The organism is Paenibacillus senegalimassiliensis (assembly GCF_001486585.1).
In the GTDB taxonomy this organism is placed as follows: Bacteria; Bacillota; Bacilli; order Paenibacillales; family Paenibacillaceae; genus Fontibacillus; species Fontibacillus senegalimassiliensis.
The window spans coordinates 634,387-692,057 of record NZ_LN909045.1; the positions used below are offsets into that span (position 1 = coordinate 634,387).

55 protein-coding genes and 1 pseudogene (2 of these 56 only partly in view) are annotated in these 57,671 nt (G+C 46.2%); 49 read left to right on the forward strand and 7 right to left on the reverse strand.

Annotation, left to right across the window (positions count from 1 at the left end):
* From BN3279_RS12800 to BN3279_RS12880, 18 genes are all read left to right on the forward strand, one after another.
* A protein-coding gene (locus BN3279_RS12800; protein ID WP_059051379.1) for a DUF6650 family protein crosses the window boundary here: on the forward strand, nucleotides 1-428 show its 3' portion. It extends 52 nt beyond the left edge of the window; only the last 428 of its 480 coding nucleotides appear in the window; its start codon lies beyond the left edge, outside the window; its stop codon occupies nucleotides 426-428.
* A 34-nt stretch (nucleotides 429-462) separates the two neighbouring features.
* On the forward strand, nucleotides 463-1,482 hold the full coding sequence (locus tag BN3279_RS12805) for a DUF4238 domain-containing protein (RefSeq protein WP_059051380.1): 1,020 nt from the start codon (nucleotides 463-465) through the stop codon (nucleotides 1,480-1,482).
* A gap of 412 nt (nucleotides 1,483-1,894) precedes the next feature.
* Complete coding sequence (locus BN3279_RS12810; RefSeq protein WP_059051382.1) at nucleotides 1,895-2,203, forward strand: hypothetical protein; 309 nt, start codon at nucleotides 1,895-1,897, stop codon at nucleotides 2,201-2,203.
* Between the two features lie 119 nt (nucleotides 2,204-2,322).
* Complete coding sequence (locus tag BN3279_RS12815; protein ID WP_059051384.1) at nucleotides 2,323-3,231, forward strand: hypothetical protein; 909 nt, start codon at nucleotides 2,323-2,325, stop codon at nucleotides 3,229-3,231.
* Nucleotides 3,228-3,557 (forward strand): hypothetical protein, encoded by a 330-nt coding sequence (locus BN3279_RS12820; RefSeq protein WP_232436839.1) that lies wholly within the window; start codon nucleotides 3,228-3,230, stop codon nucleotides 3,555-3,557. The genes BN3279_RS12815 and BN3279_RS12820 overlap by 4 nt, the downstream gene beginning before the upstream one ends.
* On the forward strand, nucleotides 3,547-4,224 hold the full coding sequence (locus tag BN3279_RS12825; protein ID WP_059051386.1) for a hypothetical protein: 678 nt from the start codon (nucleotides 3,547-3,549) through the stop codon (nucleotides 4,222-4,224). The genes BN3279_RS12820 and BN3279_RS12825 overlap by 11 nt, the downstream gene beginning before the upstream one ends.
* Nucleotides 4,224-4,664, forward strand: coding sequence for a single-stranded DNA-binding protein (gene ssb / locus BN3279_RS12830; RefSeq protein ID WP_059051387.1), 441 nt, complete (start codon nucleotides 4,224-4,226; stop codon nucleotides 4,662-4,664). The genes BN3279_RS12825 and ssb overlap by 1 nt, the downstream gene beginning before the upstream one ends.
* A gap of 22 nt (nucleotides 4,665-4,686) precedes the next feature.
* On the forward strand, nucleotides 4,687-4,854 hold the full coding sequence (locus BN3279_RS23795; RefSeq protein WP_157686454.1) for a hypothetical protein: 168 nt from the start codon (nucleotides 4,687-4,689) through the stop codon (nucleotides 4,852-4,854).
* Entirely contained in the window at nucleotides 4,851-5,537 is a 687-nt protein-coding gene (locus BN3279_RS12835) for a RecB family exonuclease (RefSeq protein ID WP_059051389.1), read from the forward strand. Before BN3279_RS23795 ends, BN3279_RS12835 begins: the two co-directional genes overlap by 4 nt.
* Nucleotides 5,538-5,551: 14 nt before the next feature.
* The gene (locus BN3279_RS12840) at nucleotides 5,552-5,911 is read left to right on the forward strand and encodes a hypothetical protein (protein WP_059051391.1); all 360 of its coding nucleotides are present in this window, start codon (nucleotides 5,552-5,554) and stop codon (nucleotides 5,909-5,911) included.
* 98 nt (nucleotides 5,912-6,009) lie between these two features.
* A complete protein-coding gene (locus BN3279_RS12845) occupies nucleotides 6,010-6,765 on the forward strand; it encodes a hypothetical protein (protein ID WP_059051392.1) in 756 nt (251 codons plus the stop codon).
* Nucleotides 6,758-7,114, forward strand: a complete 357-nt coding sequence (locus BN3279_RS12850) for a hypothetical protein (RefSeq protein WP_059051395.1) — start codon at nucleotides 6,758-6,760, stop codon at nucleotides 7,112-7,114. Before BN3279_RS12845 ends, BN3279_RS12850 begins: the two co-directional genes overlap by 8 nt.
* 2 nt (nucleotides 7,115-7,116) lie before the next feature.
* Nucleotides 7,117-7,464, forward strand: a complete 348-nt coding sequence (locus tag BN3279_RS12855; protein WP_059051397.1) for an ASCH domain-containing protein — start codon at nucleotides 7,117-7,119, stop codon at nucleotides 7,462-7,464.
* Between the two features lie 167 nt (nucleotides 7,465-7,631).
* Complete coding sequence (locus BN3279_RS12860; RefSeq protein ID WP_059051399.1) at nucleotides 7,632-8,090, forward strand: hypothetical protein; 459 nt, start codon at nucleotides 7,632-7,634, stop codon at nucleotides 8,088-8,090.
* Between the two features lie 548 nt (nucleotides 8,091-8,638).
* Nucleotides 8,639-9,124: a JAB domain-containing protein gene (locus tag BN3279_RS12865; protein ID WP_059051401.1), complete on the forward strand. Its 486-nt coding sequence runs from the start codon at nucleotides 8,639-8,641 to the stop codon at nucleotides 9,122-9,124.
* Between the two features lie 144 nt (nucleotides 9,125-9,268).
* Complete coding sequence (locus BN3279_RS23805) at nucleotides 9,269-9,508, forward strand: hypothetical protein (protein ID WP_059051403.1); 240 nt, start codon at nucleotides 9,269-9,271, stop codon at nucleotides 9,506-9,508.
* Nucleotides 9,509-9,512: 4 nt separating this feature from the next.
* Nucleotides 9,513-9,773 (forward strand): stage V sporulation protein S, encoded by a 261-nt coding sequence (locus tag BN3279_RS12875; RefSeq protein WP_059051405.1) that lies wholly within the window; start codon nucleotides 9,513-9,515, stop codon nucleotides 9,771-9,773.
* A 95-nt stretch (nucleotides 9,774-9,868) separates the two neighbouring features.
* Nucleotides 9,869-12,130: an ATP-binding protein gene (locus BN3279_RS12880; RefSeq protein ID WP_059051408.1), complete on the forward strand. Its 2,262-nt coding sequence runs from the start codon at nucleotides 9,869-9,871 to the stop codon at nucleotides 12,128-12,130.
* A gap of 152 nt (nucleotides 12,131-12,282) precedes the next feature.
* Here the strand turns inward: BN3279_RS12880 and BN3279_RS12885 are convergent, their stop codons facing one another.
* The 3 genes from BN3279_RS12885 to BN3279_RS24005 form a co-directional block, all read right to left on the reverse strand.
* Nucleotides 12,283-12,903, reverse strand: coding sequence for a hypothetical protein (locus tag BN3279_RS12885; RefSeq protein ID WP_059051410.1), 621 nt, complete (start codon nucleotides 12,901-12,903; stop codon nucleotides 12,283-12,285).
* A gap of 95 nt (nucleotides 12,904-12,998) precedes the next feature.
* The gene (locus BN3279_RS12890) at nucleotides 12,999-13,736 is read right to left on the reverse strand and encodes a hypothetical protein (protein ID WP_059051412.1); all 738 of its coding nucleotides are present in this window, start codon (nucleotides 13,734-13,736) and stop codon (nucleotides 12,999-13,001) included.
* A 206-nt stretch (nucleotides 13,737-13,942) separates the two neighbouring features.
* Nucleotides 13,943-14,260 (reverse strand): hypothetical protein, encoded by a 318-nt coding sequence (locus BN3279_RS24005; RefSeq protein ID WP_187377790.1) that lies wholly within the window; start codon nucleotides 14,258-14,260, stop codon nucleotides 13,943-13,945.
* A 670-nt stretch (nucleotides 14,261-14,930) separates the two neighbouring features.
* Between BN3279_RS24005 and BN3279_RS12900 the strand changes: the two genes are divergently transcribed.
* The 7 genes from BN3279_RS12900 to BN3279_RS23430 all read left to right on the forward strand — a co-directional run bounded on the left by BN3279_RS12900 (nucleotide 14,931) and on the right by BN3279_RS23430 (nucleotide 20,707).
* Entirely contained in the window at nucleotides 14,931-15,482 is a 552-nt protein-coding gene (locus BN3279_RS12900) for a hypothetical protein (protein ID WP_059051416.1), read from the forward strand.
* Between the two features lie 478 nt (nucleotides 15,483-15,960).
* Nucleotides 15,961-16,401 carry a hypothetical protein gene (locus BN3279_RS12905; protein WP_059051418.1) on the forward strand — a complete coding sequence of 147 codons (441 nt, stop codon included), beginning with the start codon at nucleotides 15,961-15,963 and terminating at the stop codon, nucleotides 16,399-16,401.
* Between the two features lie 90 nt (nucleotides 16,402-16,491).
* On the forward strand, nucleotides 16,492-17,388 hold the full coding sequence (locus BN3279_RS12910; protein WP_059051420.1) for a DUF6744 family protein: 897 nt from the start codon (nucleotides 16,492-16,494) through the stop codon (nucleotides 17,386-17,388).
* A 42-nt stretch (nucleotides 17,389-17,430) separates the two neighbouring features.
* Nucleotides 17,431-17,790, forward strand: coding sequence for a DUF4258 domain-containing protein (locus tag BN3279_RS12915; RefSeq protein WP_059051421.1), 360 nt, complete (start codon nucleotides 17,431-17,433; stop codon nucleotides 17,788-17,790).
* A 58-nt stretch (nucleotides 17,791-17,848) separates the two neighbouring features.
* The gene (locus BN3279_RS12920; RefSeq protein WP_148466843.1) at nucleotides 17,849-18,151 is read left to right on the forward strand and encodes a hypothetical protein; all 303 of its coding nucleotides are present in this window, start codon (nucleotides 17,849-17,851) and stop codon (nucleotides 18,149-18,151) included.
* Nucleotides 18,152-18,241: 90 nt separating this feature from the next.
* The gene (locus tag BN3279_RS12925) at nucleotides 18,242-19,336 is read left to right on the forward strand and encodes an AAA family ATPase (RefSeq protein ID WP_059051425.1); all 1,095 of its coding nucleotides are present in this window, start codon (nucleotides 18,242-18,244) and stop codon (nucleotides 19,334-19,336) included.
* Nucleotides 19,337-19,339: 3 nt separating this feature from the next.
* A complete protein-coding gene (locus tag BN3279_RS23430) occupies nucleotides 19,340-20,707 on the forward strand; it encodes a vWA domain-containing protein (protein ID WP_082673062.1) in 1,368 nt (455 codons plus the stop codon).
* Nucleotides 20,708-20,996: 289 nt separating this feature from the next.
* Here the strand turns inward: BN3279_RS23430 and BN3279_RS12935 are convergent, their stop codons facing one another.
* On the reverse strand, nucleotides 20,997-22,541 hold the full coding sequence (locus tag BN3279_RS12935) for a cysteine desulfurase family protein (RefSeq protein WP_059051427.1): 1,545 nt from the start codon (nucleotides 22,539-22,541) through the stop codon (nucleotides 20,997-20,999).
* 76 nt (nucleotides 22,542-22,617) lie between these two features.
* A complete protein-coding gene (locus BN3279_RS12940) occupies nucleotides 22,618-23,967 on the reverse strand; it encodes a M48 family metalloprotease (RefSeq protein ID WP_059051430.1) in 1,350 nt (449 codons plus the stop codon).
* Between the two features lie 237 nt (nucleotides 23,968-24,204).
* Here BN3279_RS12940 and BN3279_RS12945 point away from each other — a divergent pair.
* From BN3279_RS12945 to BN3279_RS12995, 11 genes and pseudogenes are all read left to right on the forward strand, one after another.
* Nucleotides 24,205-24,555, forward strand: a pseudogene (locus tag BN3279_RS12945) (CpaF family protein); the annotation flags it as partial.
* 42 nt (nucleotides 24,556-24,597) lie between these two features.
* Nucleotides 24,598-25,386 (forward strand): type II secretion system F family protein, encoded by a 789-nt coding sequence (locus tag BN3279_RS12950; RefSeq protein ID WP_059051825.1) that lies wholly within the window; start codon nucleotides 24,598-24,600, stop codon nucleotides 25,384-25,386.
* Nucleotides 25,387-25,401: 15 nt separating this feature from the next.
* Nucleotides 25,402-26,277, forward strand: coding sequence for a type II secretion system F family protein (locus BN3279_RS12955; protein ID WP_059051434.1), 876 nt, complete (start codon nucleotides 25,402-25,404; stop codon nucleotides 26,275-26,277).
* 32 nt (nucleotides 26,278-26,309) lie between these two features.
* Nucleotides 26,310-26,507, forward strand: coding sequence for a Flp1 family type IVb pilin (locus BN3279_RS12960; protein ID WP_059051436.1), 198 nt, complete (start codon nucleotides 26,310-26,312; stop codon nucleotides 26,505-26,507).
* 2 nt (nucleotides 26,508-26,509) lie between these two features.
* The gene (locus BN3279_RS12965) at nucleotides 26,510-27,169 is read left to right on the forward strand and encodes a TadE/TadG family type IV pilus assembly protein (RefSeq protein WP_059051438.1); all 660 of its coding nucleotides are present in this window, start codon (nucleotides 26,510-26,512) and stop codon (nucleotides 27,167-27,169) included.
* A 28-nt stretch (nucleotides 27,170-27,197) separates the two neighbouring features.
* Entirely contained in the window at nucleotides 27,198-29,420 is a 2,223-nt protein-coding gene (locus tag BN3279_RS12970; RefSeq protein WP_059051440.1) for a TadE/TadG family type IV pilus assembly protein, read from the forward strand.
* Nucleotides 29,389-30,426, forward strand: a complete 1,038-nt coding sequence (locus tag BN3279_RS12975) for a TadE/TadG family type IV pilus assembly protein (protein ID WP_232436840.1) — start codon at nucleotides 29,389-29,391, stop codon at nucleotides 30,424-30,426. The genes BN3279_RS12970 and BN3279_RS12975 overlap by 32 nt, the downstream gene beginning before the upstream one ends.
* Nucleotides 30,426-30,932, forward strand: a complete 507-nt coding sequence (locus BN3279_RS12980) for an A24 family peptidase (RefSeq protein WP_059051826.1) — start codon at nucleotides 30,426-30,428, stop codon at nucleotides 30,930-30,932. Before BN3279_RS12975 ends, BN3279_RS12980 begins: the two co-directional genes overlap by 1 nt.
* Nucleotides 30,933-30,950: 18 nt before the next feature.
* The gene (locus BN3279_RS12985; protein ID WP_059051444.1) at nucleotides 30,951-32,660 is read left to right on the forward strand and encodes a DUF6382 domain-containing protein; all 1,710 of its coding nucleotides are present in this window, start codon (nucleotides 30,951-30,953) and stop codon (nucleotides 32,658-32,660) included.
* 191 nt (nucleotides 32,661-32,851) lie between these two features.
* Complete coding sequence (locus BN3279_RS12990) at nucleotides 32,852-33,892, forward strand: FecCD family ABC transporter permease (protein WP_059051446.1); 1,041 nt, start codon at nucleotides 32,852-32,854, stop codon at nucleotides 33,890-33,892.
* Nucleotides 33,889-34,923: a FecCD family ABC transporter permease gene (locus BN3279_RS12995; RefSeq protein ID WP_059051448.1), complete on the forward strand. Its 1,035-nt coding sequence runs from the start codon at nucleotides 33,889-33,891 to the stop codon at nucleotides 34,921-34,923. Before BN3279_RS12990 ends, BN3279_RS12995 begins: the two co-directional genes overlap by 4 nt.
* A 451-nt stretch (nucleotides 34,924-35,374) precedes the next feature.
* Here the strand turns inward: BN3279_RS12995 and BN3279_RS13000 are convergent, their stop codons facing one another.
* The gene (locus BN3279_RS13000) at nucleotides 35,375-35,821 is read right to left on the reverse strand and encodes a DUF2621 domain-containing protein (RefSeq protein ID WP_089153477.1); all 447 of its coding nucleotides are present in this window, start codon (nucleotides 35,819-35,821) and stop codon (nucleotides 35,375-35,377) included.
* Nucleotides 35,822-35,996: 175 nt separating this feature from the next.
* Here BN3279_RS13000 and BN3279_RS13005 point away from each other — a divergent pair, with 175 nt between their 5' ends.
* The 12 genes from BN3279_RS13005 (at nucleotide 35,997) to ppnP (ending at nucleotide 53,485) form a co-directional block, all read left to right on the forward strand.
* On the forward strand, nucleotides 35,997-37,109 hold the full coding sequence (locus BN3279_RS13005; RefSeq protein WP_059051452.1) for a deoxyribonuclease IV: 1,113 nt from the start codon (nucleotides 35,997-35,999) through the stop codon (nucleotides 37,107-37,109).
* 34 nt (nucleotides 37,110-37,143) lie between these two features.
* Nucleotides 37,144-38,043 (forward strand): formyltetrahydrofolate deformylase, encoded by a 900-nt coding sequence (gene purU / locus BN3279_RS13010; protein WP_059051453.1) that lies wholly within the window; start codon nucleotides 37,144-37,146, stop codon nucleotides 38,041-38,043.
* A 258-nt stretch (nucleotides 38,044-38,301) separates the two neighbouring features.
* Nucleotides 38,302-40,629 (forward strand): DUF7408 domain-containing protein, encoded by a 2,328-nt coding sequence (locus BN3279_RS13015; RefSeq protein WP_059051455.1) that lies wholly within the window; start codon nucleotides 38,302-38,304, stop codon nucleotides 40,627-40,629.
* Complete coding sequence (locus BN3279_RS13020; RefSeq protein ID WP_059051456.1) at nucleotides 40,626-41,564, forward strand: ABC transporter ATP-binding protein; 939 nt, start codon at nucleotides 40,626-40,628, stop codon at nucleotides 41,562-41,564. The genes BN3279_RS13015 and BN3279_RS13020 overlap by 4 nt, the downstream gene beginning before the upstream one ends.
* Nucleotides 41,551-42,567: an ABC transporter permease gene (locus BN3279_RS13025; RefSeq protein WP_059051459.1), complete on the forward strand. Its 1,017-nt coding sequence runs from the start codon at nucleotides 41,551-41,553 to the stop codon at nucleotides 42,565-42,567. Before BN3279_RS13020 ends, BN3279_RS13025 begins: the two co-directional genes overlap by 14 nt.
* Before the next feature lie 30 nt (nucleotides 42,568-42,597).
* Nucleotides 42,598-44,292, forward strand: a complete 1,695-nt coding sequence (locus BN3279_RS13030; RefSeq protein WP_059051461.1) for a DUF2721 domain-containing protein — start codon at nucleotides 42,598-42,600, stop codon at nucleotides 44,290-44,292.
* Nucleotides 44,293-44,316: 24 nt separating this feature from the next.
* The gene (locus BN3279_RS13035; RefSeq protein WP_059051463.1) at nucleotides 44,317-45,306 is read left to right on the forward strand and encodes an AAA family ATPase; all 990 of its coding nucleotides are present in this window, start codon (nucleotides 44,317-44,319) and stop codon (nucleotides 45,304-45,306) included.
* Nucleotides 45,303-46,190, forward strand: a complete 888-nt coding sequence (locus tag BN3279_RS13040; protein ID WP_059051466.1) for a DUF58 domain-containing protein — start codon at nucleotides 45,303-45,305, stop codon at nucleotides 46,188-46,190. The genes BN3279_RS13035 and BN3279_RS13040 overlap by 4 nt, the downstream gene beginning before the upstream one ends.
* A 50-nt stretch (nucleotides 46,191-46,240) precedes the next feature.
* Nucleotides 46,241-48,253, forward strand: a complete 2,013-nt coding sequence (locus BN3279_RS13045; RefSeq protein ID WP_059051468.1) for a vWA domain-containing protein — start codon at nucleotides 46,241-46,243, stop codon at nucleotides 48,251-48,253.
* Nucleotides 48,237-50,888 (forward strand): VWA domain-containing protein, encoded by a 2,652-nt coding sequence (locus tag BN3279_RS13050; RefSeq protein WP_232436842.1) that lies wholly within the window; start codon nucleotides 48,237-48,239, stop codon nucleotides 50,886-50,888. The genes BN3279_RS13045 and BN3279_RS13050 overlap by 17 nt, the downstream gene beginning before the upstream one ends.
* A gap of 224 nt (nucleotides 50,889-51,112) precedes the next feature.
* Nucleotides 51,113-53,137 (forward strand): transketolase, encoded by a 2,025-nt coding sequence (tkt, locus tag BN3279_RS13055; RefSeq protein ID WP_059051470.1) that lies wholly within the window; start codon nucleotides 51,113-51,115, stop codon nucleotides 53,135-53,137.
* Nucleotides 53,138-53,167: 30 nt separating this feature from the next.
* Nucleotides 53,168-53,485 (forward strand): pyrimidine/purine nucleoside phosphorylase, encoded by a 318-nt coding sequence (gene ppnP / locus BN3279_RS13060; protein WP_059051472.1) that lies wholly within the window; start codon nucleotides 53,168-53,170, stop codon nucleotides 53,483-53,485.
* An 87-nt stretch (nucleotides 53,486-53,572) separates the two neighbouring features.
* Here ppnP and BN3279_RS13065 read toward each other — a convergent pair whose 3' ends face one another.
* On the reverse strand, nucleotides 53,573-54,979 hold the full coding sequence (locus tag BN3279_RS13065) for a hypothetical protein (RefSeq protein ID WP_187377791.1): 1,407 nt from the start codon (nucleotides 54,977-54,979) through the stop codon (nucleotides 53,573-53,575).
* Nucleotides 54,980-55,304: 325 nt separating this feature from the next.
* On the opposite strand from BN3279_RS13065, the gene BN3279_RS13070 reads away from it, so the two are divergent.
* On the forward strand, nucleotides 55,305-57,671 hold the 5' portion of the coding sequence (locus BN3279_RS13070; RefSeq protein ID WP_059051477.1) for a DUF7601 domain-containing protein. Its footprint extends 1,992 nt past the window's final position; the window shows 2,367 of its 4,359 coding nt (coding positions 1-2,367); its start codon is at nucleotides 55,305-55,307; its stop codon lies beyond the right edge, outside the window.

Here is a 57,671-nt window from a genome sequence, read left to right on the forward strand (position 1 = left end):
TTGGGGTGTCATGGAATCCACCAGAAAATCAGAGGAAAATTGCACAAAAAATCATCATTTTTCTTGAAGCAAGACGAATCTTATACTCTTCATATATGTTAGAAACGGTCCATCCAGTTATTAGTTCTGTGGTCGAAATAAAGAACTTTTTGACATCTGAACTTCCAAATATTAATGAAAAGTCTGAACTCGAAAGTTATGTCCGAGCAATGCGGAATTCTTGCAACCAATTTTTAAGTAAGTGCCATGATGATGATGACTTTAAGATTTACTCAGCTAAACATGATAACATACATAATTGGATTTTTGTTTCAGCGATTGGCGAGATGCGAGGAATTTTCGGAATTATGATTGGACAAATTGCTTCTTCTTACGGAATTGATGTTGAAGATAGTTTAGCAGAAATAATTCCTACCGTTAGAGCATAAATTAGTAAATAATTTGTTAAAGGAGTCGATATAGATGAATCGGAATCCTATAACACATGATAACCACTATGTTCCTCAATTTTATTTAAAGAACTGGAGTGAAGATGGGAAAAATTTGAATGTGTACAATATACTAGTTTCTAATGGGAATGTTCCTTTGTGGAGTAAAAAAGCTATTAAACATCAAGCTTATTATAGGGATTTTTATACAAGAGATGTTGACGGTGACGAGAAAGATGATATTGAGCAATGGTTTAGTAATGAATTTGAGTCACCGGTAAAAGAAGTAATTGAAAAAGTGAAAACTAATAGTAGGTTACGAAAAATGGATTGGCAACACCTAATAAAATTTATGGCGGCTCAGCAACTGAGAACACCTGCCAAATTGAATGAACTCTTAGCTAGGTGGCGGACGGAAATGCCATCCTTATTTCAAGGGGAACTAGAAAAAATAATTGAAAAAATGGAGAAACCAGGGTTTATTCCACCCCAAATAAACTCCAATCTGGATACTAACCTATTTCCCATAAAAGTTAAACTTGAGGAGAAAAGTGGTGTTATTACTGTAAATTCTATTGTTGGGAAAAGTATGTATCTTTTCGGGCTGAAATATGTGCTTAAAAATACGATACATATATTAAACAATCACCAATGGCATATTGTACATGCTCCAGATGAAATTGAGTGGCCAACTAGCGATGATCCTGTTATTTGTTTAAACTTTTATAATGAGAATAACTACAATTTTGAAGGAGGTTGGGGCAAAAAAAACGGTGAAATCATTTTCCCATTAACTCCAAAACATATCTTGTATACTCAGATTGGAAATAGTAATAGAAGATGCCAACTAGATAATTCACACAAGTACGGGTTATTGTTACAGAAATTTATTATTGAACATGCGCATAGGTACATTTATGCTTACAAACCACTTAAAGAAATGCAAAAATTACGCTCAAGAAAAGTAGATCCTGAGATTTATAAAAGAGAAAGAGAGGCTTTTAAAATTTGGCATACAGAGCAAACTAAATATGAAAAGGAAATTTTGGAGTGATTTGGAGGAATTATTAACTCATCATTTATAACAAACCTAATTGAAATATTCAAAAATAGGAACGTATGATTGCATATTTGAATTGAGAATGATATACTATTCTTGTAAATTTCATTATCTCTATCCTCCCGTTTGCTGGAGACAAGAGCCACCTGAACAGGTGATGTTGCAGTACCTCTCCTACAAAGCATTTAAGCTGAGGATAAAGTAGGATAAAGCAATAACCCGACATCTCCAGTGCTGAGAATGAGGGAAGAGGAGAACCGAAAGGCTCTGATAAAGCTTCATCCGCACGCTCATGTGTACTTTTAATGTATTGATAATGTGAATTAAAGCCGATTTTTACATGGATTCGTCCGTGTAGAGATCGGCTTTTTTTATTTTCTCAAAAAAATGAAAGGGTGATCTGAGTATGTTTAGAAACTGGTTTAAGAAGAAGCAGCGAGGTTCATCAATACCGAGTAGTCAAACCACTTCCTATGAGGAAAAATGGCTTGAACTTAAGCAAACATGGGAAAAGGCTCGAAATGAGCAAAGCTTATCCAAGCAACTTCTTATACAGCAAGAATCGGAAGCCTTTGAACGAGTAAGAGGGATGCTTGAAGAGGCTCTATCGCTATTGGATGATGCCTGTGTCGAAACAGATGGGATGCTCAAAGTGAGGCTACAGCAAATTTGGGGCGATCTGGACGAACTCGTAAAGAGCTACACACTAGAATAGTTAAAATGTGGATGAACGTTGATGAACGTTATTTCTCTTATTGAGAAAGGACGTTTTTTTAATTTACCTTTCTGCGCGGGTATAAATAGCGCAGCGTCATTAGACGATGGAGGTTGAAAATGGACTTATCAATTATGGAAAAAGTAGTAGTTCAGGGTGATCTTTCCTCATTGAAACCCGAGGAGCGCCTTATTTACTACACCAAGGTTTGTGAAAGTGTTGGACTCAACCCTCTTACAAAGCCTTTTGATTATCTGAAATTGGATGGTAAGCTGGTGCTTTATGCTAAGCGAGATGCTACAGATCAGCTCCGCAAAATCCACAAAATCAGTATTACGATTACCAGCCGCGAACGCATTGGTGATGTTTACTGCGTGACGGCTCGTGGGGAAACCACTGACCATCGAACCGATGAATCAATAGGAGCTGTTTCTTTGATGAAAGAGGAGAAGATTTGGGATGAGATGCGTGGACGGAAAGTATCCACAGGAAAGGTTTTACCCCTGACAGCAGATGAACTTGCTAATGCCGTTATGAAGGCTGAAACTAAAGCGAAGCGGCGGGTAACTCTTTCTCTCTCTGGATTAGGCATGATGGATGAAAGCGAGATTGAAACCATTGAAGATGCTGAACGGATTGAAGTGGGCGAACCGGCTCAATCAAGTAATCAAATTCAGAAAAAGCCTACTTCTGATAACAATGAATCCAAGGCTGAATCAAAGACTACTAACAACAAAGGTAAGAATAATTCAGATACTAAACCTTCAAACTCAATTCAAAAGAGTGAGGGAGAAATTTACAAAATGTTGGATATGGCAACGGGAACCTCTCCGGGTGGAGTAACATTTGCCAAGATGAAAGTGGTCAATTTAGCCACTGGAGAAGAATCAATTATGCTTGCCAATACAGAAGAGACGATTAATCAAGTTAATGCCATTTCAAACAATTCTCAATTTAAAATTGATTTTGAAATGAGCAATGGCTTTAAAATTGTGAAATCAGTTCAGTTGGTAGGTGAAGCTGCATGAGTTTTCTGACAACCTTTACTGACGGGAATGCACTAATCTGTGTGTTCCCATCTAGTAAACAAAACGGTGTCTATCTCGTGAAAGTAGAGCCACATTACAACGACTTGATTATTACTCATGACTGCCCTGCATGTCATTATGGACATAAGCAATGTAAGCATGTTCAGATGGCAGCGGAAGCTTACGAGCGTTGGCAGTGGTGGGAACCTAAAAAGCAGATTCATACCGTAACGCGTAAAATTGTTCTTTTACCGGAGTGGGAGCAGATACAGCTTCCACCCAGCCAAGAAGAGCAATTGAGGGCAGTGATTGATCATGCTTCCTGACATTCTGGACGTTGCAGATCAGAACGGACTAATTATTAATTCTTTCTCTAAATCGAGAGAGGAAGTTCTCTGTAAATGTCCATTTTGCCATGAAGATTCTAAGCCGGGAAAAAAGCGAAGATACTACCTTTCTCTTAATACCAAAGACCAGGTATTTAAATGCTGGTTTTGTGGGGAGAGCGGGGGCGTCCTTCGCTTTATTTCTCTTTTGGAAGGAGTTCCAGAGGAGCAAGTCCGGCAAAGATATCGTAAGCGTAAAGTTGTACATCCTGCTGAACGTCTCAGCCGAAATCAGCGTAAGTGGTTGAGGCAACACATCGGGGGGACAGAGCCTAACTGGAAACAGATGCGAGAAAGAGATTTTGCCTATTACAAGCGATCTTTAGATCTCCTCTGGCAACAGTGGAATGAGTTTCTGGAGATTGAGAGGCAAGGTGCTTATCTCTGGCTAATCATTGGAATAAAGAACTGTAAATATCAGAAATACATTGAGCGCATTCGGCATAGGGAGAGAGAAATTGAGGTTCCTCTACTGGAAGACTTACTCCAAATCTATTCGTGCGCAGTACGTCCTAAGTGGACGGAAGATGCGGAAAGATTTGTTTGTAATTTAAAAACTGTAAGTCCTGAACCCGAAAAGGCAGGCGTGAAGACGGAGGATAACTGATGAGTTTGAACCAAGTAGTATTAATTGGAAGACTGACAAAGGACCCTGAACTGCGTTACACACCTTCTGGAGTAGCCGTGGCACAGTTCACATTGGCTGTAGATCGCCCTTTTGCGAATCAAAATGGAGAGCGAGAAGCAGACTTTATTCCCGTTGTAGTCTGGAAGGCAGTTGCTGAAAATGTAGCCAACTATGTGAAGAAAGGCCACAAGGTTGCGGTTACAGGACGCATTCAAGTTCGCAGTTATGAGAACAATGAAGGTCGGCGTGTATACGTAACAGAAGTGGTTGGACAGAATGTTCAGTTTCTTACAACTCCATCGAACGGTGCTTCTTCTCAAAATGAAAATAGCAATAATCGCCAAAAATCGACAAATAATCAGGGAACCAATTCCGCAGGTGATGGATGGAACATCTCTGATGACGATCTACCATTTTAAAGAATGAAAGGTGGAGATTCTTTTGTTGAATCGTGAAAAAGTGACTAATCATTTGTTGGAACACTTCGAGGATACAGACTCTGATAAAGATCGTTTTATTAAGGACATGCTCATTCTTATCGAGTTTGGTGAATTTGAGGCTGACGATGATGGGGATGAGATGGGGACAAGACTAGAAGAGTTCCTATGATTTATTCATTCTCTCGCCTTTCTCTTTATGAGACTTGTCCATATCGCTTCTATCAAAAGTATCTTCTGGATAAAACAGAGCCGGTTACGAAACCGTTGGCATTGGGCAAAGCGGTTCATAAAGCGATTGAACTAAAAATTAATGGAATGTCTGAACATGAAGCAATTATTGAGGCAATCATCGAGTCGGATTTTCATCCAGAAGTGACCTATGAAGAGATTGCATCTTTGATGCAGCGTGCTCCAAAAGTCAGTGGACAAACGGAAGTTCATTTTGTACTTCCACTTGGAGGAGGGATTCAACTCCAAGGGTACATCGATCTACTGGAAGAAGAGCAATTCTGGGATTGGAAATCGAATTGGCGACCGTACCGAGCAAATGATACAAGGCAGCTTGCTTTGTACGCTTGGGCGATTATGAAAATAAGAGGTATCAGTCAAATCAAAGGGACACTATTCTTTTTGCGTTTCAGGAAAGCGGAATCGTTTATGTATAGCTATTCCGATACCAACGAAGCTAGGGAATGGGCCCATGGGCTAGCCGAAGAGATTGAAATGAAGAAGTCTTGTCTGGAATCATTCCCGGATATGGCTTCTTCTTTATTTCCTTCCATGCCGGGTAGCCACTGTAAACATTGTCCTTTTGTGCTGGAGTGTTACAAAGAGAAAAAATATAATTGTTGAGGAGAGTGTTGTTCATGACTACAGCAGTAATTGAAAAGCTGACAGAGGAAAAAGCAATCGAATTGGCTTTGGAAATTGAACGTACTGAAGCAGTTTTGAAGCAAATGAAAGTGAATTTGAAGGCTTATGTTGATGATAATGGCCCGCTGCAAGCTGGAGATAAAGTTTGGGGATATAGCGTTTCAACTTCGTGGCAGTTCGGAGCGGATAGCTTAAAGGAGTTGGCTGTGGCGATTACAGCAGAAGGAAAGAATGCTTGGGAGTTCCTTAGTCTTCCGGCGACTTCGATTAAGAAGCTTGGATGGGAAGAAGCAGCATTGTCTCAGTACGGTACTGTGAAAGAGTCGAAACGGTTCGATTCAAGGAAAGCCTAAATAGCACTAATTATATTTCTATAGCAAAAAAAGTTTAGCAACTACCTAAGTTTTCGGGTAGTTGCTATTTCTTTATAAAAACTAGGAGATGAAGACTTATGAAAAACGAGGAAAAAGTGATTTTAAATCCTGACCAGAAGGTAGTAGCCTTAAAGACGCTGAAGGATATGTTCTTCGCTGTGAAGCAGCTTCATGATTGGGTTAGTGAAGACAATTTATCACAGGAAATGGCCGGAGTATTGCCCCATTTAATCGAAGGCCATTTCTCAGATATGTCTAAACAACTGAACTATGAGAGTGTGCTTACTAAGGAGAAAGAGGAACGGCATCAGAGGATTAGAGAAGCCTATGGACGAATTTGTGATCTTGAGAAGCAGTTAGGTGAAAATAAACCTATTGATGGTTTGAAGGAACAGCTTCAATTGCTTGCTTCTAAAATTTCTGATTGGTGGAACAAATATGGATTTTATCATGTTTCTGATGCGATGTTCACAGAATATGGTCTATACAAAGCCCGGTTTTGCTTTATGTTGGATCATCTCTATACGTTTAGCGAAACACCTGTGACAGATAAACAGAACCGTAAGCAGCGCATACAGGAGCTGATCGAGGAAGGCTGGGACATTTACTATGAAGAAGGTGGACGCAGCCCTAAATTGGTTGACAATGATAACAATCGTTCCAGACTGGTCAAGCTGATTCGGACTCGTTTCCCGTCAGCCAAGATTGGTAGAACCAGGAACTGGTGTACTGATGATGAAAACGTGTTTGTGTACCGAGATATCGAAGTTTATATTTATGACCTCCGTGACATCATTTCATTGTCAGAGGTACAGGAGGAAAATCATGACTAAGCCACAAGACATGTCGAATAAACAACTTAATATATCTCTTGAAGTTCTTCTGGGAGCAATAGAAGACCGTTATCGGGAAGGTCAGGTTTTGAAAGGAACATACTCAGTTTCACCGAAAAACTATGCGGAAAATCCGGCCAATTCTTTGATGATACAGGAAAGGGCAATTGCTAAAAATGGATTAGAGTATTTAGCGCATCTCAGCGAAGTAATTGAGCCAGACGAGCCTGGATACCAGCAGGAAGGTGAATTGATTGCTTACACACTGGAACATACCATTAATCTACTTGTAGCAACACCTCGTCAGCGGGCTGAGGCAGCTTATATGACTTTATCGCGGGAGGTCTAAGGGTGGACGGACTTATTATTAAACCAAATTGGGCTGATATGGTGCTGTCTGGCATAAAGCCATGGGAAATCCGTGGGAGTCGTACAAGTAAGCGTGGAACGATTGGTATTATTAAAAGTGGCAGCGGGCAGGTGTGCGGAACAGTTGATCTCGTAGATTGTATTCCACTTCATCAGCCTAAGCTAACACTTGAAAATATAAACAAGCATTTTGTTCCTATCAATGCTATTCCATATCATAAACCGTGGGCGTGGGTATTTGAAAATCCGACCATTTATCCTGAGCCGATACCTTATCGGCATCCTCAAGGTGCGGTGATTTGGGTTAAATTGAATAATTCAATGATTTGATTGGCTGTATGTATAATCAAATATACTTAAGCGAGCGGGCGAACCATAGTAATTCAGCATACAATCAAGTCCCGCTCACATACTTTTTTTAATTAAGAAGGAATAAATGGAAAATTGTTGAATTATAAACTGTAGACATAATGGAAAATGAAAAGGAGTGACAAACAATGCTAAAGAATGTGGCTTCAAAATTTGTTATTAAAGCAGTTTTACAATCTATACCCGGACCTTGGGCTGCATTGATAGAAGCGGTAAGTGAGGCACAATCTGAACAAGAATTGAGCAGTAAACTAAGTGGAATGAAGAGTGAAATAGAACAACTTTGGATTAAGTTGCCAATTGTAGCAATTGAGATTGATAAGAGGCTGGTTGATGTTGTCGTTATAAACTTTGATGATGCTGGAAGTATTGAAGAAATTGCTATAAAGCTTGAAAAGAAGTTTGAGGGCGATGTGGATTTTGATTTTATAGGCAAAGATGATTGGGGCTATGAAGAGGATAGTATGTATTTTGGTTTTCCAATATCAATTAAAAAAAATGATGAGTTCCTGAACAAGTTAATTGACGCTGTCGCTATAGTAGCAGAAGAATATGAGACGAATATACGCCATGTTACATATGTTTAATCATAGGGTTTCATGAGGTCTGTAATTACGCGGTGATAGTTTCACTTTGCAAAACTAAGCGAACATATGCTTGCACCTCAATAGCGGAAAAGTTATAATAAAAACATATTATTTTTATAACCTTACACTCCCGATTTTGCCGGAGACAAAGGAAGATGAAGTATCCTCGATCCTGCTGACTTTCGACTGAAAGGAAGAGTGAGGTAAAAGCAGGGCAAATGTTTTCCCCATACTCTCGATAGCTAGAGACAAGGGAGAGAGTGCCGGAAGGACTCTTTAAGAGGTAATAGCTGTTTCGATTAAAAACTAAAAATTAACATTAAAAGCCGACTTTGTATGGTTTACACCATATGAAGGTCGGCTTTTTTGCGCTCTGTAAAGCCTAATTTTCTATTTGAGTTTTAATAAGTTGATTTGCTATAAGTGCTTAGTGCCAATCAACTTTTTATTAATAAACTAACTATATCGCCTCTCGCCCGGCATTAAACGGCGGTGTTTATTTCCAACACCGCCGTAAGGCGGCTTGGGATAAACGGGAAGGAGTTAAAATGAAAGACTTTATGGTAATGGAATCTCAATTGAGTAATTTGCCACCTAGAAGACGTAAGCAGGCTGAAAAGCTTCTAGGGCTTGTAAAACGAGTGATGGAGGAAGACGCTCCTCGTTACCTTTATACTCCAGAGGATGTATATCTGATGGCATCTGACTTAATGGAGTTGGACAAAGAACACTTCATGATCATCATGTTAAATTCTAAGAACCGGATGGTCGGAAAAGAGTTGATTTCTATGGGGGGGCTGAATCAAGCGTCTGTGTGTGCTCGTGAAGTATTCAAACCTGCAATCAGTAAAAATGCTGCCGTTATCGTTTGCGTGCATAATCATCCAAGCGGAGATCCCACGCCCAGCGAAACGGATATAAGTTGGACGAAAAGGATTGTTAACGCTGGAGAGATTCTTGGTATTGAAGTAGTTGATCATATCGTCGTTGGTACTGAAGGATATGTGTCTTTAAAAGAGCAGGGCATCATATGACCGCCAAGGATCGCTTTTTAAATGAACTTTTGAAACGAAACAGTAAGGAGAGGTGGGTAGCGGCTTTGTTGCTTGCTGCCCCTCCTGAAGTCTTGAGCTTAATAACGGTAAAGACTTTACGTAAAGAAGGAAAGGTGACTATGAATGCTTTCCACAGATAATGAAATTCAGAGAACAGGCATTTGGGGTGCTGAAATTTACATTTCTAAAGACTGCACACCTTTGAAAATTGGGTTTGTTTTTGTAAATGAACCGGCTGTAGAAGTTAGTGTTATATTTGAATCTTTCATCAGAGATTACAGTAATGAGAGCAGGGAAGGACTCGATAACCAAATTAAACAATTGCTTATTCAAAGAGGAGTTGTTAAGAAAGTGGAGGTTTAAGAAAATGATTTCTATTTGTAGAGTTTCTGCTCACGCCAATCCAGTTGACGCAGCCCAACGAATTGCTAATGTAATTCGCAAGTGTGGAGTGATCGAACTACAAGCGGTAGGAGATAACGCCATCAGTAAGGCTGTTAAAGCTGTAGCTATTGCACAGGATTCAATTGTGCAGAATGCTGATATGGTGTGTACTCCGCTTTTTATGGAGGCAGACTTGAAGGGTGAGAAAGTCACCGGAATGAAGATAGTCGTAGAAAATAGATAAATGAATGCGGTTTTAAGTAAAAGGCAGTTACCACTTGGAAGATATCTTCCGAGGTGGTGACTGCTTTTATTTTTAAATATGAGAGGAGAATTTTAATGAGCATTACATTTACTCGTGAAGACTGGAAGATGTTTAGAAACATGGAGACGCTTTGTCAAAAGGCAGGGGTGCATCGGGATTATATCCCAAGACTTGTGGTCAAGGAATTGGTAGATAACGCTTTGGATATTTCAGGAAGCTGCGAACTCCATAAGACTAATCAGAATAGCTTTGTAGTTGCTGACAAGGGTGACGGAATCAATCCTGATCTTATTGAAACGTATTTTTCTATTAATCGTCCTATGGTTTCCAGCAAACTGCTTAGGTTGCCCAGCCGAGGGGCATTAGGAAACGGCTTACGTGTAGTCACAGGAGCTGTTATCTCAACCGGAGGGAGTTTGTTTGTCTCTACCCACGGGAAGACCTATGCTTTGATCTTTAACGAGGATGGAACCACTACCAAACAGCATATCTCTGATTGGAATGGAATAGGGACGAAGATAGAAGTAAACCTGGGTTCTATACAAATATCTGACCAGGATTTGACTTGGGGAAAGGCTGCTATACGAATGGCTCATGTGAGAGATAGTAAATCCTTCAAAGGAAAGACATCGACATTCTGGTATACATCTGAAGCATTCTATGAAGTGTGCAACGCTGCCCAAGTTGATTTGCTATCTCTGGCTGCCTATTTCCATAAAACAGATAAGGGTATCCACCAACAAATTGAAGGCATGTTTGGTTCTAATTCAATATCAAACGAGCTTTCATTTGTTCAAACGGAGCAGTTGCTTGAGATACTGAGAAGCGGAAATGCTCGTGTGAAAGCTAACTCGTTAGGTCAAGCTGGTGATTTCGCACATGGAGGTTCTTATAAGAAGCAATCGGGTACTTTTGCTATTCGATCTTCCCGTGGTAGACATGATGCTGAGATTCCTTTTGTAGCAAAAGCGTGGGTTGAATATCATGACGACGATAATCAGGACAGTCGATCTTACATGTGGAATTACGTAAACAGTACGGTTGCTGCTACTGACGTAAGAATTAGTTACAGCAGGAAACAAGTCACCATCTGGAGTGGTGGTCTTTACATTGAAATGAAGAAATCACGTCCGGGTATCTACCGCTTTAATCTGATTACACCTTACATGCCTATTACTTCTGATGGTAAAGCTCCCGATTTTCGCCCTATGAGTGAAGTGCTTGAGAAGGTTATGCTTTCTGCTAATAAAGAGCAATATAAGTACCGAGTGAAGACGAGCAACAGAGGGGCTAGGAATGAGAAGGAACTTATACTATCTAACCTTCCAGCAGCCATTCAGAAAACAAGTGGCAACGGCACCCACATTTTTAGTTTGCGTCAGCTCTACTATGGGGTTAGACCTTATGTGATGGAGGCATTGGATAAAGAGCCTGAATACAATTACTTCTGCCGATTAATTTCTGAGTATGAGAACGACTATGGCGAAATTGAAGGCATGTACCGTGATCCAAGAGGTATTATGTATCATCCGCATCGAGGAGATGAGATTCCCCTTGGAACGATTGCTGTACAAAACTATGCACGGCCAGAATGGACGTTTAACAAAATCATCTTCATTGAGAAGGAAGGCTATTTTGCTTCATTAAAAGATGTGAAGTTTCCTGAGAGATACGATTGTGCATTGATTACCTCCAAAGGATTTGCGAACCGTGCTGTTAAAGACGTTTTTGACTTATTGGGGGAAACGGATGAGGAAATTACATTTTTCTGTGTTCATGATGCTGATGCAGCAGGGACTATGATCTATGAGACATTACAGCATTCAACTATCTCAAGACCAGGACGCAAATTTAAAGTTATCAATTTGGGACTTGATCCGGAAGAGGCGATAGCTATGGGGCTGCAAGTCGAAAGCTTCAAGCGTGGCAATCGCCATCGTCCTACAGCCAGTTATATCAACTATGAGTGGGAAGACTGGTTGCAGGAGTCACGCGTTGAACTTAACGCGATGACTACGCCACAGTTTATTCAGTGGCTGGAGAACAAAATGGAGGAGTACGGACACAAAAAAGTAATTCCAAATGATACAGTCCTCCAAAATAAGCTACAGGACAAAGCAAAGGAGATTCTTAAACAGCGATTGGCTCAGAAATTACTTGTAGAGGCAGGTTTTGACCAGCAATTTGAGGTGGCTTTAGGAGAGCTATCCGATGCGGTTGAAGATTATAGAGAATTACGTAATGAAGTTGAAGAAGCTTTGTCTGATCGACAAGACCGACATTGGACTGACCCAGTACAAAATAGAGCTGAAGATATTGTAAAGAGAATCTGCTGATGATGGCCCTCCTCACATTTTGGGGAGGGAGTCACTTAACTACTTTCGAAGAGCTTGGTAATGGTAGAGAGTATTTTTAGATTGTTATTATATAATGACTTATTCTACAAACTACAAATATCTTATTTTACATATACAATGAAATGAACAAATTAATGAGCTATTGACTTTAAATAATCAAGAACTTCTTTAGTTGGTGTTGCCTTGATATACCAGAAGTCTTCAGTTCTGTTATTCTTATCACCATATGAAATTTTTATATACATATTTAGGTAAGAGTCATCTGTTAACATGTTTATTGTTTCATTATTAATGACATATCCTCGATAAAGGCTTAACCCAAAGGGTTCTTTATTTGGATAAAGATTTGTTTCAGAATTATTCAAGGCATTGGTAGATGTGAGATCCCCTGTTAAATAGTACTGAATCATAGTGGGTTCCAAAGTAAAAGATTGAATTACGTTTTTTAGTTCAGAAGTAAAATTTTCCATTAGAATTTCATAGACAATACGATCAGCATCTTGTTCATGATTAAAAGTAACTGAAGCAGAAATGTCGTATGGTTTATATTGTTCAGCAACAAAAATCCCTTTGTTGTTTTTTACTTTTTCATCCAAATCCTCTTTTTCAGAAAGCTTAGTATAGGTATCCTGCCTAATTTCATTTTCAGCATTTTTTTTTGATTCGACTGGATTAATGTCTTTCCTTTGATCACAGCCAATGAATAGCATTGAGAAAAGAGAAAAAGCAATTAGCAAACGAATACTTTTCATACTTATGTCCTCCAATCATTATAAAAACAACCAGCTATTATTCACTCAAAGAATAATAACTGGTTGTTTCTTTAAGAGAATAAAGACAGCTTACTTTAGAACCATTCTTCAGTTGTATATTTTTTACCCTGTAAATAGTTATTATATGCTTGCGTTTGAATATAACTATTATTATTATAATGTGCTGCAGTTTGGATTCTAGCAGGCCCATAACCGTTATCAGGTGTAAAATCTTTTATGCCTTGTCTTTGAACCTTATCTTTGTTCCAATAAAGAGCATAGTAATATTTGTAAGTGTTTCTATTTGTGCTTTCAAATAATGTATGCCATGAATTATCATACCATACCTGACCTTGCTTAGTTGGGTAAGTGTAGCCAACCATTGTTTTTGCAGTTGCTACCTTTGAAACTTCGATGTTATCCAACAGTAAATCAACAACATTATAAATTATTGTTCCGACAGTCCCTGAGACGAAATTACCAATAATCCACATAAGGTTATTTTGAATTGTGCTAAAAGTTCCTGTAGCAGTATCTTGGGTAGCAAGTTCTGCATAGGAACCGTAAGTAACGAGATTTACTCTAGTGGCACCGGTACCTGGATCATCCCCGAATGGTTGAAAATCGAGTAATCCTTGTTGAGGGATATTTGCATTTGCTTCATCAATAGGATCATTTTGAATAATGTAATTGCTATCTTTTGATTTTTGTAAGTCATTTAGTTCAGATTGAGGAGATAATTGAGTTGGACTGGCATTACTTGCAAATGCTCCGCTTGTAGTAGTAAAAGTAAGAATAAGTACTAAGAGAAGTGGTAGCGTTTTTAATTTCATAATAACCTCCAGTTTTTTTTATTGAAAGCCGGCCGGCAGTTCAATCCCATTTGTTCCAATATATAACAATGTATACTTGTAGTCAATTAAATGGGAAAATATATAAATTGATCTTTGTTTAGAATTATGTTATAACACGTCTGTTGATTAACCAAAATTATACAGGGTTAAAACGGTTTGATGTCCAGTAAAATGCTAATATCCTTTCAAACTAATCTGCCATACAACTGGCAGGGCACTACAAAGGAATAGCCTTGTAAAACCTGCAAACGATAAGGATTTGGTGTATTTTTCCTTACTCCTTGTACATGAATGAATTTCATTAGGACATAAGCAATCATGCCACCAAATAATTGATTATATACCGCATTTTGTGTCGTTCCAAATAGGACGGGAACGTTCAAATTTTGCTTGATCCAGCGAGAAAAAAGACTCAATCGTCTAACGAGACTTGTACATATCGGCGATTTCTTCAGCGTTACTACACGCACCGCTTTGCCTTGGTGGCCTGTAAATTGCACCACACGGTGGCGACTTTTTGTTTGTTTTACGAGGTACCTAGCGTGCATGTGAAGTCGGCACTCACATTGAAATTTGAGATGCGATTCCCTTTAAAGACTTCTTGCGATTTAGCTGAATGTTGTATTTTAGGCTAATAACCATATGCTAGGTATAATTTTTCGTTCCATAACCGCTCCATTTTATCAATTGAAAAAACATATTTAGAAAAAAATGTTATATTATTAAAGGATAAAGAATGGGAGGAGTTTAAAATGGTTATTGCGGAGTGCTGTGTATGTCGTGCAACTTATTCAAAGGGAGAAGAATTTGAAAATTTGTGTAAAGTAAACAACCTTGTTTGTGGGGATCAGAGTGATCCTAGGTTAGAGGAATTACTTATAAATCTCCAAGAAAAGAAATTGATATGTACAAAGTGCGGAGATTTCGAGGTCGTATTTACTCATAACACCAAACTTAAGAGATGAGCATGTTGGTGTATAAGCATCCTCCGGGGGTGCTTTTTCTTTTGTCCTAAATATATAGGCAGAAGATGTTAGAAGAGCAGGACGGGGTGTAGCGTTGCTGTACTGCCCTGTTTGTCGAGCCTGTGTATGGAAACCAACTTAACATAAGGGAGGTAATCTGAGATTTTTTGTCGAAGTGTGTATTATTGATAAAAAAGGGGCGGGTGCAATGAACGATGAACAAAGAGCTGCTGAAGCTGTGCATAATTTTCTGAATGATAATAGTAAAAAAATTCTCTTGGTGCGAGGTTATGATAATGATGCTAAATTAAGAGTTGTATTATCTTGTTTAAACCAAGTCTTCAAATTGGGGATAATACGAACGTCTTCTATGGCAAATATTACTGAATTTATTAATCAAGCTTTTAATAAAAACCTTTTACCTTCTTCCATTAAATCTACAACTACTTATAAGTTAGGTCAGATGACCGTTAACATTAATAGTTACTCCACTACAACTAGGCAAAATCCCAAAGGTAACGAAGATACTTTCACTGTGTTTTTTCCTGTTCAAACTGTATTGGATTATGGAAAGCGATATAAAAAATTCATAACCGAATTGAGTGAGAGTAATTCCAGAAAAATAATTTTGATTACGACAAATGAGTGGGGCATTAAAGAGTGGGATATTGAGAAGCATGTGGATGAGGTCTTTTTCTACAGCGTTGAAGAAGATAACCCACAAATTATGAGAAACTTACGGAATAATGGAGCAATCTAAACACCCCTAGAGGTGCTTTCTCTTTTGGAGGAGTATTATGAACATTAAAACAATTCCCATCGCTCAGCTAATTGTATGAGATTATATTAGCACTGAACATAGGAGCGAACGTATGATTGCATTTTTGAATTGTCGATGTTATAATATTGCTGTAATTATATTTACCTCTAAACTCCCTTTTGCTGGAGACAAGAGCTTCGTGTCCCTTAGGGACATAGATAATGATGTAGGACCTCTCCTGTGATCTTCTATATGAAGAGAGGAAAAATACAGGACAATTTACTTTATCCGTTACTTCCATCTGCTGAAGAAAAGGATTGAAGAGTACCGAAAGGCTCTGATAAAGCTTTAAATGCGTATTTACATTGCGCCTATAGAATTTTTGATTACGTTTATAAAAGCCGATTTTTGCATGGATTCGTCCATGTAGGAATCGGCTTTTTTTGCTTTTTAAATAAAAATGAGAGGATGAACGAACATGTTCAAGTTATTCAAGAAGGAAAATCACATTAAAGCTGAGGTGACCTCATTTTTGCAGCAAGAAAAAAATCGACGTAAACAGTCCGATGAATTTGTTCGATTGCTGGCAGAGGTGATTCCATATGTCGCAGTAGAAGTGTGGGGACAAAACGACGATGAACTGGACATTGGTGCTGATGTGGTTCTTCAACTGAAAGAAAAGAAATTTTATCTTATGGATGAGAGCAAAGACATGATTGAAGAAGTTAGCGCTTTGAAGGGACAATTATACTGGAGAAGCGTGCAGGAGATCATGAATTACGCCAAAGACATGATTGAAGACATACAGGAGCGAGATGCGGGAAGAAATCAGCTTGTTACCGAGATGGCTAGTCTGACTCAACAAATGAAGGACAGCCCGATTGTTTCCGGCATGAAAGCAAGAGTATTTCGGGTGTAGCCTATTGGCTCACAATTAAATGTTAATCAAAGACTGATTCCTTCTTCTTAGGAATTGGTCTTTTTTATTAAAAATGAGGAGGTTTCATCTATGAATACTGTTTTAAAAGATGTTGTAGCTGTCCCGGCCAGTCAAGGTAATGCGATTGGTTTTCTAACTTGGAATTCATTAGCGAATATGCTGATTACTCCTGACGAGCTTAAACAAAAGCTCGTTGAGTCTGGATTAGGAAATGGTTGGATGCCCAAGGATATAAGACTCCCCGATGCCTTTAGAAGAGCTACAAGTGAAAAATTCAAGCGGGAAGTATCACCTGGAGTATACGAGAACTATATGTTCCGCGAGGTGGCTTCTACCAGCACTTTCGTACAAAGAAATTTGGTTTGCGAAACCAAGGATACCAAAGGCAGAAGGCTGAACTATGTTTCAGATGCTGGAGCATTGGTTCTGGATCGGAAAACTGGAACGGTAGAAAGCAGCTTTGTTTCATCAATGGCACAGCAGCTAGTGAACAACGCTGCCTTGCAGTTTGATATCTATCGAAACAATTATGGAGCTAATACACTTCGTACATTGATCACTAGCGTCCTGAAAAGCATGTCTCCTACACCAGTCAGACCATCTGGCGGTGTTTACTTCATACCGGTACAGTTTGAAGGCAACTTGGATGCATTGAATCAATTCGTTGCGTCTCTTGAGAAAGGGGAAGCGGAGAAGGTGCCTGTAATGAACACGATGGATATGAAAAACATGGTGACTCGTAAGCTCATGGATCATCTTCAAGGGACTCTTGCAGCCTGTGAGAATGGAGTAGCTAATCAACTTAAGAAGAATGAGCTTAAGGTTATTCTTGAGGATGCCAAAGCGGTTGTGTCCAATGTGAAGGATTACGAAGCGATTGTCGCAGGTGATTTGCAAGAGATGGAGGCATATGTTGCGCTCATCCGTGAAAAAGTGGCAAGTGCGTTGACAAATATGGCTGATTAAAACAGGATTCGTTATCGTATTGGATAACAGAAAGGATAATTCATGAACGGACAAGCCTTTTTACAGCATTGGTCTTTGATCCGAAAGGTGCTTCAAGATCATATTGATTTGGACAAAGTAAGATACAGTCAGCATGCGGGCGAGCGGATGGAGGAACGAATGATTACAAAACGGATGATCGAATCCATTCTGTATCATAATGAACCTACCGAAATGCATGAAATCAAAAAATACCCGTTTGGTGAGCAGCCTTTCACCAATTCTGATCCGGTCTTAACAGTTGTCGGAATTTATGAAGATCGAAAAGTTGCTGTTGGATTGGCTATTAAGAAAAGAAATCAAGGAATTGTATTTACTGTAGTGACGGCTATGTTTCCTGAAAGCGGTCGTCACATCAGATAGGTACTTACATTGCCCTATTTAGTGTATAATAAGAGCATTATTTCGGGGTGGTGATACGGTGACGAAAGGAAAAAAGGACATGATTATTCGTAATGTCAAAACAAAGAACTTCCCATATGAGCTTATTGATGGGGAAGAACACTATCCTTTACATTCGGCTGCGGTTGTTGAAAGTATTGCAGACCAGATCCCTGATGAAGTAAAGCCTTTAATCGCCATTGACTATGATGCGATTCCCGATTCTTATTTTCAGAAGGTGAAAGCTGAATTAGGGATTAAACCAGTTAACATGAACCGAGCTGATGAACATGAGCGCAAGCTTCTTGAATCATTGGAGCAAGCAGGAGTGTTTAAGCAGTAACTGATGAATTTATAAAATAAAGAGCTGATGACTTCTTAATTTGAGAAGCGTTGGCTCTTTTTATTTTATCTAAAAAATGGAGGTAGCCAAATGAAAATCAAGGATATCCAGAATGCATTAAATGGTCAGTATACAGAACGTGAAGAAGTGGTTGAGGGCTTGATGGTGGCAATGATCGCCCGTCAGCATGCTTTATTGATAGGACCGCCAGGAACAGGAAAGAGCGCATTGGTAAGTGACTTAACAAAACGTTTCACAGGAGCGAATTACTTCCAATGGCTGCTAACACGGTTCAGCACACCAGAGGAGCTGTTTGGGCCTGTTTCGTTGAAGGAACTGGAACAAGGTGTGTACAAGCGGAATACGACTGGAAAGCTGCCAGAGGCTCACACTTCATTTTTGGATGAGATTTTCAAAGCAAACAGTTCAATACTGAATGCCTTGCTCACTCTCATTAATGAACGGATGTTCTATAATGATGGCGCTCCTGGACAAGTTCCGTTGATGTCCCTTATCGGAAGTTCAAATGAATATCCAGAAGAAGGGGAAGGGCTTGAAGCTCTGTTTGACCGCTTCCTGCTCAGGTATGAGGTTGACTACATCGGTGAAGATCAGTCCTTTATTTCCATGTTGAAAGGTTCTGCGTCATCCACAGCCGACATGAGCATTGATGAACTATTTGAACTCCAGTTCTTTAGTGATACGGTCACTATTCCTGATGAAGTTTTCGAAGCGCTGAGTAAGATTAGACGCGAGTTGATGGATGAAGGTATCCGTCCTTCAGATCGACGTTTCAAACAGATTCTTTCGGTCATTCGAGCAAAGGCTGTACTTGCTGGCAGAGACTATGCAGAGCTTGAAGACCTCATTATTCTTAAGCATAGTCTGTGGGAGAAGCCGGAGCAGCGTGATAAGACAGCCAAAATTGTACGTAATCATGCTCAGGATGCTGTGAAGACTCGTGTTGAAGAGATTGAAATCGAAGCTGCTGATATTTTGAAGGGCCTTGAACAGTCCAATAATTCTACGGATATGGCTGTAGAAAGTACAAAAAAACTTAAGAGCTTAGTCAGCGAACTTAAAAAGCTCCAAAAGGATAATCCAAATCGGCCAGAAGTTGAACAAGTCATTGCTCTTGTCCAGAAATCGTTAACTGATATCGCATCCCAAGTGCTGGGAGTGTAGGAGATGAAGGAGCTTAAAGGTTCTGTTTTAAATACGGATTTATATGATCGAAGACGCTTTGGGCAGATCATGGAGATGTCTGAGAAACTCAGAGAGGTTGATAAAGAGGGAAGTAATTTGTTTCCCTCTTTCCAGCCATTAATGGGTGATATGTGGGCAGGTCTTTTTAAAATGAAACCTGAGTTGCTTGAGGAAGTTCCTGAAGGCTTGGAGATGAATCATCAACTTATGGAGAGAGTCATGTCAGACGAAGGCTATCAGGAGTTCCGTGAGTTTACTAGGTTGGATGATCTGTCAGCCGCGCTTGGCACGACCAAGTATAGCGAGACGGTTCTTGGCTGGGTAAAGGAACAAGCGCAAAAAGATCAGGACTTGGCGGGTGCCTTGCAAAACTATATGAAGGGAAAGGCAGGGGCATCACAGGAAGCATCAGAGGCGCTATCCTCAGCCTTGAATCAAAATGGCAATGAGCTATCTAAGATGCTTGCCAAAGCTGCACAGGAAGCAACAGAAGCCAAGGAGAATGTGAAATCTCTTCTGGGAGGTGTGCAGGCTGGAAGCGGAGATAGTGAACTAAAAAAGGTTCCGTTGAAAGATCAACTTATTCTGGCTGAAAGGTTGAGCCATGACAAGAAGATGAAGGACATTGCGAGATGGGCTGGTCGAATGAAAGTGATGGCGAATCGGAAACAGCGCTCGAAGCATAAGGATGCTATCAACCGTAATGGGATCAAGCAGGGAAATGATATAGAACAACTGCTTCCGATGGAACTTGGCAGTTACGCCAACCCCATGACGAAAATGGATTTCCTACACCGTTATGTCGAAGGCCAGACGCTTCAGTATGATACAAAGGGGCCTGAACAGTTGGGTAAAGGACCAATCATATTGTGCATGGATCAGTCAGGAAGCATGAGCAGCCAGGATACGATCTCTAAAGGCTTTGCACTAGCCTTGATGAGTATTGCACGTAAGCAAAGAAGAGACTTTGCATGGATTCCTTTTTCTTCAGATGCTGCTGAGCCAATGATTTATGAGCGTGGAAAAATCACTGTTCAGGATATGATTCAGTTGGCGACTATTTTTCTAGGTGGAGGAACAAACTTTCAATCGCCACTTAGGGCAGCAAGTCATATTATCCAGCAGAGCCGATTTAATAAAGCGGATATTGTATTTGTGACAGATGGCGAGTCTCAGGTAAATGAACATTTCCTAGGGGCGTGGAATGAACTGAAGGAGAAAAAGGGATTTTCAGTCTTGTCACTACTGCTTGGAAGGGAGTCTATTCAAGGAGTAGAAGGTTTCTCGGACCGGATTGTCAGAGCTTCTTCGTTTGAAGATGAGTCAGTACATCAGGCATTTGAAATATGAGGGTTAGCAGGGCAGATTATTTCTGTCCTGTTCTTTATTTTAGGGAGGGTTATTTAATATGAAAAGATCAAGCATTCAACGTACAACTAGAAGCCTTTTGAGCATGCGGGATCGAATCCGCTTTGATCTTCTGTTTCAGTTGGAAAACCGCTCACGAATCCTTTTAAGAGGAGCAGTCGCACTTAGCTTGACAATACGTCAAATATTTGGTTGGCGTAATAACAATAGTCATAATGCGTCAATGAACAATTATTAAGAAACTCAATACGTAGCGCAAAGGTAAGTCCCTTTACTTTTTTTCTTTTAGATGTGGAATTATTTGATATAGTTGTCGAATTACATAATCTATTTCTACTTTAGTTGTATTTAGCCCAAAACTAAATCGTATAGATCCATAATTTTTAGTGTCAGCGCCAATTGCTAATAATACATGGGATTCTCCAATTTTTCCTGAACTACAAGCAGAGCCTAGGGATACATTTATGCCAAGTTTGTTTAGATTCTTTAACAAAGCTCCGCTGTCAACATGAGGAAACCCAATGTTTAAATTATTTGATATTCTTTGATTTATTGATCCATTTACCACTATATTGGGTTCAATTTCAATTATTCTTTTTAAAAAATAATCTCTCAAATTCTTTATTCTATTATTTTCCGGACCCATTTCGTTATGTGCTAATTCTGAAGCTTTTGCTAGAGCAAGTATTGACATTACGTTTTCAGTCCCTGAACGAACCCCATATTCTTGTCCACCACCATGAATTTGTGGTGATAATTCTAGTCCCTCTCTAATGTAAAGCCCGCCTATTCCTTTTGGGCCATATATTTTATGCCCAGAGAATGAAAGTAAAGATATCCCCGATTTCTCAGGATTGATCTTAATTTTTCCAAAAGCCTGAATTGCATCAACCATAAAGATTATTTTATTACTAGTACAAATAGCTCCAATTTCATGTATAGGGTTTATTGATCCTATTTCATTGTTTACAGCCATGATTGAGACTAAAAATGTGTTCTTTTTAATATTGTTTTTAACCAGCTTAGGACTTACTAATCCTTTCTTATCAACATCAAGGTAAGTTATTTCAAATCCTATGTTTGACAAAAACTTCATTGTTTCTAACACTGAAGCGTGTTCTATTTTACTTGTAATTATATGTCCTTTTTCCTTTAGTCTTTTAAATGCAACACCTTTTATAGCAAGGTTATTTGATTCTGACCCAGAACCTGTGAATGTTATATTTTCAGGTTTTACAGATAAGTCTGATGAAATTTGCTGTCTAGCTTTAAAAATAAGGTCTTTTTGGTACTTACCTTCTGCAGTATTACTACTTGGATTTTCAAAACCAATCTTATTATTAATGTAATACTGTAGAATTTTTTTAACTTCAGGTCTAATATTTGTCGTGGCATTATAGTCAAGATACACTCTTCTAAAGTCAAGAGGGTCAATATCCAGGCAAACATTACATTTAGATTTTTCGGGACCTTCATTAGAATTCAGGAATATTCCAAATTTCTTATAGAATCTATCCTTTTGTTGTTGGTGGAGTTTATTTCTTTCCAAATCACTGATTAGTTCATGGGCTTTGTCAAGTAAATCCTTCTGACTAATGGGATATTTGACAAGGTAGGTTTTTAGTTTTAGAGGAGGTTGATTTGTTAATTTTTCAAACAGTAATGGAGTATTCTTACAAACGGTCATGTTATAGAAATATGTGTAATCTAATACACAAGAAAGGAACACATCATGACTTATCTCTGTATTAATCTTCATGATTTTTTTGAATTTTGTAATACAGCCTTCTAAGGACACATTGTTATTAGATAACATCAGAAATCTCCTTTACTATCAATAAGTTTTAGTCGTAACGGTCGTACGTTTGAATAGGCGCACGACCATATAAACATTAACCAGCACAATGCGGCTTAGATTTTAAGTCAACAGCAGCGTTATATGTTTCAATTCTGCAAATACCAGGTGGGTGGCTGCACTTACTTATAGAAGGATGTTCTTCCTCTGGTATGAAAGCAGCTTCTTTGAAAGAATTTCTAAGAGGTACTTCAAAGAAATCCTTTAATTGCTGTATAGCCTTTTCCATAACCTGTATATAAAACTCTCCAAACCATACTTTTCTCATAATATTTCTTGCTCCATAAAAATCAGCCTGTCCCTCGCAGGATAGTTCCCCATCATAAGTTGGTTCGCCCCCGTAATGATGGCCTAATTCATGGGCTATGACAAGAGACAGACCCTCAAGTTCTAATGTGGTCGATCTTACTAAACCACCAAATACTTGAACATACCTCTTCTCATTGTCTTTCCAAGCAACTGCATTTACTTCATCATTATCCCAATCTAAAGAATAATTAACGTTGGGATAATGCAATTTGAATTGTTGAAAGAGATACTCTATCCATGTTTGGGACAAGTGGTCTGTATAAGATCTGAAAGTCCCCGACTCTAAATGTCTTTTTGCCTCATAATTGGATATGAACGTCCGGGCATCTGGAGGTGGGAGTACCTTGTGCACTTCAAAGGAAGGGATAAAAGCCTCATTATCAATTAACTCTCTTTTTAATTTTCCATATTTTTCATTGTACTCTTTTGTTCCGACAGTAAGCATATTTTCAAAATCTTTTTTGAATGTATTGCCATGATATTTAATTTGTAAAGTATAGTCCCCACACACAACTCCATTAGCCATTATTAGATGCCCGTCCAGGTTTTCTGATGGTTCATCTACATCAGTGGCTATATGGTGGAATCCTCCGCGATAATTACCAATACCAACACCATTAATGGGTATTTTATCACTATGTTCACCAATTAAAAAATCCTCCACATTTAGTTTATCAGCTCTTTTAAGCTTTTTATCAGATGTTAGGAACAAAGAATCTGGTGTAACAACTAAGTGTTGATTTTCACCATAGCTGATAAATACAATCGAAGGCTGTAATGTTGTTCGATTACCCTTTGAGCCTGCGCTAAAGCCTACTTCTTTTTGCCTCCACACTAAATCCAATCCAGCAACTTGGATATAGTCGCCCACTTTAATATTTTGAACGGCTTTTGTTATCCCATCTGAAATCATTATAGGTGTATTTAATGCAAAACATGAACATTGACAAGTACATGGACCTTTGCTATCTCTGGTGAGAACAGGATGACCAATAGGCCAACCCTCTTGTCTACATATTTCATTTATTTCTGGATCCGAACTACTGCAATGTGGAGCTTCGCATTCCCTTAATGCCATATTGTTTTCCACCTTTTCTCATTCTTTTAACATTAGTATTATGATTGATTTAAATGCTTTTTATTCCATTAAATATAAAATTTAATTAAAATATTCCAAATAATACAGGATCTCAAGCGGGAAGTTTAACATTGCAACATAATCAGTCTGATAATAGCCTTGTTTTTTTTATGAAAAGAGATGTTTATCTAAAAGAGCTTCAACCAATCGTTGAAGCTCTTTTAATACCACAAACCCCATGATGGTTCTCTATCAACGGGGCACGGAAACAGCACGAACGATATGATTAGTCGGCTGGAAACGATGGTGCTCAGTGGAGCGGATTTGCCACTTCCTGTTGTTCGCAAGCAGATTTCCTCCTCCATTGATATCTTTGTTCACTTGTCGCGGTTAAGAGACCGTTCGCGCCGGGTAACAGAAATTTCTGAAGTCATTGAATTACGAGAGGGGGAGGTGATATTAGAGCCGTTGTTCACGTTTTGCGAGCAGGGAGAGCAAGAAGGTCGTATCCTGGGGCGGCTGGAAGCAGATCGCAAGGGAATGACTCACACGGACAAGCTGCGGATGGCCGGGTTGGCAACAGCTTGAGCTAATAGGGAAAGGAGGCTGTAGATGAAATTGCGGATGGACATGCAGCAAGGAGGGAAGGCCGGCGACTTGGAATATGCTCACGCCAAGCTAACTGATTACCAGGTGATGAACTTGACGTTGCGTCAGAAGGCGGCTTGTATGCTGATTGGAGGTATCGTTCTATTTGGCTTAGGGTTGATTTTCTTCCATAACTTCCTTCTGGCTTTGCTCCTAGCCATGGGAGGGGCAGGTATTCCGCGTTACTGGAGCGTCTACTTACTTCGCCGCAGACGGGAAAGCCTGAGCTTGCATTTTAAGCAAGCATTATATTCGCTCTCTTCTTCTCTGGCTGCAGGCCGGTCAGTAGAGAACGGGTTTCGTGAAGCGATTGAAGATTTGCGGCTGCTATACCCTGACGGGGACAGTGATGTCATTCGTGAGTTCAGTATTATAGGTACTCGTCTGGAATATGGACAACCCATTGAGGAGGCCCTTATGGACTTTAGCCGGAGGGCTGCGATGGAGGATATCGGCAATTTTGCCGACGTATTCACGATTTGCAAGCGCTCAGGGGGTGATTTGGTGGAGATTGTTCGGCGAACGTCAAGCATTATTAGTGAGAAGCTTGAGATCAGCCAGGAGATTAGCGTGATGATTGCCCAGAAGCGTTTCGAAGCCAAGGCGATGCTCGTCGCTCCTGTATTATTCCTATTATTTATGCAACTTACCTCACCCGACTATATGGCCCCACTTCACAGCGGCTTGGGGCTGGTCATCTCGGGAGCTGCTTTGTTGTTGTTCGCTGGTTGTTCCTGGCTAATGCTCAAAATCATCGATATCCGAATATAAGGGAGGCCTGGCGGCATGATTCATGCGCTATCAGCAGGCTTGCTGCTGGCTTTGGCTGGCGGCTGGTTGCTGGCCTACAGGGCGGGACGCCCTAAGTATGGGGGTTATGCCAAGCTCGCTATGGAAGGACTGAGGCTGCAACGATTAGCGCCGTCCATGTTATATCTGCTCGAGAGAATTCGCGTGCATCGGCGGCTCCCCAGATTGTTCTTTCGAGTACAGAGGGCGGTGCAGAAGCTAAGCGGAGATCGAAGAGGTGGGGAATTGACACTGCTGTTCTTTGCCGAGACGCTTAACTATGCCTGGCTTACGCTGGCTACAGGCTGCTTGCTGTCCCTGCTTGGGGGCGGTGACCCGGCAGGCCTCTTCATAGGCGGGATTTTAACAATAGTCATTCCTATGGCTCTAATTAACGATTTGTATCGTAAGGTTCAGCGCCGGGAGCAGGAGCTCATGATGGAACTGCCTGAGTTATTGAACAAAATTATGTTGCTGGTGGGAGCTGGCAGTACCGTGCAGCAGGCGATCAAGCTCTGCTTGGAGCGAAGGCAGGACGTGGAGCATCCCTTGTACCGGGAGCTCTTGCAAATGCAACGTGAATGGGAGGGGGGCGACTCCTTTCAGCAGTCTATGGAAGGCTTCAGCAAACGCTGTGGTATTCAGGAGGTAGCTGCTTTTACGACGACTGTGCTGCTTAATTACCGCCGGGGCGGGCAGGATTTTGCGCTCGCCCTGCGTGATTTATCGCATTCTTTGTGGGAGAAGCGCAAAGCAGTCAGCAAAACTTTAGGAGAACAAGCATCGGCCAAGCTGGTGTTTCCGATGGCGCTACTGTTCATTGTGCTGCTTATTCTGGTAGGTGCTCCGGCATTTATGATGATGGATTTATAGCTTTACCATTTTGTGAATTGGGGGATTTGACCATGTTAACGGGAATACGGAAAGGAATTCAAAGCTTTTGGCGGAATGAGGACGGCTTGGGCATGCTGGAGATGATTTTAATTATTGCCGTTATCGTTATTCTTGCTGCTATTTTTCGCGATCAATTGAAGGCAATCATTACGAGCTTGCTGGGCAAAGCCAAGTCCAAGACGGAGAGCTTCATGGATGAGAAGGCATAGGTATGAGACTGCGGCGTGATTCACGGGGAAGCTTCACGCTGGAGGCGTCGCTAGTGCTGCCCTTTATATTTTTGGCAGTGCTGGTGTTGCTGTTCTTTTGCTTGTATATGTATCAGCATACTTTGCTCGGACAGGCCGCTGCGGCGGCTTCCGAGCGGGTGGCTTATGTCTGGGACAACAGTGAACGAGATGATTTGACTGGTGCTTATGCCGAAGGCAGGTATGATTCTTTGTACTGGAGGCTGACTGACGACGGTATGCTGCGCAGTATCTTTGGTTGGAACGAGGATGGAGGTGCAGCCAGGGTAGCTTTACCAATGACCTCGGGCGTTGAGACACAAGGGCTGCCGATGACCAAGCTTAGTCGAACTGGTGGAAAGCTGCCAGCAGGCATACAGGGAGAACTTCGTTACGATAATGGGCTTCTATTGCGCAAGGTTACGGTTGCTTTGGAGCGGCTGATTCCATTGGCTCCTTTGGAGAGATGGATGGGAGATGCCCGGCAGAGCGGAAGGGCAGATGCGTATGTTGTAGAGCCTGTGGAATGGATTAGAACTGTTGAACTGGCTCGTTACTATGGCGCAAAGTTTAAGAAGTCGAAGACTAAGGGCGGCATGGATCAGCAAGAGGCACGAGATGCCCTGAAGCTATTTGCCAAATAGAAGAGGGGCTGGGAGAGGAGGCGGCAGGGTGTTTCAACCAGAAAGGTCGGAGCGTGGTGCCGTTACTGTATTTCTGATCATGATTCTTGCAGTGGTATTTGCCTTTGTCAGTATTTTTATAGATTTCTCCAGAATGTTCGCTACGCAGGCCAGGGCGGAGGCGCTCGCTCATGCCGCTTCCAGATCTGTTATGTCTGCTTATGATCGTGAATTGGCTGAGCAATATGGACTGTTTGCTTACGGACAAACTGAAGAAAGCTACATTATGTCTAAGGTGCTGGAGGATCAGTTAGCGTTGACCCGGCGTCAGGATGGCTTACCGCTACTGGGGGCAAGGCTTGAGGAATCCACCGTGGAAATGCTTCGACCGATTGGCATTTACGAGGTATTTGAACGGCAAATCAGGGAGCAGATGAAATACAGAGCACCTATCGATATTACCATAGAGATATTTAATCATTTCAAGCCTTTGGCTCAAATGATGAAGGAGGCTTCAAATACGGTCGATTTGCTTGGCAAGTTGCAGAAGCTCTATGACCGGCGCGAAGCCAAGCTGGATGAACTGCTCGCGAAGCAGCGGGAAGCCGGGGAGACAGTCGTGGCTTATAGCAACTTGCTGCCGAGAGGAAGCAATGGTTCCCATGGTCAAACCACATTAGGTGGACATATTACTTCTCTGGCCGAAGCAGCGGCGCAATATGAAGATTATGTGCTCAAGCTGGAGGAAGACAGTGACAGAGAGCCCTTGGAGCGAATATATACGCTGGAGTTGTATCGCTATCGCCTGGACACCGGGGATGTATTCAGGCGTCTTTCGCAGAGTGGCCAGCGTGCGGAAGAGGGCCATGCCAAGCTATTGCCGGAGGCCAGGGAGTTGCTGCTTGAAGTGCGAGCTATCAATGAAGACATGCGAAGAACGATTCAGGAAGCGGAGCAGCGGCCGGCCCAAGCAGGATATAATGCTGTAACGGATGCGCCTAGTACGGGTGCTGGAAATTTGCCTGAACATGGTGATGAGATTGCTCAGATTCGAGCGCAAGCTGAATCGCTGTTGTTGCCCGAGGAACTGTTCGATGATTTTGCCGGTGATATAGAGCAGCAGGATCGGACTTTTGTCGGACTTACAACGGTGATTGGCGTGTTACTTGGTCGGCAGGGGGCTGTTCTTGGGGGAACGGCTTCAGGCGGTGATTTCCAATCAGGGATTGCTGGTGCCAGTCGGGAATGTGATGCTTATCTGCGGTTATTTGTTGATGGAGGATCAAGTAATTTATTGCTGGAGAATGCTCGTAGGCTTGAAACACATCGGTCCCATGATAAAGAGCGCAAAGCAGTGGAGCAAGCCGCCGAAACCGAACTTAAGGAGGCCTCGGGTATGATGTCACAAATATCCGACCTCAAGGAGCAATTGAAGGAGTATCAAGCGGTCTATGATCAATTGGCTACCGATAGCGAAGCGATCCGTGAACTGAATCGTTCCCAAGCTGAAGCCGTAGAGGGGACAGACATAGAGGATGATCCGTATGATGCAGGCCGAAGCGCTATGTCGGGAATGGATAGTTTATTCGGAGGGTTGGCGGGCTTTGCGGGTGGGGTAAGCGATCATCTCTTTCAAATGGAGTATATCGTAAGCTTTTTTAATTATCTGGATATTAGCACGCTTAACGGGCTTGTTGAAGGCAAGGGAGCGGAAGACCAATGGGAGGAATTGCGCCTTAAGTTGGCTCCAACTAACCAAGAAGCGGAATATATTCTATACGGCTTCCATAATCCAACGGGGAATATTGCGGCCGCTTATGGCGAAATATTTGCCATGCGCTTGGCGATAAGGACGATGGAAGGGCTCGTGAAGAATCAGGGTAAAGGTCACCCCTTGCTTATTCTGGCCTTGGCGTTGCTCTACGGCATTCAGCATACGGTACAGGATATGATTTCCTTAACCCGCGAGGGGAAGGTTGAACTTAGCGAGTATTTGCAGGTGAAGTTGACTTACCGGGATCATTTGCGCCTGTTTCTGTTGCTGCATGGTCGTAGCGAAAGCCGACTTTCACGTATGCAGGCCGTAATTACGATGAATACAGGAATTAACATGGCGCAGCGAGCCACTTATTTGAAGGGGGAGGTCACTCTCGCGATGCCGTTATGGTTCTTGCCTGGCGTTCTCAAGGCGATGGGCGAGACGGGGCTCCTGAAAGGAAATGTGGAGGGAAGTCGCTATTATGTCAGTAAACGGGCGGATTACTCCTATTAGACAGGGCCAGCTTAAGCCACGGCTGTCCGGGGCCAGGTCAGGAAGAAGCCGAGGCAGCATCGTGTTGGAATCCGCCTTGGTAATGCCTATCTTTGTCCTGATCTTGTTTTGGTTCATCTATATGATACATATGGCCTTGCTTACCAATCAGTTGCATATCGTTGCTTCTAATGCTGTGAAGCAAGTATCCGCGCATATTTATCCTGTTGCTATCGCCATTTATGAATCTGGTGAAGGTCAGGGAGAACAGGCAGCAGATGAAGCCAATTCTTCTTTTGTCTGGGACATGCCCTCCCTTTCATTGGAGGATTGGGCTGAGCAGTATGCCGATGCACTGCCATCTCCGTTGGGACAGTGGGTTATAGAGGCAGCGCGTCGTGGTGACGGGCCACTTGAGGAGGCTAAGGGTAGCGTATTGGAGGCGGTACTGGACCCGCTAGTTAAGCCAGTGTTACAGCCCTTTATGAAGGGAACACTTCTGCAGCAGGAGCATCTGCATGTCAGCGGCATTACAGTACCTAATCTGAAAACGGGAAAGCAACCCTATTTCGGAATTGAATTAAGCTATGAGATGCCTATCCGCGTGCCATTCACAGGACGGCGGGTCTTGCTGCAAGCCAGAGCGGAGGAACGTCTATGGATTGGGGATACAGACGAACTCAGCACAGGGGGAGACACCGGGGACGAGCAGAGTGGACAGACCCCTGTGGTCATCAGCAAGCCTGACCCGGCTTATGCAGGGAGACGGGCAGCAATTCAAGCCCGTATTGCCCCCGGGACGTCTGCCAAGCTGACAGTCTATTACAAGAGTGGAGTAAGCCGGGCCAAATATCTTGGCGAGGCTCAAGCGGATGAGGACGGATATGTGGATTGGAACTGGCTTGTCGGTGGCAATACGACTCCGGGAACCTGGACGTTTGTTATTGAAACGGGCGAAGGGCTGCGTCAGACAATGTCATTTGAGGTTGTAAGTGGGGCTGACAAGAAAGGAAGTGAGGATGGATGATGCCACTGGAATACTGGGGTTGTTTTCTCATGTTAATTACGGCCTTTATCACAGATTTAAGAACGATGAAAATTCCGAACTGGTTAACGATTCCGGGGATCGCCGGAGGAATAATGTTTCATACATTGCTGAATGGCTGGGCTGGGGGGTGGTTTGCAGTCAAAGGGGCTGGTATTGGCTTTGCTCTGATGTTGTTATTGTATTTGCTGAGGGCTGTAGGCGGGGGAGACGTCAAGCTGTTTGGAGCAATCGGAGCCTGGATGGGCATTACTTTGACCTTGTCCATGATGATGTATTCCATTGTCATTGCCGGATGCATCGGATTAATTATTCTACTATGGCGGCAAGAGACTTGGATGCGGCTGCGTCGCATATTCCAGAGTGTGTTCGGAGCAGCGGTGTTGCGTAGCGTGGCTCCCATTCAAGCAACAGCAAGAAATCAATTGCAGTTCCCGTTCATGCTGGCTGTATTACCGGGAGCTATTCTGTCCGTGTACTATTTTTAGCAGAGGAGGGCTGCATACATGCCGCAATTACACGCCGATTTTATTAGAGACGGCGGCACCTATATGATTTTGCAGGCACAGGACGAGAGCTTTCATCCGGACCTGCTGAACCGTGTGGAACGGTCCATGCTGGCAGCCGTGTCAGTACCCCGTCTATTAAAGCTTGATGTGCGTGAGATCGATTTCGAGATTAGCCTCCATTTTGACATTACGGGCAAAAGGATGCTGTCCCACTGCTTGCGCACTGATCAGATGGGGTTGATGGAATTCTACGGATTGTTACTTCAGGTGGTAGCGGTGCTGGAAGAAGGCAGAAAATACATGCTCAACCCCGGTAATTTTATACTCGATGAGCAGCATATTTTCGTGGAGAACCCGCTTTCTTGGGGGACGCTGCATTTTACTTATATACCCTGGAAGCACAGAACAGACGGTGCTCCGCTTTCTCAAGCCCTGCTTGGTCTTATAACGAGGTTGTTAACCTGTGTTGCTCAAGTGGAGGGACAAGGGATACCCCAACTGGTGAAGCTTTGTGGAGATGAGTCTTTTTCCTTGGGGGGATTAAAGAAGCTGTTGCTAGAGCTATTAGCTGGGGACCAATTTGATCAACCTAGGCTAGGGGAAGCAGGGGCCCCTCATCGGCTGGGCGGACTAACTGGGGAGGGAGGAATCTCCTTCGATTCAGAGGAAGGCGGGCAGTTGCCGGGAAAGCGGGAGAGAGCTTCCATTTTCAGTTCTCCAAATCAGGCAAGCGCTGCTGTCGGTTCTACCTTGATTAAGGAATATGTCACACCAGAAGAGGCGGGCATAGGGGAGCATCTGCGTCCATATGATGGCGATGAAGCGGTTGCTCCCCGTCTGGATTGGCCAGGTGTCAGCGAGGATGAGCAACCGAAGCTACGGCTTAAGCCGACATATTTGCTGCTAGGTGCCATCCTGGCCGCTGCTTTATGCTGGAAGCTTCTTTATATAGACCAGCCGGGGCAGATTGGGCTTTATACATGTGTGTTGATTACGGTACTGCTGATTGCAATGGTTTACTGGATTTGGCGTAAGGGTATTACCTTCGACGTGCCCGAAGCGGAGGAAGAACATAGGGACTCCCAGATTCCCCCCTCGGTTAATTCAGATTATTCTGTGCTTTCTTCGAATTATGCTGCCTCAGAGGAAGCTTCTGAGGGAGTGGTCAATCAGAGAGGAGGTCTGCGAGGATCGGCACTGCAGATTAATTTACCCAGTGTACCTAGTGTACCCAGTGTGTCCAGGCTGTCGGCATCCTCCACATCGCAATCATCAGTTTGGAATAATAGTGAAAGTAATGCTATAGATGCCCCGTTGTCACCGCCTACGATGTTGTTAAGCCGCTCCATGTTGTCGGAGCATAATGGTGAAGCTTTACCAAGCACCCCCCGCTTTTATCTGGAGCGGTCGGATGGGCAAGGGATGGGAACAACGCCGGAACAAATCTCTCTATCTCCGGGCAGCTTGGTCATTGGTCGCTCCGAGGAACTGGTTCAATTTGTGGAGGACAGTACAGGAGTATCCAGAGCCCATGTGGAAGTAATGGTGTCCTCCCAAGGCTGCACCTTGAAGGACCTGGGTTCTACCAACGGAACAAGACTTAAGGGAGAGTTGATCGCTCCCTATAAGGCTTATCCTTTGGCAGAAGGGGATGTTTTTTCCCTGGCAGAAGTGAATTTTAAGCTTGTTATGAACTCTGTGCAGTGATGCATGATTCGAGTAGAGCTAAGCGCGGTAGGTTCGCTTAGCTCTTTGCCTTTTTTGCAAATTTCAGATCGGCGTAGATTCTGATAGCGAAAGCGAGTATAATTGACGAGAATGATTCTCAATTGTGCGATTTCGTATTGTGGAATACATACGACTCATCTGCAAATTTCATAAAAGGAATGGTTCCAGGCATGTCGACATTATCTTCATCTACTAAATCACGATACCGGACACGCCCGGTAATGGCCACGTTGATCCTATTCGGCGGTGGAGTGTTGCTCTTGTTCGCTATTGGACTTTCTATCTCCGTAGGGCTTGCTGATATTAAGTTATCCACGGTGTGGGACGCCTTGTTTCATTTCCAAGCAGGGCAACAGAAACATCATATTATTATGGAGCTCAGGCTGCCCCGCACTCTGGCGGCTGCCTTGGTTGGAGCAGCTTTGGCCGTGGCGGGGGCCATCATGCAAGGAATGACCCGCAACCCGATGGCAGATTCCGGGCTGCTCGGCTTGAACGCCGGTGCGGGACTGGCCTTGGCTATTTGCTTTGCTCTTATGCCAGGCACCCCATTTCTGCTAATGATGTTCTATTCTTGCCTTGGGGCTGGTCTTGGCGCAGGGCTTGTATTTGGTATTGGCACGTTGTCCAAGGGGGGGATGTCCCCGGTACGCTTGACTTTGGCGGGGGCGGCGGTAGGTATGCTATTTACTGCGATTAGTGAAGGGCTCACGCTTTTTTTTCGGGTTGGACAAGACCTGGCCTTCTGGTATGCTGGTGCGATTTCCGGGGCTAACTGGTTGCAGGTCAAGATGGTATCGCCCTGGATTATTGTGGGATTGGTCGCTGCGTTGTTCATTTCCAAATCCATTACTTTGCTAAGCCTTGGAGAAGATGTAGCAACCGGGCTTGGTCAAAGAACCGGCCTTATTAAAGTGGTTGGCTTGATTATTGTCTTAGTTCTGGCTGGCAGCGCGGTATCCATCGTGGGAGCTATCGGTTTCGTGGGTCTGATGATTCCCCACATCTCTCGCTTCCTGGTTGGGGTGGATTATCGCTGGATCATTCCTTCTTCCGCTCTGCTTGGCAGCTTGCTGCTGGTGTTCGCCGACATTTTGGCCCGGATGGTTAATCCTCCGCAAGAAACCCCGATTGGAGCACTAATTGCTGTAATCGGCGTGCCATTCTTCCTTTATCTTGCTTTGAAGCAGAAAGGGGGAATGGAAGGATGAATCGGGGAACCATTCCGTTACAATTGAAGCAAAGAGCTCGCCGGGCTTACATTGTCCAGTTGATCTTTGCCGTGCTGATCGTGGCCGTTTTTGTGCTCAGTATGAATATTGGTGCTATGCCGCTTGCGCCTAAGGATGTTATCAAGACGTTGTTTGGATTTGGAACCGAGAAGCAGGAGTTAACTTTATTTATATTCCGGTTGCCACGCATCGTTATTTCGGTGCTAATCGGCATGGGGATGGCTGTGGCTGGTTGTATCTTTCAGGGCATCTCACGTAACCCGCTCGCCGATTCCGGTGTGTTGGGGATTAATGCGGGGGCAGGACTTGCCGTTACATTGTTTATTTCCTTCTACCCATCGATAGCAAACGCTCCGGTATATCTGATGCCGGTATTGGCGTTGTTTGGAGCTGCAGGGACGGCCACGTTGATTTACTTGTTATCCTATAAGAAGAACTACGGGCTACTTCCCATCCGCATGATTCTGGTCGGAATCGCGGTTGCTTCTGGCATTAATGCAGCAATGATCATTTTGCAACTGCGGCTAAAACCGGAAAATTTTCAATTGCTTCAAATTTGGCTGGTTGGCAGCATTTGGGGGAGTTCTTGGAAGCATGTTATTGCTTTACTGCCTTGGCTGCTGATTCTGCTACCTTATATATTCATGAAATCTCGTGCACTTAATGTGCTGAACCTGGGCGACCAGACCGCTTCCGGACTTGGTATTTCACTGGAACGTTCACGTCTCGGCCTGCTCGCCGCGGCGGTTGGATTGACGGGGGCTTGTGTTGCTGTGGGGGGAGGAATCTCCTTTGTGGGTCTTATTGCCCCGCATCTCGCCAGAAGGCTGGTCGGACCAAGGCATGAATACCTGTTGCCGGCTTCGGCTCTGGCCGGAGGCTTGCTCATTATCGTGGGTGATACGCTGGCCCGCTGGGTATTGCAGCCGTCGGAGATACCGACGGGGATCGTAGTAGCTATTGTTGGTGCTCCGTACTTCCTGTACTTGTTAATGAAGTCCAGGGTATAAACAAGGATGGGCTAGCAGCAGTTGGGCGGCCTGGAATGGCTGTGAATTCACCTTGAGTGCTTCAACTCCATTCCGGGCCATGTGGCAACTTGTTAACTGGAAAATCTCCCTATAATATCTCGCTAACTGAGGTATTGTAGGGATTAGCTGGAAAACCTCCCTATAAATTAGCCGATCATAGGCTTTTAGGACTGAAACGGGAGAATTAACAGGACAATTTCCCGCTAAATCGCAAAATAGAGAGATTTGTCCATAATTAGCTGGAGGATTTCCTGTTAATCGAAGAACGAGGCCGTGTGTTCGAATGGCTGTTGTATATAATTTTGTTACGTGTCGTGGAGCGGTACGTTTGCAGGTTGTAATGTATAAAAAAGAGAAAGGTGCTGCTTTAGAGCTTGTTAGCTCACAAAGCAGCACCTTTTCCACAAGTGTATGTTCATAAAATGATGGCTTACTTATTTAGCAAATGACGGTACGGCTGATAGTCGATCTGATTCTTCTCCAGAAAATGTACCAAAAATTTGTTGTCGCGCTTGGGTGTGGCTATGATGTATCCTTTGATACAATGCTCCTGTGTTACCTCAGAGGCGTTCTCTTCAAGAGCGGTCTTGCCGATTTCGGCCGCAATGGAATGCTTGGCGATATCGCGGAAGGGACCGGGCACCGGCTCGACAAGCTTGTCGAGGAAGGCCTTGGCTTCATCCGTCCATAGGTGGCGGCTTTGTTCGACCCAATGATTTTGCCAGTCCAGCTTGGACATGCCATCCGCCTTGGGCAGCACTTTGAGAAATTTGCGGAACATGAAGAAACCGCCAATGGCCATCATGCCCAGCAACACAAAACCCCAGAAAGCGATGCTATTCATGAACCAGCGGCTGGGACCCCCGGAAGCTGCCATCAGGAAAACCAATGTACCTTGTAGCACCATCATCACCTCGAAGATCAATTCGCTTTTTATTTCAAAAATGAGCTAATCTGCCTGAATTATACCTTATTTCTTTATTTATTTCAGCATTCAAGCTAAAATAGGGGATGTTTAGCGATTTACCGTCCCAAAGGAGGCAGAAATATATATGTTGAAAATTGGTTCTCACGTTTCATTCTCGGACAAGGGTCTGCTTAGTGCGACAGCAGAGGCAGCTTCATATGGCTCCACTTCCTTCATGATATATACCGGAGCACCGCAAAACACGCGGCGCAAGCCGATTGACTCGATGCATATTGTAGAGGGGAAGCTGGCGATGGAACAGGCCGGGATCGGCGAGATTGTCGTTCATGCTCCGTACATCATTAACCTTGGCTCCTATAAGTCGAACACGTATCAATTGGCGGTTGACTTTTTACAGGAGGAAATCCGTCGTACCCATGCCATTGGCGTACGCAATATCGTGCTGCACCCTGGAGCGTTCACAGACAAGGATGCCGAATACGGCGTGGCCAGGATTGCTGAAGGATTAAATGAAGTGCTGAATGGCACGCAAGAAACCGAGGTTCGCATCGCGCTCGAAACTATGGCCGGCAAAGGTACAGAGATGGGTCGCAGCTTCGAGGAACTCGCGCAGATTATTGACAAGGTACAGCATAATGAACGGTTAACGGTATGTATGGATACCTGCCATATTCATGATGCGGGTTACGACATCGTAAATGATTTGGACGGCGTGTTGCGTCATTTCGACGATACCGTTGGATTAGATCGGATTGAAGTTGTACACGTCAATGACAGCAAAAATCCGGTTGGCGCAGGGAAGGACCGGCATACGCCGATCGGCTCGGGCTGGATTGGCTTTGAGGCGATTCAGCGGGTGGTGCATCATGAAGCACTGAGTGGTCGGCCGTTTATCCTGGAGACACCTTGGGTAGGGAAGGACCCTAAGAAACAACGCCCGATGTATGAGGTGGAAATTGCCTTGCTACGTGGCGATGTGGGGGCTCGCTTCGGTGAAGCATTCGTGAATGATGTGGAGCGGTTATCGGATTTCTTCGTCAAGGAAGGAATCGGAGCACGATCCTACGTACTGGACACCTGGCATGTGCTCAAAAATGATGCCAAAGCCAAGAAAGCTGATCCAAGAGAACCTATGGAGCGGCTATACGATGTGGTTATGGGAGCAGGGCTGTTCCCGGATCGTACCGAAGAAGAGATTAACCACCGGCTGGTGGCCTGGTTCGCCCAAGGATCATAGATGACAGAATAGATGGCAGGGGGATTTGTAAACGATGGATACACCTACGATGACGGGAAGACAACCCGTTAAGCCTTATGAAAACAACCGTGCGCGCATGTTAATATCTTGTCCGGACGGACCGGGTATTGTGGCGGCAGTGTCTCGATTTTTGCATGAGCACGGCGCAAACATCGTACAATCAGATCAATATACGATGAATCCCGAAGGCGGGATGTTCTTTATGCGGGTGGAATTCGATCTGGATGCACTCGACGATCGAATTTCGGATTTACGTACTGATTTTGATGAGGTGGCCACAGGGTTTGATATGCAGTGGAATATTCATCAGCTTAGTCGTAAGAAGAAGCTGGCTATCTTCGTATCCAAGGAGGACCATTGTCTGGTGGAGTTGCTGTGGCAATGGCAGGCGGGTGATTTGGACGCTGAAATCTCCATGGTAGTCAGCAATCATCCCGATATGCGGGAATACGTGGAATCCTTCGGTATTCCTTATCATCATATTCCGGTAACTCCAAGCACCAAGCGGGAGGCGGAGCAGCAGCAATTGGACATCGTTAATGGTAAAGTAGACCTTATTGTGCTGGCGAGATACATGCAAATTGTGTCCCCGGCCTTAATTGAACCATACCGCAATCGTCTGATTAACATTCATCATTCATTTCTCCCTGCCTTTGTCGGCGGAAAGCCTTATGCCCAGGCCTATGACCGCGGGGTGAAGATCATCGGAGCTACCGCTCATTACGTTACTGAAGAACTGGACGGTGGCCCGATTATCGAGCAAGACGTTCAGCGTGTCAGCCATCGGGACGATGTCTCTGAGCTCAAGCGAATTGGGCGCACCATTGAACGTGTAGTGCTGGCACGGGCCGTCAAATGGCATATTGAGGATCGAATTCTCGTGCATCAGAACAAGACAGTCGTGTTTAATTAACTTGTAGGGAACATTATTCATTTAGCCTCGGGCCAACAGGTGGCAATACCGCTTGTCCCGGGGCTTTTTTTCTAATAGAACGCAGGAAATTCCAAGGCAATTACTAGGTCCATCTGGTAGCAATATGCCGTGGTGGGGAAACTTTAGGGAGTCCAGATACGTTATAATGACAATAAGTGCAGGAACAAGAATTCAGTTGGAGAGGGGAAGGAATGCGTGCATTTATCAATAAGGAACCAATCAAGGTGTACGGGACTCATGCTGAAGGTGGTATTTGTACTGCTGACAGTATGCCTTTGGCTAGGCGTTTCAAGTCCGCTTGCAGTGCAGGCAGCCGAGCCTAAACTGACAGTAGAATCCGAGCTGGGCTACGGCGGGAATATTACCATGAACGAGTGGGGACCGCTGTCAGTCAAGCTGCTCAGCGATAGAGATATCTCAGGAGAATTGGTAGTGGAGACGGATAACCCGAATATGGGGGCCTCTTCTACCTTTGTGGAACGAGTCGATCTGTCGGCAGGGGAGGCAAAGACGATTCAGTTCGCTGTGCTGGGCAACAGCTATAACAAAGATAACAGCAGGATCAGGTTCTACGAAGGAACGGTGGAAAATGGGAAATACATCCCGTTCAGCACCGGCCGTGCTTACATACAGGGTTCAGCGTTAGACAACCTGATGATTGGTGTTCTCGCGGCTGATCCGGATACACTGAATTTCATGACATCCAGCATTAATAGACAAAATCCGGTAGTGGCTCCACTTCAGAAGGAGCAGGTGCCGGAGGATGCAATTATGTTGTCTACGCTGGATGTGATCGTAATGAACAATTATTCGGCAGATACGTTGTCGGAGAAGCAGACTCAGGCAATACGCCAATGGGTCAAGCAAGGGGGGAGCCTCGTCCTGGCGGGTGGACAAGGGTATGCCAAAACGGCCAAGGGGTTCGAAGATATTGCTCCTGTGGAGTATAAGGGCAGTGCAGATATAAATGAACTTACTGCGTTCAGTCAGGCGACGGGAGAGCCTCTGACGCTTGCGAGCCCATTACCCGTATCTTCAGCCGTACTGAAAGAAGGGGCCAAGAGCGTGATGTCCTCGGATGGTGTGCTTCTGGTGGCGTCACAGTCCGTGGGCAAAGGAGATGTCATTTATGCGGCTTACGATATTTCCATGGACCCGGTATATCACTGGCGTGGTCATGCTGACCTATGGACCAAGATCCTGCGCGAGCCCTTCATGGGAACGGGCATGCCGGGTGGAGGTCAGACTGAATGGAACCTGATGAGCGGGTTCTCCTATATACTCGATTATTTTCCATCACTGACACCACCGCCATTTTCACTTCTGTTCTGGATGCTGGTGTTGTACGCCGTTCTGGTTGCACCGCTTCTGTACTTCGTGTTGAAGAAGTTTGACCGGCGGGAATGGGCTTGGGGACTGATGCCATTGATTGCAGTCGTTGCCAGCATAGCAATCTACCTGGCGGGTACCAGTGGAAGAAGTGATGTTCGCTCACATACTTTGAATATTATTGAGCTTGACGGACAGGGAGAAGCGGTCAAATCGGCTTCCTCCGCTTTGTTTGTACCTCGCGGAGGCACCTACCAGGTCGAACTTCCAGCGGGAACCCGGGTCTTGGTTGAGCGGGAGGGTAATCCGTTTGGCAGTCAATCTGGCGATGCGGATCGTCAGTTGCTCCGGGTAAAAGCGGAAGCGACTGAATTGACGCTGCGTGAGATGACGCCCCGGTCGATGGCCAAGCTATTGATGGAGCATCCCGAAACGTTGAATACTGGCAAGCTACAGATTGATGTATCGTTTGATAGCCAAGGCAAGCTTCAAGGAACGGTGAAGAACGATACCAGTAGTGATCTGGAGGAAGCTTATATTGTCGCAGCCAGCAACGTTTATGCGCTGGGTGAACTGCCGCGTGGGGCCCAGGTCCAGCTTCCTGCTGCGTTCACATCCTCTTATAATAATGACTACGGATCAACCATATTTCCGTACTCCGGTTACTCGCAAGGCTATTCTTACGAGGAGAAGGAGCGAGAGCGTTCTATGATTAATCGATATATGGGGGCTTCGGGGAACTACGGGAAATATGCGCTCCTGGCCTGGAGCAAGGAAGCTCCCGATCAAGGAGATGGCTACAAGGTCGACGGCAAGCAACCCCGGACGGATTATTTAAATCTGTGGGCCCAGCCCTTTGAGCCAAGCTTCGAGCTGAATGGTCAGGTGGATATTCCGTTTGGCATGATTCAGCCCGATATCGTCAGCAGTACAGCGACGGAAATATACAGGGAACAGAGCGAGTATTTAAATATGTCTGCAGGAGAGGTTACTTTGGAATTTGTCTTGCCAGCAGATGAGGGAATGGAATATCAGGAGATTACGCTTCGCTCTTCCTTCCCCAGTAATGTGGGCATGGAGGTCTGGAACCAGCACAAAGGCGTGTGGGAACCGGATATTGTTGAGGCTGCCGAGCATTATGTGCAGGGCGGCACGGTCAAGGTGAAATGTGTAGCGACGGAATGGACCTCCTTCCAGTTGCCGGAGATCATGCTGAAAGGGAAGGTGACTCCATGATTGAAATTAAAAATCTGACGAAAATGTACGGCCACTTTGCTGCACTTAAAGATGTGAATATCTCCATTGGCAAAGGGACGGTATTTGGATTTGTTGGTCCGAATGGGGCGGGAAAGTCCACTACGATGTCAATCCTGGCGACGTTGCTTGCTCCGACTTCCGGCTCCGCGAAAGTGGGAGGGTACGAGGTGACTGAGTACCCCCATGAGGTTCGCAAACGAATTGGATACATGCCCGATTTTTTCGGTGTGTACGATCAATTCAAGACCACTGAGTATTTGCATTTTTACGGGGCGAGCTACGGCATTTCCCGGGCGGAACGAGAGCAGTTGATTCCCCAACTTCTGGAGTTGGTCAATCTGAGCGACAAGCAGGATGTTTATGTAGATAGTCTCTCACGAGGGATGAAGCAACGGCTGTGTCTGGCTCGTTGTCTGGTTCATGACCCGGATGTGCTGATCCTGGATGAACCGGCCTCGGGATTGGACCCTCGCGCGCGAATAGAGATGCGGGAGATCCTCAAGGAATTGAAGTTAATGGGCAAGACCATTATCATATCGTCCCACATTCTTCCCGAACTGGCGGAGATGGTGGACGAAATCGGAGTTATCGAGCATGGCCGAATGGTAGCCCAAGGTAAGGTCGCTGATATTCAGAATCGACTACGAGTGAAGAGAGTGCTGCATATCCGGCTTCTGGACCGATCCGAAGAACTGGCTCAGCGGCTTCGTGACGAATTGCACGTCAGTCAAGTGCTGTGTGATGAGACCGGCGTGCATGTTCATTTCGGTGGAGGGGATGCCGAGCAGTCCGCCTTGCTGGCCAGCATCTTTGCGGCAGGCTTCCAAGTTATTTCTTTCCATGAAGCACAGAGCAATCTGGAAGACGTATTTCTGGAGATTACCAAAGGAGGCGGAGCACATGAATTTGCGTAGCATAGTGATGAATCCGGTGCTGGACAAAGAGTTCAGGTTGCGAATGCGTTCGGCCCGCTCGGCATTTACGGTCCTGGCCTATGTGCTCGTCACAGGACTGCTGGCCATGGGAATCATTTATGTGCTAACGGCGGGAAGGGGCACGGTCAGGGTTGATTCGGAGACAAGCCGGATGATGTTCTATGCCCTCAGCATCGCACAACTTGTACTGATTGCCTTCATGACACCAGCGCTCACCGCAGGTGTAATCAGTGGGGAACGGGAGAAGCAAACGCTGAATATGCTGCTCACTACGCAGCAAAGTTCGGCGGCAATCATTCTGAGCAAGCTCACCTCGTCGCTGAGCTTCATGGCATTGATCATTGTGGCGACGATCCCGGTGTACAGTATTGTATTTTTGTACGGTGGGGTATCGATGGGTCAGCTTGCCTCGGTGTTCCTGTTCTATCTATTTATTATGCTCTTACTGGGAGCACTTGGTGTATGCTTCTCTACTTTGTTTAAGCGAACTATTCTGGCGGTAATCATGACCTATGGGGTTGGACTTGCGATCTTTCTGTTCACAGGGCTAGCCTATCTCTTTGCCTTGGGCATTGATCAAGCGAATTATTATGGATCGGGAGCGCCACCGCGGCCCTATTCCTGGGTAGGCTATCTGCTCGGACTGAATCCGGCAGGGGCGTTGATCAGCATATTTGAGCCTTCGTTCTCCAATGAAGTATTTCTGGTACAAAGAAGCAATCTGCAAGCAACTGCACCGATTCAACTTTGGCAGCAATTTCTACTGGTCTATAGCGTTGTCATTGTGCTGATGTTGTGGATTGCCGTCCGTAAAATCCGTCCAGTGCGGGCTAAACGCCGTTCTAAACGGAGCGATGCTTCTGTGACTCAAGCTGTTGTCATGCATAGTGAGGCTGATTCCCAAGAGGGTGCGTCCACTACATCCGGGGAGCCGGAGATGATGAAGAAGGTAGAGCGGGAAGTAGGCAAGGAACAAGAATGATGTAATCTTTCCTGAAAGGAGCGATGATTCATGGAACAGGCAGGCATGGACAAACTGCACCAGCAATTGAATAAAGTATCGCGGCGCTTGCGGCTGGTACGTTGGCTATCCGGGACCGGTTACGGCAGCCTTGCGGCTTTTGCCATGATCTTGCTCTGGCTTGCAGCAGGGAGAGTGTGGCCGATTCATTTTCTTGGTCTGTATGCAGCGCTAAGCGGCTTGCTGTGCATTATTGCCGGAGGGATGTGGGGACTGCTGCTTTCAGTCCCCAAGCAGCTTGCAGCGAGGACTATGGATTATTCTACAGATGAAGGAGAGCGGCAGGACGCAATGGTGACCGCGTTGTCCTTCGCGGGGAATGATAGCTATGCCGCACGGCTTCAGCGGGAGCAGGCAACCAGGTATGGCGCTGAGTATGTTCAGAAGCTGAAGCGCCATCTGCCTGCTCCCAGACCTCCTCGCCGTCTGCTGATTGCGGCCTGTTGCGCCGCCATGGCCGTGGGAGCTTTGGTGCTTATGCCTAATCCGATGGATAAGGTGCTTGAGCGAGAGCGGCAGCAGCAGGCCTGGATTGAATCCCAATTGGAGGAGACGGGCAAGATTCTGGAAGAGCTGGAGGCCAGTGAACTGGAACCGCTTGTAAAGGCCCCGCTCAGGGAAGAACTGGTCAAGCTTCGTCAGGAACTGGCTAATGCGGAGCAGCCTGAGGAGGCCCTGCGATCGCTTGAAGAGAGCATGAAGCAATTGCAAGAGATGGCGGAACGTCAGGAGTTACAAGAGCAGCAACGTTCGGAGTGGCTGGATGCCTGGAGACAGACGCCCAAGCTCGAAGGTCTTGGCCGGGCATTGGAGCAGCAGGACACGGAGAGTATCTCCGAAGAACTCGACAAGCTTAAGGAGCAGCTTCCCAAGCTATCTGCTCAAGAGAAGGAACGGCTTGCGGAGGCGTTATCGCAGTTAGCTGATCAGTTGCCTCAGGAAGGCGATGAGTCCAAGCGACTTGCCGAAGCGCTGCGCAAGGCAGCCGAGAACGTGTCCGAGAACCAGAACAGTGCCGATATTGACCTGTCGGAGTTGGCAGCGGCCCTGGAGGAGGAAATGAAATCTGCTGGGGTGAGCGGGGCGCAGGCGACTGCCGCAGCCGATCTGGCTTCAGCCCTTGCGCAGCAAGGGCTTGGAATGGCGGAGCAGATGTCGGCCGCGGGCTTCCCGGTGTCCGACACCTGGTCGATGGGCGGCAGCGCGGAGCAATGGGCTTCAGCAGCCGGGAACGGAGCTTCACCAGGGGGTGAAGGTGACGAAGGCAATGGCGGGATGGAAGGTCAAAGCCCGGGTTCCGGCCAAGGAGGCAACGGCCAAAGCCAAGGTGGTCAGGGAAGCGGCAACGGTCAAGGCTCAGGTAGTGGGGGGACTGGACAAGGACAAGGACAAGGACAAGGTCAGGGCGCAGGTGCAGGACTTGGCAGTGGCAGCCGGTCGCTGGTGACTACTCCCCGTGAGAGCGCAGGCAGTGGCAATGTTGAAGTGGACACCGGTCCTACCAGCGGAGGTCAAGTGCAGAAGGGAGGGCAGGGCCCCGTATTTGACGGAGCGAGCCGCCCTTATGAAGAGGTATACAGTGATTATGAAGCTGAGGCGAAGCGGGCGTTGAACCGAGGTGAGCTGCCGCAGAGCCTGCAAGGCTTGGTGGAGAGTTATTTTACCGAAATTGATCCGGGCAATTAAGGCGCGATAAGAGAGGGGAATTCGATGTTAGAGCAAACGGCTGAAGTAAAAAGATGGAGTGATACGATTGCGGGCGTTCGCGAGCAAATTGCCAAGGTCATCGTCGGGCAGGAGGATGTCGTTGAGCAAATGCTATGGTGCATTTTTGCAGGAGGACATGCCTTGCTGGAGGGAATTCCCGGGCTGGGGAAGACGGCGCTCGTTCGAACTGTAGCCGACACGCTGGAATTGTCCTTCTCACGCATTCAATTTACGCCGGATTTGATGCCAAGTGACATCACCGGGACCAATGTCATCTCGTTCGGTCCGCAAGGGAGCGCCGAGATGACGTTCCAGCCGGGACCGATATTTAGCAGCATTGTCCTCGCCGATGAGATTAACCGGGCTTCACCGAAGACGCAAAGTGCAATGCTGGAAGCGATGCAGGAGCAGACGGTCACCGTCGGTGGGGAGACGCGGAGCTTGCCGCGGCCATTCTTCGTGCTTGCCACGCAGAATCCGCTGGAGCAGGAAGGCACCTATCCACTCCCTGAAGCCCAGTTGGATCGCTTCATGCTGAAGATTCATGTCGGTTATCCTTCTCAGGAGGAACTGAAGGAGATTGTGCGCCGAACCACCTCCACGCTGATGCCGTCGGCGGACAAGGCAGCCTCTGCGCAAGAGCTGCTGGAAATCCGCCAGGCGACCAAGGAGGTCCTGCTGGCTGACGAGGTGCTGGATTATGGGGTCCGTCTGTTGATGATGACCCATCCTGAGGAGGCGGATGCCCCAGAGATGGTACGCAGCTACGTACGATTCGGCTCCGGACCGCGTGGCATCCAATCAATCATATCGGCGGCCAAGGTCCGGGCGGTTAGCAAGGGACGGATGCATGTATCCACCGGAGATATTGGGGCTGTCGCTGTTCCTGCGCTGCGGCATCGGCTCTTCTTGAACTTTGAAGGTCAATCGTCGGGCATAGCTGCGGATGATGTGATTCGGGAGATTCTGGGCTTGCTGGAGAATAAGAAATGACGCCTTCGCTGCTGCCCCCGTCCATACTGCCCAAGCTGGAGCGCTTGTCTGTGAGGTCTGGAAGGCATGTAAGGGGAACTACGCAAGGCAAACGGCGCTCCGGCCAGCTTGGCGCTTCTCTTGAATTCGCTGACTATCGGGAGTATACGCCAGGCGATGATATCCGAAGATTTGATTGGGGCGTGTATCGCCGCACTGGCAGGCCGTTCATCCGCCAATACTGGGACGAGCAGGAATTGACCCTTAGTCTGTATCTGGACATTACCGCCTCAATGAATTTTGGAGACAAGCTGGATATGGCCAAAAAGCTGGCTGCGGCCGTGGGTTACATGGCTCTCTCCTCTGAGGATAAGGTACAGGCTGTGCTGCTCGGAGATCGTCCGTTAGATAAGCTTCCCTCACTTAGGGGGAAGGCTGCAAGCCTGCTGTTGTTCGCGTTCTTGCAGGAGACATCCGCCATAACGGGGGGAAACGTGGCAGAGGCCATAAGGCAACTGCAAGTTCGCCCCAGGGAAAAGGGGATGGCCTGGATTTTCTCGGATTGCTGGCTCGAGGGTGGTCCGGAACAAATGAGAGCCTTGCTTGTCAGGCTTATGGCGATGGGGCAGGAGCCGGTGCTGGTGCAGATTGTATCGGGGGAAGAGCTTGCTCCAGGGTATAACGGCGACCTGAGACTGATTGACAGTGAGCTGGGTAGCGGCAAGGAGGTTGCCATGAGCAGTAAAGTGCTCAAAGCATACTTCCGGGAAGTGGAGCAGTATACCCATGAGCTTAAGGAAGTTTGTGCCGGACTAGGGGCACGGTATATACAAATTCGCTCGGATTGGCCGCTGGAGAAGGCCGTATTTACCATGCTTCGTGGAGCGGGAGCCTCCGGTAGCTAAGGGATGGCAAGAAGCAACAGGAAGGTTGCTGGGGAAGGAGGGGGACGGCTATGGGCATTGGATCATGGATCAGCCTCTGGTTTGCATTGGCTTTGCCAATCATCGTCATTTTATATTTGTTCAAACGAATCTATATCGACACGCCCGTGTCTAGCCATTTGCTCTGGCGGCGGGTGCTCTTGAATATGGAGGCGAACCGTCCTTGGCAGAAGCTGCAAAACCGGTTGCTGCTCTGGATCCAGTTATTGGTGGCTGCCTTGCTGGTGCTCGCGCTTATGCAGCCTTTCCTATGGCGAAGTGGAGGGCAGCAGGGGCATACCGTCCTGATTGCTGACACCTCGGCCAGTATGAGCACCATCGTAGCTCTGGAGGATTCCTCTGACGATTCCGAGAATTCGCAAGCAGGCAGCAAGCTGGATTTGATGAAGCAGCAGCTTCATACCTATGTTCGCGAAGCGGGGGCAGGGGAAGAAATAACCCTAATTCGGCTGGGCAGCAGACCTGAGGTGCTAGTAAGCCGTGAGAGGGAGGATGCTGCCTCGTTGTCTCGCGCGATCGACAATCTGACGATAGACTATGGAAGTGCGTCTTATCGCGAAACGTTGTCCCTAGCGGCGGCCTTGACCCGGGGGGAAGAAGCCAGGGTGCTGCTGGTTACGGACACGCGTTGGCCGGATGGAGCAGGTGCGGGAGAATTGGCCTTTGATGTACCGGTTCAGGTCATGCCTATCGGTGCAGAGATACAGGATAATGTTGCGATTGAGCAGTTCGGAGTAAAGCGTTCATCCGGAAGCGAAGGAATCCAGCACGGAGTAGCGGTCATTCGTAATGACGGAGGGGCCCGCGACTTGACAATTGATCTATATGGGGACGGCAAATTAGTTGCTACACGTGAGTTGACGGCCGAGCAAGGAAAGAGTGTCACCGTTCAGTTCAGCGGATTGCCATCCGCTGAAGTTTACCGATTGTCTCTGAAGCCAGAGGATGCGTATTCCCTTGACAATGAAGCCTTTGCTTTCCGGGAGCAGGCGGGAGATGCCAATGTGTGGCTTATCTCGTCGGGAAATTTGTTTCTGGAGAAGGCTTTGCAGTTGACGGGTGCGAAAATAACACGAATTGCTCCGACAGCAGCTAATGGCGGAGAAGGGGGATCTGCTGCCCCCGCTTTGCCTGAGAGCAAGCCGGATGCGGTAGTGATTGAAGGCTCGCTCCCATCCTATACGGAGACCGGAGCTTGGGCGAAGCTGCTGGCAGAGACGCCGCTGTGGATTATCGGCGGAGATGAACAAGGCAGGACGCTGGAAAGTGTAGACACGCAAACGGCCAAGCACCCGGTCACCCGCTATTTGCAGCTTAAGGAGCCCCCGGCCGGGCGGTTAATGGATGCAGAGGTACCTGCCTGGGCCCAGCCGATTGTTACGATCGGAGGGCAGACGGCTGCTTACGCCGGAACGGAGAATGGTCGGCCAAAGCTGGTCTTCCTGTTCCGGCTGGAGGATGGCGATCTGCCACTGAAGCCGGAATTCCCTGTTCTGGTCGATAACGCGGTAGCCTGGCTCAAATCCGGCTTAAGAACGGGGTTAGGCAGAGCCGCTGCCGGTGCAGAACTGGATATTCCCGTGGCCCAGGATGCGGCAACCGCCGTGTGGACGGCTATGGACGGTTATGCGCGGCAAGCGGAAGCTCAGCCAATCCCGGCAGTTCTTGTGGGGAGCGGCGCAGTGTCATCCCACCAGCCCGCTCCGGGTATTCCCGGCTTATGGAGGCTGGATATTACCGGAAGCGACGGAGCAGCCCAGCCCGGATTTTTGCTGGAGGTCACCGCTGATCCTCTGGAGTCGGAGACGGCTCCGGCAGAGCAGTTAGCGGCTAAGCTGCAAGTCGGCTCAGCGCAGGCGAGCAGCGAGGGAGAGCAACAAGAGGCTGACGGAAGCGAAGATACGGATGGAAGCCAGGAAGCGGTAAAACGCGAAGCCCTTCCGTTAGTAAAATGGGTTGCCTTGCTAGCGCTTCTGGTTATCTTGGCGGAATGGGGGGTGTACCAGCGTGGGCGTTCAATATGATTATCCCTGGCTTCTCCTACTGTTGCCTTTACTTGCAGCAGGTGCGGTTTACGCTTACCGTAAAGACTTCAGGCTAAGTGGCGGCCGAAGGAAATGGGTGATTGGCCTGCGTACGGCCATTTGCGTGCTGCTGGTGTTCATTTTGGCTGGGTTTCATACCTATACCCTGGTGCTGAATAAGGAGCTTGTGTTCGTCGCTGACCGCTCGGCGAGTATCCCGTCTACGATACCGATTGATGATTGGGTTGGGGAAGCCGTAAAAGCCAAGGACAACGGTGACTTAGCGGCGACGGTTTCGTTTGGATTAAATACAGTTATTGATAAACATTTGAGTGAAGCATCGGAGATTCCGCCATGGGGCCAAAATGAGGTATCCGGGGAGTTCACGAATATCGAGCATGCGGTATCGCTAGCCGGGAGTCTGTTCCAGGGACAAGCCAACCGCAGAGTAGTTCTCGTTACCGATGGAAAGGAAAACGTCGGAGCCGTCATGGAGGAAGCCAAGCTGCTAACGGATCGGGGCATTGCGGTGGATGTGCTGCCCGTTCTTGCACCGGAAGAGAATGATGCGTCGATTGAAGAGTTCGTCGTTCCCGAGAAGCTGTATCCAACCGAATCGTTCGCTTTTGAGGTGCTTGTTCGTAGTACCTATGCTGGCGCGGGCGAACTTCGTCTGTATGAGGATAATCGCGAAATCGGTCGCCATACGGTGACCCTGCAGCGGGGAGATAATCGTTATTCCTTGCAGGGGTTGGCAAAAGAGCCGGGATTGCATCGTTACCGGGCTGAGATTTTCATCGAGGGAGACGAGCAGTCGGCCAATAACGCGCACTATGCCTTTACCCGGGTGACCGGGACCCCAAAGGTACTGATTGTAGAGGGGACGCCGGGGACCTCGGCTAATCTGGAGAACGCTTTGCAGGCTGGGTTAGTCGATTATTCTGTTGTGGCCCCGGGCATGCTGTCCTCCGAACTGGCGAAATATGCGGCGTATGACAGCATCATCTTCAATAATGTATCCGGTGAGCAGGTAGGCGGCCGTCAGATGGATCTGATAGAGCAGGCTGTTCGCTCCTATGGTGTTGGCTTTATGATGGTCGGAGGCGAGGATAGCTTCGGGATGGGGGGCTACTTCAAGACACCGATCGAGCGATTGCTGCCGGTATCGATGGAACTGGAAGGTAAGCGGGAAATCCCGTCCCTGGGGCTGGTGCTTGTGATTGACCGCTCAGGTAGTATGGACGGTGACAAGCTGAGGCTGGCTAAGGAGTCAGCGATTCGCACGGTAGAACTGCTGCGTGAGAAGGATACGGTGGGAGTTATCGCCTTTGATGATCAGCCCTGGTGGGTAGTAGAGCCGCAGCAGCTTGACGACAAGGAGGATGTGATTTCGCGTATCCATGGCATTCCGTCTGGTGGAGGAACGGATATTTTTCCAGCGGTGTCCCAGGCTGCAAGCAAAATGCTGGAGCTTGAGGCCCAGCGCAAACATATTATTTTGCTAACGGACGGTCAGTCGGCGGGCAATTCGGCTTATCAGACTTTGATCGATAGCATGGTCGAAGGCAAAATCACGATGTCGACTGTGGCTGTCGGTGATGATGCCGATGTGCAACTGCTGCAATCTTTGGCTTCCGGGGCCAAGGGACGTTACTATCTGGTGCAGGACGAGACGACGCTTCCGGCGATCTTTAGCCGTGAGGCGACGATTATTGCCAGAACCTATATCGTAGACAAGCCCTTTGTTCCGGCGCAGGTTCAACCTGGAGATTGGAGCTCCTGGTTCCAGAGCGGCTTGCCGCAAATCTACGGGTATGTCGCCGCAACAGCCAAATCGACGGCTCAGACGGTACTGTCGAGCCCGGAGCCGGACCCCCTCTTGGCCAGATGGCAATACGGCTCGGGACGGACGGTGGCGTGGACGAGTGATTTGACCGGGAAATGGTCCCGGGATTGGGTGGCCTGGTCCGGTTACGCAGGGCTGTTCACCGACATGGTTAAATGGACCTTCCCGCAGTTCTCCTCCTCCGCCTTTGAAGTGGAGACGGCTCATACAGGCGACGAGGTTCGCTTTACGGTACGGGCTACGGGAGAGCCTTACCCGCAGGAACTCATCGGGAAGGTGACGGCGAGTAACGGTGACGAGACTGAGCTTCGCTTAAGCCAGATATCGCCGGGGACGTATGAAGGCAGGATGAGGGTGACGGAGCCAGGCTCCTTCCTGCTCCACGTACAAAGCGTGGAGGAAGGTGAGGAGGCGGGCAGCGGCATGAGCACGGGGTTCGTCATCCCCTATTCGCCGGAGTACCGTCTGGCTACAGACAGCCTGCCGGGCGAGCGACTGGAAGCTGTAGCCGAGTTGACGGGAGGCAGGTTGCTGGCCTGGGATGCACCGGAGGCGGCGTTTGACTTCGCGCCGCAGCCCCACCGCAAGCTGGAGAATTGGGATCGACTCCTGCTGATTCTGGCTTTGCTGCTATGGCTTGGCGACATCGCTGTTCGCCGGCTGGCCGTGTCATGGAGCCGGCTGCTTGAGCGGTTTGGCCGCTTGGCCCGGCGCAGCGCCCGGCCAGCGGTGGACAGAGCGGCTTGGCCGCCTGCTGGAGGCCAAGCGTCGGGGGCGGCGCTAGCCTAAACGCGCCGCTGCTCCACCAGCCCGGCTGCATGGCATGCCGGGCTGTTCCATATCCAGCAGAGGGCTATAAGTCCGGAAATGTTGGAATAATGGTATGGAAAACGGGTGGTTGAAATGGTACAATAGATAAAGTCAAAATGATTTTTTCAAAATGAATGTTTTGTAATCGCCGCGTAAATTTTCAGTATTTTCAAAAGCAGGCTTACATTTAAGGAGGAAAACGAATGCCACTTTCTGACAACAACACTATTGACAATTTGTCAATTACAACGATTCGTACGCTGGCTATCGATGCCATTGAGAAGGCGAAATCCGGTCACCCGGGGATGCCGATGGGCTCCGCACCGATGGGTTATCAATTGTTTGCTAAATCGATGAACCATAACCCGGATGAACCTACATGGATTAACCGCGACCGCTTTGTTCTGTCCGCAGGTCATGGCTCCATGCTGCTCTATAGTTTGCTTCACCTGAGTGGATATGACCTGCCTTTGGAAGAAATCAAGCAGTTCCGCCAATGGGGCAGCAAGACGCCGGGTCACCCTGAGTTTGGACATACGGCCGGGGTAGACGCAACGACTGGACCACTAGGTCAAGGTTTGGCTATGGCTGTAGGTATGGCTATGGCCGAAACACAGCTTGCAGCAACTTATAATAAGGGTGAGTTCAAAGTAGTTGACCACTATACTTATGGAATCTGTGGCGACGGCGACTTGATGGAAGGTGTGGCGAGCGAAGCGGCTTCTTTGGCTGGACATTTGAAGCTCGGCAAATTGATCTTCCTTTATGACTCCAATGATATTACCCTTGACGGTACACTAAATCTTAGCTTCTCGGAAAATGTAAGACAACGCTTTGATGCTTACGGCTGGCAAACGCTGCTTGTTGAGGATGGCAATGATCTGGCGGCGATTGAAGCTGCAATTGAAGCGGCCAAGGCAGATGGCGATCGTCCTACGTTGATTGAAGTGAAGACGGTCATCGGTTATGGCAGTCCGAACAAGCAAGGCAAAGGCGGTCACGGTGGGACGCATGGTTCCCCACTTGGAACGGATGAAGCCAAGCTGACCAAGGATTTCTACAAATGGGTATATGAAGAGGATTTCTATGTTCCGCAAGAAGTGCGTGAGCATTTTGCTAAAGTCAAGGAACGTGGTATTGCGGCTTACCAGGCTTGGCAAGAAACCTTTGCCAAATACAAAGCGCAGTATCCTGAGCTGGCGACTCAATTCGTGCAAGCTATCGCCGGAGAATTACCTGCTGGTTGGGATGCCAAGCTGCCTAAATACTCGGCTTCCGACAAAGCGGTCTCCACTCGTGTAGCTTCCGGTCAGGCACTGAATGGTCTGGCGGCAGGCGTGCCTCAACTGCTTGGCGGTTCGGCCGACCTCGAAAGCTCGACCATGACGCATCTGAACGACTTGACGGTGTACACGCCGGATACTCGTGATGGCCGTAATCTGTACTTTGGTGTACGTGAATTTGGTATGGCGGCTGCAATGAACGGAATTACGTTGCATGGCGGTCTCAAAGTATTCGGTGGTACGTTCTTCGTATTTACGGATTACCTGCGCCCGGCGGTACGTTTGTCCGCATTGATGAATCTGCCGGTAACTTATGTTCTGACACATGACAGTATCGCGGTTGGTGAGGATGGACCTACTCATGAACCGATTGAACAGCTTGCTTCGCTTCGTATCATCCCGAACCTGACGGTCATTCGTCCGGCAGATGGCAACGAGACATCGGCAGCTTGGGCTTATGCGGTAGAGAATCAGGGGAATCCGGTAGCTCTGGTACTGACCCGGCAAAATCTCCCCATCCTGGAAGCTACTGAAGCAGCAGCTCGTGAAGGGGTAAAACGTGGGGGTTATGTGGTCTCCGAGGCTAAGGACGGCAAAGCAGTGGCTCAAATCATTGCAACCGGCTCCGAAGTGCAACTTGCCATTAAAGCGCAAGCGGCATTGGCTGAGGAAGGCATCCATGTTCGTGTTGTCAGCTTGCCAAGCTGGGATCTGTTCGACAAGCAGGACCAAGCCTACAAGGACTCGGTTATTCTGCCTGAGGTCAAAGCTCGCGTAGGCATAGAGATGGCTCATCCGTTTGGTTGGGACCGCTTCGTAGGCGAGAAGGGTTCGATCATCGCCATCAACAAATTTGGTGCTTCCGCGCCTGGCGACAAGGTCATTGCCGAGTATGGATTTACTGTAGAGAATGTCGTGAAGCACGTGAAAGCTCAATTGAGCTAAAATAGCGTAAGAGTGAAGGGAGAGGGGAACGTGACGCAGCAATTGCAAAATGTGACCGTAGACAAACAAGCCAACATTTATTTCGAAGGTAAAGTGACCAGCCGGACCGTCTGGTTACCGGACGGAAATAAACTGACGCTGGGGATCATGCTCCCCGGGGAATACGAATTTGGCACCGATTCGCTGGAAGTGATGGATATTCTGTCAGGGGAATTGAAGGTGCAGCTTCCCGGTGAAGCCGTATGGAGAGAAATCAGCGGACGCGGAACGTTTACGGTGCCTGCCAATTCTTCCTTCAAGCTTGAAGTGCGCAGTGTGACAGACTACTGCTGCTCTTACGGTGCATAACACTATTTTAACCAACTCAAAAATCGCAAGTTCTGATGAATCATTGATTCAGAACTTGCGATTTTTATTTTAAACTTATAGGCCTAGTTAGACATAAATCTTGCTTAGCAGATCCTCCTGATAGGCTTGCCATAGCTCTCCAGAAAATTCTAAAGCCGTGGTCTGGCTGGGGAGCATCAAGCGATCAAGCATCGGCTTGACTTTATCCGTATCAAAAACATGAATCTTCTCTAAGGCATATTCCCCATCGAAGGCATAAATAAGGCATTTCTTCTCAATATAAATGATAGCCATATTATTTAGCTTGTTGTCGATAATCTTGAATTTATCACCGTGCTCATCCGCTTGCAAATATGTATTCATACGTTGCATATAGGCCATTCTCTGCTCCGTGGGAATGGAATAAGTGCCGATGAAGGGGATGATGACCTTACCTGAGGTAGCAAATTGATCCAGGTCTTTGCGTGAAAGGAAGATTTGGGTTTGTTTATTTAGTATGCTTTGGAATAATGGCCAGGCAAAATCTTTGATCTCCTGGGCTTGCTCCATAGACTCAATTTCATTCTTCTCAAGCAGGTAGCCGATCAGAAGAAAGTTGTACACGCTATCGATTCCCCGTTCCAGCACCTGTGCAGCAACCTCGGCATTATTTTGAAGAAACTCAATAACCTCATCGCGTCCATAGCTGATTTTCTGGACATCCTTATTCATCAGACTATTATAGAACAAGTTCAAATAGCTTCTGTGAATAATTGGGATTAATAATGGAGTCCCATCAATCTGAGAGTCAAACATAAGAAGTAGCTTCCCTTTGATTAGCAGGAAGGGTTGCCCCAAGTCACTAGCTGCTGACCAGAGATTTAACTTGAATCCTCTCTGACTGAAGGAAATAAAGTTGAGGGAGATCCCTTTCCCTTTAATTGAAGATTCATGAATTGAGCCGTCAAAAAATTGATTTAACGTGACATGCGTGCATTTGTTGGGATTGATCAATAAAGTTTTCAAAAAAATGTCCGAATATGCGGGATCATAGGTGGGGATGGTGCTATACACCTCCAATGATTCATCGGAACAACTGTTGATATAGTGAGACAAAATAATGCACAGCAGGTTGAGTACCGGCGTAGTCCCCAGATAGAAAAATCCTCGCTTGTTGAATTCCAGATTAATCTGATGGGCCTCGGCAGTGTCATTATCAATGGCAAACTCAAGGGCATACGTCAAGAAAGTACGCAAGTCATCCATCGCTTTAAAATTATAAATGACTGGAAACAGGTTGATGAGTTTCAGGTAACAGCCATGGGAATAAATACTTTCGGCAAAATAATCTGCTGCTTGCTGGATAAACAACTTTTTTTCCTTCAGGGAGGGCAAACGGCTACCAGTTAAAATTTTGCTGAGTCCACTAGGTGTCATATTCATGCTGATGGCAAAATCGGTCTTAGGCTTCTGTGCAATATTAATCAATTCATCAAGTAAATAGCCTAAATTCATATTTGTATTTGGGTTCACACACATTTGTTCCTTTCTTGAAATTATTTTATGGGAAGGTAAGTTGTCTATGAAATGTCACAAATTAACGGATATTTCACCTTTTATAGTGATTATATCACTGCGCAACCCGATTCTTACTGTTTTCTCGGCAGAGTTCAAAAAATGATTATATTTTCCTAGTGCAGAAAATTTTCAATATTTTCTGTTTGGCTTTTTCAAGCGCACGAATCCCTCCCTTGTTATGCTGTTCGACAGGAAGTTTTTTAGGCTTAGCTTCGAAACAGTATGGCGAGCCGCTAAATCCAGCGAGGAGGGAATTAAAGTAATGAAAGTCATGAGGGTAAAATGGATGAGTGCGTTTATGGTTGTGCTTGTTCTCATCGGTATGGTTTTTCCTTCCCATGCGGCATTTTCTGAAAATGCCCCCACGGTAACAGATTCGGTCTATTCGGTGACCGATGCGGTTTACACGCTGCCTTTGGCGTTAGCTGCAACAGATAAGTCATCTGCTTTGACGGATTTATCCGCCAGTATCACTCAGAATGGTAAGGAGATTACTGTAAATGACAAGATCAGTCATACAGACCCGATCTCGGTGTCAATCTCTTTCGGAGTGCCTGTAGAGGGAGATGAACCCACTCCGGCCAATCCGATTAGAAAAGGAGATACGGCTTCCTTTAAGCTGAGTAAAGCTTTTACGGTTGTCACGGGTACGACCTTTGAGTTAACCTTTGGCGGTCTTCCGGTGGCTCATGTTGAGCTTGTCTCAGATGCTAGTACCCAGGAGGTCACCGCCAATATAGTCTTTGACGGTGCTGATGAGGTATTTGATGGAAGTACCGGAATTAATACGGTCGTAGGCAGATTTAATGCTGAATTGCTCTACGATGCCAGCGGTAGCGGTGGGGATGAAGGGGATCACAGTGTTATGATTCTCGACAAAACTTACACCGTAAACGTGCCGCCAGCAGAAATCATTTATACTTCGTCCAAGAACGGAACTGCGGACCTGGCGAACAAGCGTATCACCTGGGAAGTCAAGGTGGGGGCTACGCAGTCCGGTAATCCCATTGATTTGAAGGATTACACCTTCAAAGACGAGTTGGCCCAGGTTGGGGAGTATATTGATGGGTCCTTTGAAGTTAACGGAACCCCAACACCTCCCGATGTGACGGGTACTGAATTAGCTCACACGTTTGCAGACCCTTCGGTGGGTGAGCAAACCATTACGTTCCAGACGGCTATTCCGGATGAAAAATATTACGCCGGAGGGGCTCAGAATGTTTCCAATCAGGCGCAACTATTAAATCAGCAGGATAAAATTGTGCAGACGCCTTCGTTTGTGGTTTCCTTTACACCTGAATGGATAGAGAAGACAGGAACAGCAAACAACGAATACATCAATAACGGCAGCGTTTACGACCCTAGTAATCGTACCATTACCTGGACGATCACTGCGAATCAAGTGGGGGCTGCATTAGAAAACCTGACAATCACAGATGAATTACCGCAGGGCCTGGAATGGCAATCTGCCAAGTGGACTACAGGCAATGTAGATACTCCGGTTGCTACAGAGCCAGCGGGTGGGAGCTACACGTATCCCGCAGCTGTTGTGAACGAGCAAGTGGTACTGACTATCGTCACCAAGGTGGAGAACACAGATCATACCACCGGAGAAACAACATTTAGAAATACAGCCAGTGTGGATTGGACGGGAAGAACCGGAACCACTCCACAGGATAATGCGACTGTAGGTATTGGTTTTAATGCGATTAGCAAATCTGGTGTAGTAGATCATGATAGCCGTCAGGTGAAGTGGACGGTGAACGTGGACACAAAAGGTCAGCCTATTCCGGATCTGAAGGTCTATGATCTGCTGGTTTATGGAACCGATATTGACCTGAATCAGGTAACGGGCATTCCTACAGGTCTGAATCAACAGCTTACCCCACGTTACGATCAAAAATATGCAGGAGGCTTTGCTAGTAACTCTGGCCTTGGAAGTCTGAATGTTATTGCAATTGAACAGGGCGGAGAGCGAGTAGCTGATTTATTGGAGTTTTCGGGATTATCTACTACCGACCCAAACAGCTTTAGCTATGACAGCCTGATTGTTAATCCTGACATATATGCTGGGAACAAAACTTCTCAGGTAAGTAACACTGCAACATTATTCAGCGGTACAACACGTTTGAATGCCGACACGGCTAATGTGAACTACAACAGCAATCTGTTAGCCAAGGAGCTATTAACACGAGACGCTGTATCTGATCCTGCTGCCGGGGTCAACAGCCTTAGAACACAGAATTCCTCGGACGGCTTCAACTACATCGATAAGTCGGTGATTTTCCGGCTTAGTGTGAATGCTGACAGTCTTGATTTCTCTAGCGTGAAGAACGCAGATGACGTAGTGCTGGGCGAAGTCACCGTGACGGATACCTTGCCTGCAGGCTGGGAATTTACCGATATCGAGCCTGGTAAGAAGTATTTGGCATTTGAAGGTGTGAAGAGTTCAAGCCGATCCGTGCAATCCCTGGATACGACGCCAGATGATGTTCAACAGTTAAATGCGGATATCGCAGGTGGAACAGCAACCTTTGTATTTGATCCGCTGGATCAGCCTTATGTCATTCTGGTGAAGGCCAAACCAACGGATGCTACGCTTGCCGACTATTTTGATAACAACAAAAAT

Excerpts from the sequence above, each read along its gene's own strand:
- BN3279_RS12805 (WP_059051380.1), top strand. The coding sequence starts at position 463 with ATGAATCGGAATCCTATAACACATGATAACCACTATGTTCCTCAATTT.
- BN3279_RS12810 (WP_059051382.1), top strand. The coding sequence starts at position 1,895 with ATGTTTAGAAACTGGTTTAAGAAGAAGCAGCGAGGTTCATCAATACCG.
- BN3279_RS12815 (WP_059051384.1), top strand. The coding sequence starts at position 2,323 with ATGGACTTATCAATTATGGAAAAAGTAGTAGTTCAGGGTGATCTTTCC.
- BN3279_RS12820 (WP_232436839.1), top strand. The coding sequence starts at position 3,228 with ATGAGTTTTCTGACAACCTTTACTGACGGGAATGCACTAATCTGTGTG.
- BN3279_RS12825 (WP_059051386.1), top strand. The coding sequence starts at position 3,547 with ATGCTTCCTGACATTCTGGACGTTGCAGATCAGAACGGACTAATTATT.
- ssb (WP_059051387.1), top strand. The coding sequence starts at position 4,224 with ATGAGTTTGAACCAAGTAGTATTAATTGGAAGACTGACAAAGGACCCT.
- BN3279_RS12835 (WP_059051389.1), top strand. The coding sequence starts at position 4,851 with ATGATTTATTCATTCTCTCGCCTTTCTCTTTATGAGACTTGTCCATAT.
- BN3279_RS12840 (WP_059051391.1), top strand. The coding sequence starts at position 5,552 with ATGACTACAGCAGTAATTGAAAAGCTGACAGAGGAAAAAGCAATCGAA.
- BN3279_RS12845 (WP_059051392.1), top strand. The coding sequence starts at position 6,010 with ATGAAAAACGAGGAAAAAGTGATTTTAAATCCTGACCAGAAGGTAGTA.
- BN3279_RS12850 (WP_059051395.1), top strand. The coding sequence starts at position 6,758 with ATGACTAAGCCACAAGACATGTCGAATAAACAACTTAATATATCTCTT.
- BN3279_RS12860 (WP_059051399.1), top strand. The coding sequence starts at position 7,632 with ATGCTAAAGAATGTGGCTTCAAAATTTGTTATTAAAGCAGTTTTACAA.
- BN3279_RS12865 (WP_059051401.1), top strand. The coding sequence starts at position 8,639 with ATGAAAGACTTTATGGTAATGGAATCTCAATTGAGTAATTTGCCACCT.
- BN3279_RS23805 (WP_059051403.1), top strand. The coding sequence starts at position 9,269 with ATGCTTTCCACAGATAATGAAATTCAGAGAACAGGCATTTGGGGTGCT.
- BN3279_RS12875 (WP_059051405.1), top strand. The coding sequence starts at position 9,513 with ATGATTTCTATTTGTAGAGTTTCTGCTCACGCCAATCCAGTTGACGCA.
- BN3279_RS12880 (WP_059051408.1), top strand. The coding sequence starts at position 9,869 with ATGAGCATTACATTTACTCGTGAAGACTGGAAGATGTTTAGAAACATG.
- BN3279_RS12885 (WP_059051410.1), bottom strand. The coding sequence starts at position 12,903 with ATGAAAAGTATTCGTTTGCTAATTGCTTTTTCTCTTTTCTCAATGCTA.
- BN3279_RS12890 (WP_059051412.1), bottom strand. The coding sequence starts at position 13,736 with ATGAAATTAAAAACGCTACCACTTCTCTTAGTACTTATTCTTACTTTT.
- BN3279_RS12900 (WP_059051416.1), top strand. The coding sequence starts at position 14,931 with ATGAACGATGAACAAAGAGCTGCTGAAGCTGTGCATAATTTTCTGAAT.
- BN3279_RS12905 (WP_059051418.1), top strand. The coding sequence starts at position 15,961 with ATGTTCAAGTTATTCAAGAAGGAAAATCACATTAAAGCTGAGGTGACC.
- BN3279_RS12910 (WP_059051420.1), top strand. The coding sequence starts at position 16,492 with ATGAATACTGTTTTAAAAGATGTTGTAGCTGTCCCGGCCAGTCAAGGT.
- BN3279_RS12915 (WP_059051421.1), top strand. The coding sequence starts at position 17,431 with ATGAACGGACAAGCCTTTTTACAGCATTGGTCTTTGATCCGAAAGGTG.
- BN3279_RS12925 (WP_059051425.1), top strand. The coding sequence starts at position 18,242 with ATGAAAATCAAGGATATCCAGAATGCATTAAATGGTCAGTATACAGAA.
- BN3279_RS23430 (WP_082673062.1), top strand. The coding sequence starts at position 19,340 with ATGAAGGAGCTTAAAGGTTCTGTTTTAAATACGGATTTATATGATCGA.
- BN3279_RS12935 (WP_059051427.1), bottom strand. The coding sequence starts at position 22,541 with ATGTTATCTAATAACAATGTGTCCTTAGAAGGCTGTATTACAAAATTC.
- BN3279_RS12940 (WP_059051430.1), bottom strand. The coding sequence starts at position 23,967 with ATGGCATTAAGGGAATGCGAAGCTCCACATTGCAGTAGTTCGGATCCA.
- BN3279_RS12950 (WP_059051825.1), top strand. The coding sequence starts at position 24,598 with ATGCAGCAAGGAGGGAAGGCCGGCGACTTGGAATATGCTCACGCCAAG.
- BN3279_RS12955 (WP_059051434.1), top strand. The coding sequence starts at position 25,402 with ATGATTCATGCGCTATCAGCAGGCTTGCTGCTGGCTTTGGCTGGCGGC.
- BN3279_RS12960 (WP_059051436.1), top strand. The coding sequence starts at position 26,310 with ATGTTAACGGGAATACGGAAAGGAATTCAAAGCTTTTGGCGGAATGAG.
- BN3279_RS12965 (WP_059051438.1), top strand. The coding sequence starts at position 26,510 with ATGAGACTGCGGCGTGATTCACGGGGAAGCTTCACGCTGGAGGCGTCG.
- BN3279_RS12975 (WP_232436840.1), top strand. The coding sequence starts at position 29,389 with ATGTCAGTAAACGGGCGGATTACTCCTATTAGACAGGGCCAGCTTAAG.
- BN3279_RS12980 (WP_059051826.1), top strand. The coding sequence starts at position 30,426 with ATGCCACTGGAATACTGGGGTTGTTTTCTCATGTTAATTACGGCCTTT.
- BN3279_RS12985 (WP_059051444.1), top strand. The coding sequence starts at position 30,951 with ATGCCGCAATTACACGCCGATTTTATTAGAGACGGCGGCACCTATATG.
- BN3279_RS12990 (WP_059051446.1), top strand. The coding sequence starts at position 32,852 with ATGTCGACATTATCTTCATCTACTAAATCACGATACCGGACACGCCCG.
- BN3279_RS12995 (WP_059051448.1), top strand. The coding sequence starts at position 33,889 with ATGAATCGGGGAACCATTCCGTTACAATTGAAGCAAAGAGCTCGCCGG.
- BN3279_RS13000 (WP_089153477.1), bottom strand. The coding sequence starts at position 35,821 with ATGGCAGCTTCCGGGGGTCCCAGCCGCTGGTTCATGAATAGCATCGCT.
- BN3279_RS13005 (WP_059051452.1), top strand. The coding sequence starts at position 35,997 with ATGTTGAAAATTGGTTCTCACGTTTCATTCTCGGACAAGGGTCTGCTT.
- purU (WP_059051453.1), top strand. The coding sequence starts at position 37,144 with ATGGATACACCTACGATGACGGGAAGACAACCCGTTAAGCCTTATGAA.
- BN3279_RS13015 (WP_059051455.1), top strand. The coding sequence starts at position 38,302 with ATGCTGAAGGTGGTATTTGTACTGCTGACAGTATGCCTTTGGCTAGGC.
- BN3279_RS13020 (WP_059051456.1), top strand. The coding sequence starts at position 40,626 with ATGATTGAAATTAAAAATCTGACGAAAATGTACGGCCACTTTGCTGCA.
- BN3279_RS13025 (WP_059051459.1), top strand. The coding sequence starts at position 41,551 with ATGAATTTGCGTAGCATAGTGATGAATCCGGTGCTGGACAAAGAGTTC.
- BN3279_RS13030 (WP_059051461.1), top strand. The coding sequence starts at position 42,598 with ATGGAACAGGCAGGCATGGACAAACTGCACCAGCAATTGAATAAAGTA.
- BN3279_RS13035 (WP_059051463.1), top strand. The coding sequence starts at position 44,317 with ATGTTAGAGCAAACGGCTGAAGTAAAAAGATGGAGTGATACGATTGCG.
- BN3279_RS13040 (WP_059051466.1), top strand. The coding sequence starts at position 45,303 with ATGACGCCTTCGCTGCTGCCCCCGTCCATACTGCCCAAGCTGGAGCGC.
- BN3279_RS13045 (WP_059051468.1), top strand. The coding sequence starts at position 46,241 with ATGGGCATTGGATCATGGATCAGCCTCTGGTTTGCATTGGCTTTGCCA.
- tkt (WP_059051470.1), top strand. The coding sequence starts at position 51,113 with ATGCCACTTTCTGACAACAACACTATTGACAATTTGTCAATTACAACG.
- BN3279_RS13065 (WP_187377791.1), bottom strand. The coding sequence starts at position 54,979 with ATGAATTTAGGCTATTTACTTGATGAATTGATTAATATTGCACAGAAG.